Raw genomic sequence first — 55,111 nt, 5'->3', positions numbered from 1 at the left:
CCTCACACTCGTCAACCCGAGGTAGCAGGATGAATATCAATCTGACCATCATCGGCCAGCTGCTCGCGTTCAGCGTCTTCGTGTGGTTCACGATGCGCTACGTCTGGCCGCCCATGTCCAACGCCCTGGAAGAGCGTCGCAAGAAGATCGCCGACGGCCTTGCCGCCGCCGAGCGTGGCGAGAAAGAGCAGGAGCTCGCCCAGGAGCGTGCGACCGAGGTCATCAAGGAAGCGAAGCAGCAGGCCAACGAGATCGTTGCCTCTGCCCAGAAGCGTGCCAACGAGCTGGTCGAGGAAAGCAAGACCGCGGCCCGTGAGGAAGGTACTCGCATCAAGGAAGCCGCTCAGTCCGAGATCGAGCAGGAGCTCAACCGTGCCAAGGAAGAGCTGCGCAAGCAGGTCTCCGTCCTCGCGGTTGCCGGTGCCGAGCAGATCCTCGCCAAGGAGATCGATGCCAAGGCGCACGGCGATCTGCTGAAGAAGCTCGCGGCCAAGCTCTAAGGAGACGTTATGTCAGACCTGATTTCGGTCGCCCGACCCTACGCCCGCGCGGCCTTCGAGCGGGCCCAGGAGAAAAACGATCTCGCTGGCTGGGCCGAGCAGCTCGACTTGCTGGCGGCGATCGCCAGCGACTCGCAGATGCACAGTCTCCTCTCCAACCCGCGGCTCCCGCGCTCCGACCGTGCCCAGCTGGTGCTGGACGTGGCGGCTGACAAGGTTGGCGCCGAGGCGGGGAACCTGGTCCGGCTGCTGGCCGAGAATGGCCGCCTGCTCGCCCTGCCCGCCGTGCGCGATGCCTTCGTGGAAATGAAGGCCGCCGCCGAACAGCGTGTGCACGCGGACGTGGTTGCCTTTCGCAAGCTGACGCAGGCGCAGGAGAAAGAGATCCACGACGCCCTGGCCAAGGGCCTGGGCTGCGAAGTCGATCTCGAGTGCTCGGTCGACAGCTCCCTGCTTGGGGGCGCCATCATCCGCGCCGGCGACCTGGTAATCGACGGCTCCGTGCGAGGCCAGCTGAACCGCCTGGCTGCCAATTTGAGTCGCTAAGAGGATATTTAACATGCAACTGAATCCCTCCGAGATCAGTGATCTGATCAAACAGCGCATCGAAAAATTCGATGCCTCCTCCGAGGCCTCCAACGAGGGCACCGTGGTCAGCCTGACCGACGGTATCGCTCGTGTGCACGGCCTGGGCGACGTCATGCAGGGCGAGATGCTCGAATTCCCGGGCGACACCTTCGGCATGGCGCTTAACCTCGAACGCGACTCCGTGGGTGTCGTGATCCTGGGTGACTACAAGCACATCAAGGAAGGCGACACGGTCAAGTGCACCGGCCGCATCCTCGAGGTGCCGGTCGGCGAACAGATGCTCGGCCGCGTGGTCGATTCCCTGGGTCGCCCGATCGACGGCAAGGGCCCGGTCGACACCGATTTCACCAGCCCGATCGAAAAGATCGCGCCCGGCGTTATCGAGCGTCAGTCGGTGGACCAGCCGCTGCAGTCCGGTATCAAGGCGATCGACGCCATGGTTCCCGTGGGTCGTGGCCAGCGCGAGCTGATCATCGGTGACCGCCAGACCGGCAAGACCGCGGTGGCGATCGACGCGATCATCAACCAGAAGGACTCCGGCGTTAAGTGTGTCTACGTCGCCGTGGGCCAGAAGGCCTCTTCGGTCGCCTCCGTGGTGGCCAAGCTGGAAGAGGCCGGCGCGATGGAGAACACCATCATCGTCGCAGCCAACGCCTCCGAGTCGGCCGCGATGCAGTTCATCGCCCCGTACGCCGGCTGCGCGATGGGCGAATACTTCCGCGATCGCGGCGAAGACGCCCTGATCGTCTACGATGACCTGACCAAGCAGGCCTGGGCCTACCGTCAGGTGTCCCTGCTGCTGCGTCGTCCGCCGGGCCGCGAAGCCTATCCGGGTGACGTCTTCTACCTGCACTCGCGTCTGCTGGAGCGTGCCTCCCGAGTCAACGCCGAGTACGTGGAAGAGCACACCAATGGCGAAGTGAAGGGCAAGACCGGTTCCCTGACCGCGCTGCCGATCATCGAGACCCAGGCCGGCGACGTCTCCGCGTTCGTGCCGACCAACGTGATCTCGATCACCGACGGCCAGATCTTCCTCGAGACCGACCTGTTCAACTCCGGTATCCGCCCGGCGATCAACGCCGGTCTGTCGGTGTCCCGAGTGGGTGGTGCCGCGCAGACCAAGATCATCAAGAAGCTCGGTGGTGGCGTGCGTCTGGCGCTGGCGCAGTATCGCGAGCTGGCGGCGTTCTCGCAGTTCGCCTCCGATCTCGACGAACTGACCCGCAAGCAGCTGGACCGCGGCAAGCGCGTCACCGAGCTGATGAAGCAGGGCCAGTACCAGCCGATGTCGATTGGCGAGATGGCGTTCTCGCTGTACGCCGCCAACGAGGGCTACCTCGATGACGTCGAGGCGGACAAGGTCGTGAGCTTCGAAAAGGAACTGATCGCCTACGCGCGTTCCTCGCAGAAGGAGCTCCTGGACGAAATCAACAGCTCTGGCGACTACAACGACTCCATCCAGGAAAAGCTGAAGAAGGCCCTGGAAGAGTTCAAGGCCAAGCACAGCTGGTAACGGGAGCACGCAATGGCGGGCACTAAGGAGATCCGGACGCAGATCAAGAGTATCCAGAATACTCAGAAGATCACCAAGGCGATGGAAATGGTCGCCGCGTCCAAGATGCGCAAGGCCCAGGACCGCATGGAAGAGTCCCGGCCCTACGCGCAGAAGATCCACGACGTGATCGGTCACGTCGCCATGGCGAATGCCGAGTACCGGCATCCGTTCATGGTGGAACGCGAGGTCAAGCGCGTCGCGCTGATCATCGTGTCGACCGACCGCGGCCTCTGCGGCGGGTTGAACACCAACCTGTTCAAGAAGGCCGTTGGCGAGATGCGTCGCTATCGCGACGAAGGCATCGAGGTGGACCTGTGCGTGGTCGGCAACAAGGCCCTGCAGTTCTTCAAGCGTCTGGGCGGCAACATCGTGGCCGAAGCCAAGGATCTCGGGGACCGTCCGCACATCAATGACCTGATCGGCTCGATCAAGGTCGTGCTGGACAACTTCCGCGACGGCAAGGTCGATCGTGTGGTCCTGCTGGAGAACAAGTTTGTCAACACCATGACGCAGCAGCCCGAGGCCACTCAGCTGCTGCCGACGGCGCCGAGCAAGGACGAATCGCTCAAGCACCACTGGGACTACATCTACGAGCCCGACACGCATCCGGTGATGGATACGCTGCTCGAGCGCTATGTCGAGTCCCTGATCTACCAGGCGGTGGTCGAGAACGTGGCCTGCGAAATGGCCGCGCGGATGGTCGCCATGAAGTCGGCCTCCGACAACGCCGGCACGATGATCAAGGACCTGCAGCTGGTCTACAACAAGGCGCGCCAGGCATCGATCACCCAGGAGATCTCCGAGATCGTCAGCGGCGCGGCCGCGGTCTAGCGCCTGCCCGCACGAATCGGTCGACTCGGCACGAATTACGACTTACGAGGATGAACACATGAGTTCCGGAAAAATTGTCGAAATCATCGGCGCCGTCGTGGACGTGGAGTTTCCCCACGGCGAAGTGCCCAAGGTCTACGACGCCCTGACCCTGGAAAATGGCCTGACCCTGGAAGTCCAGCAGCAGCTGGGCGACGGCGTGGTCCGTACCATCGCCATGGGCACCACCGAAGGGCTCAAGCGCCAGACCGCCGTGACCGCGACCGGCAAGCCGATCTCGGTGCCGGTGGGCAAAGCCACCCTCGGCCGCGTGATGGACGTGCTGGGCCGCCCGGTGGACAACGCCGGCGACGTCGAGGCGCAGGAGACCTGGTCGATCCACCGCTCCGCCCCGACCTTCGATGAGCAGGCGGGATCCACCGAGCTGCTGGAAACCGGCATCAAGGTCATCGACCTGCTGTGCCCGTTCGCGAAGGGCGGCAAGGTCGGCCTCTTCGGCGGCGCCGGCGTGGGCAAGACCGTGAACATGATGGAGCTGATCCGCAACATCGCGATCGAGCACTCCGGCTACTCCGTGTTCGCCGGGGTGGGTGAGCGTACCCGTGAGGGCAACGACTTCTACCACGAGATGAAGGACTCCAACGTCCTCGACAAGGTGGCCCTGGTCTACGGCCAGATGAACGAGCCGCCGGGCAACCGTCTGCGTGTCGCGCTGACCGGCCTGACGATGGCCGAGTTCTTCCGTGACGAAGGCCGCGACGTGCTGATGTTCATCGACAACATCTACCGCTACACCCTGGCCGGGACCGAGGTCTCCGCGCTGCTGGGTCGTATGCCGTCCGCGGTGGGCTACCAGCCGACCCTGGCGGAAGAGATGGGTGTGCTGCAGGAACGCATCACCTCGACCAAGAAGGGTTCGATCACCTCCATCCAGGCCGTCTACGTGCCGGCGGATGACCTGACCGACCCCTCCCCGGCCACCACCTTTGCGCACCTGGATGCGACCGTCGTGCTGTCGCGTCAGATCGCCGAGCTGGGGATCTACCCGGCGGTCGATCCGCTGGATTCCACCTCGCGTCAGCTGGACCCGCAGATCATCGGGCAGGAGCACTACGACACCGCCCGTGCGGTGCAGAACACCCTGCAGCGCTACAAGGAGCTGAAGGACATCATCGCGATCCTCGGGATGGACGAGCTGTCGGAAGACGACAAGCTGGTCGTGGCCCGTGCGCGAAAGATCCAGCGATACCTGTCGCAGCCGTTCTTCGTGGCCGAGGTCTTTACCGGTGCGCCCGGCAAGTACGTGTCCCTGAAGGACACCATCCGTGCGTTCAAGGCCATCGTCGCGGGTGAATATGACCACCTGCCGGAGCAGGCCTTCTACATGGTCGGCACCATCGAGGAAGCCGTCGAGAAGGCCGAGAAGCTCGGCTAAGGAGTAGGCATAATGCCGATGACTATGCATGTGGATGTGGTCAGCGCGGAGGAGTCGATCTACTCCGGCACCGCTCTGATGATCGCCGCGCCCGCCGAAGGTGGCGAGGTCGGCGTGTACGCCGGGCATACGCAGATGCTCGCCCGGCTGAATCCGGGCGAGCTGCGCATCCTCGAAAAGGAAGGGGCCGATCCCCAGCCGGTATTTGTTTCCGGCGGCATCCTCGAGGTCCAGCCCTACCATGTGACCGTACTGGCCGACACGGCGGTGCGGGCCAAGGACCTGGATGAGGCCGAGGCCCTCGAGGCCAAGAAGCGTGCCGAAGAGGCCCTGGCCAACTCCCAGGCCGATTTCGACTACGCGAAGGCCCAGGCCGAACTGGTCGAGGCCGCGGCAAGGCTGCAGATGATCCAGAAGCTGCGCCGGAAGTAAGCTCTCCGTGAACGGATGAACGACCCCGAAGGGCCAGCCAGCGCGGCTGGCCCTTTATCATTGGGAACCATGAGCAACCGTACCCCGCTTCATATCGCAGTACTTGCCGCCGGCAAGGGCACGCGCATGCGTTCGCGGCTGCCCAAGGTGCTGCAGCCGCTCGCCGGGCGCCCGCTGCTCGCGCATGTGCTGGATCGCATCGCGGCCCTGCCGGCGAGCGGGGTTCATGTCGTGGTGGGGCACGAACAGGACCGTGTGCGGGCTGCCTTCGCGGACCTCCCCATGGCGCTGAACTGGATCGACCAGGGCGAGCCACACGGTACCGGACACGCGGTTCATCGGGCGCTGGAGAACATTCCCGATGCCGCACGCGTCCTCGTCACCTACGGCGATGTACCGCGGATCCCGGTCGCCGATCTCGAGGCCTGTGCGGCCGGGGACACCGTCACGGTGCTCGCCGCCCGCGTGTCGGACCCGACCGGGTACGGCCGGCTGATCCGGGACGCCGAGGGCCGCCTGCTGCAGATCGTCGAGGAGAAGGAGGCCAGCGCCGCGGAACGCGCGGTCGACCTGATCAACACCGGCGTTCTGGCGGCACCGGCCGGCGCGCTTAAGGGCTGGCTCGCCGGGTGCGAGCCGGCCGCCGGGGGCGCGCGTGAGTGGTACCTGACCGATGTCGTGGCCGCGGCGCGCGCGGACGGGGTTGCGGTCGAGATCGTCGAGAGCCGAGACCCGGGCTCGGTGCTGGGCGTGAACGACCGCGCGCAGCTGGCCGCCCAGGAGCGCATGGAGCAGCAGGCGCTGGCCACCGCCTTTATGCGCGAGGGGCTGGCGCTTGCCGATCCGGCGCGGCTGGATGTGCGCGGGACGCTGACCTTCGGGCAGGACTGCGCGCTGGACGTGAACGTGGTGATCGAGGGCAACGTGGTCCTGGAGGATGACGTGCAGATCGGGCCGGGGTGCGTGCTGCGCGACTGCCAGATCGGTCGCGGCACTCGGATTGCCGCGCACAGCGTGCTGGAAGGGGCCCGTGTCGGCCCCGACACCCGCGTTGGCCCGTTCGCGCGGCTGCGTCCCGGCGCCGAGCTCGAGACCGGCGCCCGTGTGGGGAATTTTGTCGAGATCAAGAACGCGATCCTGGGTGCGGGCGCCAAGGCCAATCATCTGAGCTATGTCGGTGACGCCTGCGTCGGGGCCGGCGCCAACCTGGGCGCGGGCACCATCACCTGCAACTACGACGGCGCCAACAAGCATCGCACTGAAATCGGCGCCCACGCCTTCATCGGCTCCAACACCGCCCTGGTCGCACCCATCCGGATTGGCGACCACGCCACGGTCGGCGCCGGCTCCACCCTGTCCGATGATGTCGCGCCGGGTGCCCTCGCGCTGACCCGCGCGCGGCAACGGACCATCCCCAACTGGCCGCGGCCGAAGAAGAAAAGCGATCCAAGCTGAGGAATATGTATGTGCGGTCTGGTAGCGGGCGTAGGCGAGCGGAATCTGGTCCCGGTGCTGGTGGAGGGGCTCCACCGGCTGGAATATCGCGGCTACGACTCCGCCGGTGTTGCGGTGATCAATGCCGGCGCGATCCGTGATCTGCGCGCGATCGGCAAGGTCGCCGCGCTGGAACAGCGCATCAACGGCGAGGATCTGCAGGGCCCGGCGGGGATTGCCCATACCCGCTGGGCGACCCACGGCGCCCCCAGCGAGCTCAACGCCCACCCGCACCGCTCCCGCGACGGCCGTGTCGCGATCGTCCACAACGGCATTATCGAAAACCATGCGGAGCAGCGTGCCCGGCTCGCGGAGGCCGGCTGGCCCTGCGTCTCCGCGACCGACAGCGAGGTCATCGCCCACCGCCTCGAACAGGCGCTGGATGCCGGGGCGACCCCGCTCGCGGCCATGCGCGAGACCTGCCGCGACCTCACCGGCGCCTACGCCATTGCGGCCCTGTTTTCCGAGTACCCCGACGAGGTCATTGTGGCGCGCTCCGGCAGCCCCCTGCTGCTGGGGCTGGGCATCGGCGAGACCTTTGCCGCCTCCGACGTCCAGGCCCTGCTGCCCGTGACCCAGCGCTTCATCGACCTGGAAGATGGCGACAGCGCACGCCTGACCCGCAGCGGGGCCGAGGTGTTTGACCGCAATGGCGACCCGGTCGAGCGCGCGGTGCGCGAAAGCCGCAGTCAGGTCTCGGTGGCGGACCGTGGCGAATACCGCCATTTCATGCTGAAGGAGATCCACGAACAGCCCGCCGCCCTGGCCGACACCCTGTCCGCGCGCCTGGGCGAACACGGCATTCTGGAGAACATCCTCGGCCCCGGCAGCGACCAGCGCCTGACCGACGTGCAGGCGGTCCAGATCGTCGCCTGTGGTACCAGCTATCACGCCGGGCTCGTCGCCGGACACTGGATCGAGGAGCATCTGGGGCTCCCCGCACGGGTCGAAGTGGCCAGCGAGTACCGTTACCGGCGCCATGTCCTCGCCCCGGGGACGCTTCTGGTCGTCATTTCACAGTCCGGGGAGACGGCGGATACCCTGGCCGTCCTGCGTCAGTCACAGGACGAGCCGTTCCTCGCTCGCCTCGCGGTCTGCAACGTCCCCGAGAGCACCATGGCGCGCGCCGCGGATCTGATTCTGATGACCCACGCGGGGCCGGAGATCGGGGTCGCCTCCACCAAGGCCTTCACCACGCAGCTGGCCGCGCTGGCCATCCTGGTGCTTTTGCTCGGCCAGGTGGCCACTGCCGCGCGTATGGACGCGCAGGCGCGAGCGGCCGCCGTTGCGGCCCTTCGCAGCCTGCCGGATCACGCCACCCGCCTCCTCGAGCTGGACGCCCCGATCGCGGGCGTGGCCGAGACCCTGCTGGAACGGCAGCATGCGCTGTTCCTGGGTCGCGGAGCGTTTTATCCGATCGCCCTGGAGGGCGCGCTGAAGCTCAAGGAGATCTCCTACATCCATGCCGAGGCGTACCCCTCGGGCGAGCTGAAGCATGGTCCGCTGGCGCTGGTCGATACCGAAATGCCGGTGGTCGCGGTCGCCCCCGACGATGCCCAGCTGGAAAAGCTCTCCAGCAACCTGCAGGAGGTGCGGGCCCGCGGCGGGCAGCTGATCGTGATTGGTGAATCCAGCGCCGCGCGTGCCCTCGGGCCCGAGGATATCTGGATTGGGCTGCCGCAGTCCGGTGCCCTCAGTCCCTGGCTCACCCCGATCCTGTTCACCATCCCGCTGCAGCTGCTGGCCTATCATACGGCCGTCCTCAAGGGCACGGACGTCGACCAGCCGCGCAACCTCGCGAAGTCCGTAACCGTCGAGTAGCTTGCGCGTCCCGCGCACCGCTCCATCAGGAGACGCTTGTATTCATTCCCCGGGTCGGCTAGATTCTGGCGCGCTCGAATAACCTGTCACAGGAGTCCCTCATGGATCAGCAAGAGCTCAACACCCGCTGTGTCACCCTGTTCCAGTCCCCGCGTATCCAGACCAAGCTCTGGAATCCGCGCATGTTCTGGGACGTCGGCCAGAAACTGCATACGGTCCCCGACGAGCTGACCCAGCCGAAGGTTGACCTCTGCGAGCTGGAAGTAATGCTGGCCGCGGCCGCCTACGAGCCGTCGCAGTGCGCCGACAGCCTGAACCAGCGCGAGGCCGGCCGTGCCGACTTCATTCGTCGCGCGGTGCAGTCCGGCCAGCGTCCGCTCCTGCGCCGCGCCGCTTGATCCGCGCCGCCAGCGCACGACCCGGGACCCGGCCTTGTGCCGGGTCTTTTCGTTGTTGGCCCTGGAAAACTGGCGGATGCACCACAGAGGACACAGAGGACACGGAGTACACGGAGTACACGGAGTACACGGAGTACACGGAGTACACGGAGTACACGGAGTACACGGAGTACACGGAGTACACGGAGAAGGGCGTTGTTGGCCTGCACCGGCATGCCGCGATGCGGCTGGGCCCTGGTGGCTATCGGAAAGAATGCCTCAACCACTGCCTCGTACTTCCCTTCTTTCCTCCGTGCTCTCCGTGTCCTCTGTGGTGCATCCGCCCTTGACCGGGTCCGGGGTAGAGCCCTGCGGCCCGTCGTGCCTTATCGCCCGCGCGCTTTCAGCCAGAAGGTAACCGGCCCGTCGTTGGTCAGGCTGACCTGCATGTCCGCCCCGAACAGCCCACTGGCCACGCTGGCATGCCGTTCCCGTGCCCGCCGCACCAGCCCGGCAAAGATCTCCGCGCCGTGCTCCGGGCTGGCCGACCCGGAGAAGCTCGGGCGCATCCCCTTACGCGTATCCGCGGCGAGGGTGAACTGCGGCACCAGCAGCAGCCCGCCCCCGGTGTCGCTCAGGGCTCGATTCATGCGCCCCTGCGCATCCGCAAAGACGCGATATCCCAGCAGCCGATCGAGCATGCGCTCGCTGGTGGCCGGTGTATCCGTGGGCTCCACGGCGACCAGCGCGAGCAGCCCGTGGCCAATCCGGCCGATCTCCCGCGCGTCCACGGTCACCCGGGCCTCGGTCACGCGCTGGATCAGCGCGATCACGCCAGGGCCCGCCCGGTGCCGGGCTCGGTCGCCCCGGTCAGCGCCTGCGCGAGTTCATCGGTTGCCGCCACCAGTCGCCGCACGATCCCGGGTTCGGCCGCCGAGTGACCGGCGTCCGGCACGATCTCCAGTCGTGCCCGTGGCCAGACCTGATGCAGCGCCAGCGCCTGGTTGACCGGGCACACCACGTCGTAGCGCCCATGCACGATGCTCCCGGGAATCGCCTCCAGCCGGTCCGCGTCGCGCAACAGCTGATCCGCCTCCAGGAAGGTGTCGTGCATGAAGTAGTGGCATTCCAGACGGGCCAGGCTCACCGCCACGTCCGGGTTCTCGAAGTGGGCGATCACGTCCGCGTTCGGTACCAGGCAGGAGGTCCGACCCTCCCAGCCGGACCACGCCCGCGCCGCCGCCTGGCGCACCGCCGGATCGGGGTCCGTGAGCCGGCGGTAGTACGCCGCCACCATGTCGTCGCGTTCCGTCGCGGGGATCTGCGCCAGGTAATCCGCCCAGGCCTCCGGAAACAGGCGATCGGCCCCGGACTGATAGAACCACCCGATGTCCTCGGGCCGACACAGGAACACCCCGCGTAGCACCAGCCCCAGCACGCGCCCCGGATACCGCTCGGCATAGGCAAGCCCGAGCGTCGAGCCCCACGAGCCGCCGAAGACCACCCAGCGCTCGATCCCCAGGTGCTCGCGCAGGCGCTCGATGTCGGCGACGACATGCCAGGTGGTGTTCGCCTCCAGGCTGGCGTGGGGCGTGGAGCGCCCGCAGCCGCGCTGGTCGAACAGCACGATCCGGTAGCGTTCCGGATCGAAGAAGCGCCGGTGCCAGGCCTCGCAGCCCGAGCCCGGGCCGCCATGCAGGAACACCACGGGCACACCACCCGGGTTGCCGCACTCCTCGAAATACAGTTCGTGTCCGTCGCCTACCTTCAGGCGCCCCATCCCGTGGGGTTCGATCTCGGGGTACAGCGCATCCATTGACGTCTCCGGGAAAAACCCCGAGTGTCGCCAAAACGCGGCCCCGGCGAAAGCCTCGCGGGTGACCGCAGGGTCCCTATTCCGGATCCTCGATCACCCGTCCGCGGTAGACCCGCCGCTTCGGCCGTGGGCTGTCGGCCTTTGCGGCGTCCTGCTCGCGCGACCGCTCCTGCGGCACCGGGCGCTGCAGATGCCCGGCGCGCTCGAGCTGGCTGCGCAGGGTCAGGGCGGCGGCCTGCACCATGGACGACTGCGAGCGCCCGGCGTAGTCGAGGATCGCCTCCATGAAGTCGGGGTCGGTGACCGACAGGCGCGCGACTGCCGGAAACTCCGCGCGCATGTTGCGGCGCAGCTCGGCAGCCAGGCTCAGGCTCTTGCGGTCGTGCATGGCTCGTTCCCCGAAAGACATCTTCTTTTTCTATCTCTTGCAAGCGGGATGCCAGCCCCGTTGGGCCTTCTGTGCTCGCATTTCCGGGGCTATGGCGCAAGGCAACGCCCGACCATGGTGCATGGCCGGGCCGTGGCGCCCCGCCGTGGGGCATGCGCGACCGCGCCGGGGGTGCCGCCGCTTGCATGGCGCGGCGCGGCGCCCTATGTTGCGGGGCCATGGAGACACCCGCCGTACCCGCCTCGATCCGCCGCCTCGCCGGCCGCGCGATTGCCGATTTCGACATGATCCGCGACGGCGACCGCATCCTCGTGGGGCTGTCCGGCGGCAAGGATTCGCTGACCCTGCTGTGGCTGCTGCATGGCCTGGCGCGGCGGGCGCCGGTGCACTTCGAGGTCGGTGCGGTCACGATCAACCCGGAGATCGAAGGCTTCGAGCCGCAGCGGCTGATGGACTATCTCGGTGGTTATGGCATCCCGTATCACTTCGTTTCCGAGCCGATCGCGGAGCTGGCCGGTGAGCACATGGACAACGACTCCTTCTGCTCCTTCTGCTCGCGCATGAAACGCGGGCTGATGTATCGCACCGCACGCGAGCACGGCTACAACGTGCTGGCGCTGGGCCAGCACCTGGACGACCTCGCCGAGAGCTTCATGATGAGCGCCTTCCATGGTGGCCAGCTGCGCACGATGAAGGCCCATTACGCGATCGACGCCGGCGACCTGCGGGTGATCCGCCCGCTGGTCTACGTGCGGGAGCGCCAGACCCGGGATTTCGCCGCGGCCGCCGGGCTGCCGGTTATCCTGGACAACTGCCCCGCCTGCTTTGCGATGCCCACCCAGCGCGAGCACATGAAGCAGCTGCTCGCGCAGGAGGAGGCCCAGCACCCGCGTCTGTTCCGCAACCTGCGCACCACCCTGAAGCCACTGATGACCGAGGGGGGTATCCCGCCCCGGGATCCGGCCCCCACTATTCGCCCCGAGCAGCCTGCCCATGACCCGACGTCGGCATCTGCGTGACCGTGTGATCGGCGCGGGGCTGCGCCTGCTCGCGCGCCTGCCGCTGCGTGTGAATCACGCGCTGGGTGCGCTGGTCGGGGGGGTGGTGTGGCATCTGCCCACGCGCGCTGCCGCGATCACCCGCACCAACCTGGCGCTGTGTTTCCCGGAAAAGGACCCGGCCTGGCACCGCCGTGTAGGACGGCGTTCCCTGATCGCTATGGGGCAGGCACTGACCGAGTCGCCGTGGCTGTGGCGCTCCCGCCCCGAGACCCTGGCCCGGCTCGCGGCGCGTCCGCCCGACTATGCCGCGCTGGCCCGGCGCGCCGATGGCCGCGCCCTGTTCCTGTGCGCGCCGCATCTCGGGTCCTGGGAGTTCGCGGGGCTGGATGCCGCGCGCCACGGGGCGATGGCAACCCTGTACAGCCCGTTCAAGACGCCGGAGATCGACCGCTGGGTGCGCGAGGCCCGGGCCTCGACCGGCGCCACGCTGGCGCCGGCCGACCGCAGCGGCCTGCGCCTGCTGCAGCAGGCCCGCGACCGCGGCGAGATCATCGGCATCCTGCCGGACCAGAGCCCGAAGGGGGCATCCGGCCAGCATGCGCCGTTCTTCGGCCGCCCGGCCCTGACCATGACCCTGCTCCCGCGCCTGCTGCGCGGCCGTAGCGACCATGTGGTGTTCCTGTTCGCCGAACGTCTGCCGAAGGGCCGGGGCTTTCGCTATCACGAGATCGCGGCCGGGCCGGAGGTCGCCGACCGCGACTTCGCCCGCGCGGCGGCTGCGATCAATGCCCATGTCGAGGCCCTGGTGCGGCGCTGCCCGGAGCAATACAACTGGGCCTACAAGCGCTTCAACCCGCCGCCGGCGAGCTGGCCGGACCCCTACCGCCGGGATACGGCGTAGCGCGCCCCTCCGCGGCGGTCAGAGGATGTAGCGCGACAGGTCCTCGTCCTCGACCAGGTCACCCAGGCGTTGGTCGACGAACGCGCGGTCCACGATCACCGCGCCGTCCACGTCCGGGGCGCGGTAGGCGACATCCCGCAGCAGGCGTTCCAGCACGGTGTGCAGGCGCCGGGCGCCGATGTTCTCGGTGCGTGCGTTCACGTCATGGGCGATCTCGGCGAGGCGACGCACGCCATCCGCCTCGAAGCGCAGTTCCACGCCCTCGGTCTTCATCAGCTCCACGTACTGTTCGGTCAGCGAGGCGGTGGGCTCGGTCAGGATGCGCACGAAGGCGTCCGCCGAGAGCGCGTCCAGCTCGACGCGGATCGGCAGCCGCCCCTGCAGCTCCGGCACCAGGTCGGACGGCTTGGACAGGTGGAAGGCGCCGGAGGCGATGAACAGGATGTGGTCGGTGCGCACCATGCCCAGCTTGGTGGAGACGGTGGTGCCCTCGATCAGCGGCAGCAGGTCGCGCTGCACGCCCTCGCGCGAGACCTCGCCGCTGCTGCCCTTGTCGCTGCCCCTGGCAACCTTGTCGATCTCGTCGAGAAAGACGATGCCGCTCTGTTCGACGCGGTCGATCGCCTGCAGCTTCAGCTCTTCTTCGTTGATCAGGCGCGCGGCCTCTTCCTCGATCAGCAGCTTGCGGGCCTCGGCGATCTTCAGTCGCCGCGAGCGGGTCTTCTGGCCGCCGAGGTTCTGGAACATCGACTGCAGCTGGCTGGCCATCTCCTCCATGCCCGGCGGGGTCATGATCTCCACGCCGTGCGGATTCTGCTGCACCTCGATGTCGATCTCGCGCTCGTCCAGGTCGCCCTCGCGCAGGCGCTTGCGTAGCTTCTGGCGGGTGTCGCTGTTGGCGTCGTCCTGCGCGGACTCGGTGAAGCCGGCGTTGCGCGGGCGTGGCAGCAGGGCATCGAGGATGCGCTCCTCCGCCGCGTCTTCGGCCTTTACGCGATTTTCCTTGATGGCCTCGTCGCGCAGCTGCTTGACCGCGGCCTCGGCGAGGTCGCGGATGATCGATTCGACATCGCGGCCGACATAGCCGACCTCGGTGAACTTGGTCGCCTCGATCTTGATGAACGGCGCGCGGGCGAGCCTGGCCAGGCGCCGGGCGATCTCGGTCTTGCCGACGCCGGTCGGGCCGATCATCAGGATGTTCTTGGGCGTGACCTCCGGCTGCAGCTCCGGGGGGAGCTGGCGGCGGCGCCAGCGGTTGCGCAGGGCAATGGCGACGGAGCGCTTGGCCTCGTCCTGGCCGATGATGTAGCGGTCCAGTTCCTGGACGATCTCGCGGGGGGTCATGTCGGTCATGGCAAACGGGCCTTGATTCGAAGGGATTGCGGAGGCGCGGTCGCGCGGCCGGGTCGGCCGCCGATCATTCGGCGTCCAGGCTCTCCAGGGTCAGGTTGTGGTTGGTGTAGACGCAGATATCGGCGGCGATGTTCAGCGATTTCTCCACGATGTCGCGGGCCGGCAGGTCGGTGTTCTGCAGCAGCGCCTGGGCGGAGGCCTGCGCATACGGGCCGCCGGAGCCGATCGCGATCAGCGCGTTCTCCGGCTCGATGACGTCGCCGTTGCCGGAGATCACGAAGGAGCTCTCGCGGTCGGACACGGCCAGCAGGGCCTCAAGCTTGCGCAGGGCGCGGTCGGTACGCCAGTCCTTGGCCAGCTCGACCGCGGCGCGAGTGATGTTGCCGGAGTGCTTTTCCAGCATGCCCTCGAAGCGTTCGAACAGGGTGAAGGCATCGGCGGTGCCGCCGGCAAAGCCGGCCAGGATGCGGTCGTGGTAGACGCGGCGCACCTTGCGCGCGTTGCCCTTCATCACGGTGTTGCCCAGCGATACCTGGCCGTCGCCGCCAAGGGTGACGGCGCCATTGCGGCGGACGCAGACGATGGTGGTGCCGCGAAACTGTTCCACGGGATTCTCCTGTTCGGCTGTGTGTCGAGGGCGCGGTGCGGCTGCCCGGGTTTTGGACGCGGGCGACTCAGCGGCTCCGGCGGGCCCGCGGATGCGCGGCATCATACACCTGTGCCAGGTGCTGATAGTCGAGATGGGTATAGATCTGGGTGGTTTCAAGGTTGGCGTGACCCAGAAGTTCCTGAATGGCTCGCAGATCGCCGCTCGATTCCAGCAGGTGACTGGCGAAGGCGTGGCGCAGCCGGTGCGGGTGCAGGCGCACGTCCAGCCCGGCGCGGCGCCCGGCCTCGGCCACGCGGCGCTGTACCGCGCGATTGCCGATGCGCCCGCCGCGGCGGGTCACGAACAGGGCGCGTTCGCCGGGAGCGGCCCAGTCGCCACGGCGCTCAAGCCAGCTGCGGATCGCATCACGTGCCACCCGCCCCACCGGGACGCTGCGCTCGCGTCGGCCCTTGCCGAGTACCCGCACCAGGCCGGTATCGAGGTCGAGATCCGTCAGGTCCAGCCCGGTCAGCTCCGACAGGCGCAGCCCGGAGGAGTACAGCAGCTCCAGCATGGCCTGGTCGCGGGCGGCCAGGATCGGGTCGAGACCCTCGGCCGGGGTCAGCGCCTGCTGGGCCTGATCGACGTCAAGATCGCGCGGCAGGGCGCGCCCCGCCCGCGGTCCGCGCAGGCCGGCGGCGGGGTTGGCCGGCATACGGCGGTGTTCGACCTGATAGGCGAAAAAGCCGCGCGCGGCGGACAGGAAGCGCTGGATGGAGCGCGGATGGCGGCCTTCGCGGGCCTGCTGTCCGGCGATGCGCCGCATGTCCGCCGCCGTCAGCCCCGACCAGGGGCCCGCGTGCAGGCGCCGCAACTGCGCCAGGTCACGCCGGTAGGCCTGGAGGGTATGCGGCGAATGGCCGCGAACATCGCGCAGATGGGCCAGAAAGGCCGCGATGTCCGCATCCTGTGGCGGGCTCGAATCGGTCGCCGCCTCAGGCGGCGGCGTGGGTCCGCTCGACATGGCAGCGGATCGATTCGGCCAGCAGGTCGCCGATATGGGTGACGAAATAGGTGCCCATGTCGGGCTGGAAGCGGTCGGCGGATTCGCTGGCCAGGCCGAGTACGCCGATGGGGTCGCTCTCGCTGCCAAGCGGCATCAGGATCGCGGAGCCGATGTCCTCGGCGGCGTCGAACAGCACGTGCAGCATCTCGGCCGGCACTCGGCCGCACTGGGCCTTGCCGCGGGCGAACAGCGGGTCGAAGGTGGCGAGGTCGCCGCGGTCCAGTGCGTGCAGCTCGTCCACCTCGCGACCGGCCAGGCGGATGCTGACCCGCTCGGCGTTGAGCTCGTTGCGCAGGGCATCCTGGGTCAGCGCCAGCACCGCATCCAGGTTTTCGGCGCGCATCAGGGTCTTGGCCAGCTCGTGCAGGTGCTGGCCCATGCGCTCGTTGTCACGGGCGCGCTCGACCAGCTCGGCCATGTGCTGTTCCATCGCGCGGTGTTTTTCGCGCAGCAGACTGACCTGGCGTTCCAGCAGCGAGACCGCGCCGCCGCTGGGGTGCGGCAGGCGCAGGATGTCCAGCAGCGGCAGGTGGTCCTGGAAGAAATCGGGGTGGTCGCGCAGGTACGTCTCGACGTCTGCCGCGCTGATCGCGTGTTCCGCCTCCGGAGTACGGGCGGAAGACGCCTTGGAGGGTTGCCCAGTCATAGATCGATCCAGCCGTTGAATACCGTGGTGGCCGGCCCGGTCAGCCAAACCGGTGCCTCGGCCTGTCCGCTCCAGCTTAGCACAAGGGCCCCGCCCGGCAGCGAGACCTCGACGTCCGCGTCGACCAGCCCGCGATGGCGCAGGATGGCCATCGCGGCCGCGGCGCCGGAGCCGCAGGCCAGGGTCTCGCCGGCCCCGCGCTCGAATACCCGCAGGTCGATGTGGCCGCGGTCGCGCACATGCGCGAATCCGACGTTGACGCGACGCGGGAAGCTTTCGTGGCGTTCGATCAGCGGGCCGATCTCCGTCACCGGCGCGCGCGCGACATCGTCCACCAGGATCAGTGCATGCGGGTTGCCCATGGATACCGCACCCAGCGTGATCGGGTGGCCCTCAATCTCCAGGGTATAGGCCGGGGCCTCGCGCTCGGCCCGCAGCGGGATGCGCTCGGGCGCGAACACCGGGGCGCCCATGTTGACGCGCACGCGCTCGTCGTCCTCGACATGCAGCACGATGCGCCCGCCCAGAGTCTCGACCGGGATCTCGCGGGCCTCGGTCAGGCCCTGCTCGCGCACGAAGCGGGCGAAGCAGCGCGCCCCGTTGCCGCACTGCTCCACCTCGGAGCCGTCGGCATTGAAGATGCGGTAGCGGAACAGGGCCTGCGCCGGGTCGCCCGGGGGCTCCACCAGCAGGATCTGGTCGCAGCCGATGCCGAAGTGGCGATCCGCCAGATGGCGCAGCGTCGCCTCGTCGAGCCGGACGGCCTGGCGCGTGCCGTCGATGACGACGAAGTCATTGCCCAGCCCGTGCATCTTGGTGAATTCCAGGCGCATCAGGTGGCCCCCGGCAGGTGCCCGAAGATGATCATGTGCCGGTCCGAGGTGATACGGACGGTGAAGCCGTCGAGGCCGGCGGCGGACAGCTGCGCGCGGACCTCGTCGGGCGTGAAGGCCGCGTGCAGGGAGTGTTCGAAGTCGCGCCGCAGCACGTCCGGGTCCTCGGCTGCGTACTTCGCGACCAGGGCCTTGACCGTTTGCTCCGAGTCCGGTCGTCGCAGGTCCATCACGAACACGGCCGCGCCGGGCGCCCCATCGCGCACGATGGCTTGCCACAGCACCGCGGGCTCATGCAGGTGATGTAGCAGGGAGTTGCTGATGATCGTGGCATACGGGGCGCGCGGGCCGCGCGCCGCGGGCAGGAAGCCCTCGGCCAGGTGTACGCGCGGCGCGGCCGGGTGGCCGGCCATCAGCGCGTCACCGGCGGCCAGCATCGCGGGCGCGCCGTCGATCCCGTCGACCTCGCAGGCCGGGTAGCGTGCGGCGAAGCGCAGCGAGACGTCGCCCGGGCCGCAGCCAAGATCCAGTACCGGCCCGGTCACCGGGCCCGGGAAGGCCTCGGCGAAGGCGTCCACGAAGCCCTCGTGCGGGGCGGCGAAGTCGGCCTCGGCGTAGGCGCGGGCCTGCGCAGGCTCGAGCATCAGCTCCGGTTCCGGGCGCCGCGGGATCACGGCTCCACGCTCCCGGGCGGATCGTCATCGTCCGGGTCCGTGTCTTCCGGCAGCATGCTCTCGCGCATCATCAGGTGATCGACCTGCTCGCGGCGGTTGATGATCTGGAAGTGGTCGCCGTCGACCATGATCTCCGGCGGGCGCGGGCGCGAGTTGTAGTTGCCGGCCATCACATAGCCATAGGCCCCGGCCGACCGCACGGCCAGCAGGTCGCCCGCGGCCAGCGCCAGTTCGCGCTCGCGGCCGAGGAAGTCGCCGGTCTCGCAGACCGGGCCGACGATGTCGTAGGTGCGGGCCTCGGTGTCCTTGCGCTGCACGACCGGGATGATCTCCTGCCAGGCGCCGTACAGGGCCGGGCGCAGCAGGTCGTTCATCGCGCCGTCGACGATGGCGAAGTCGTGGGCCTCGGTGTGCTTGAGGTACTCCACCCGGGTCAGGAACACGCCGGCGTTGGCCGCGATCGCGCGGCCCGGCTCCAGCAGCACCTTCAGCGGGCGCTCGCCCATCACCTCGCGCAGGGCGCTGGCCCAGGCGTCCGGCTCCGGCGGGGTCTCGTCGCGGTAGCGCACGCCCAGCCCGCCGCCGACATCGATATGTTCGAGTTCGATGCCGTCTGCGGCCAGCTGGTCGACCAGCGCCAGCACGCGCTTCAGGGCATCGGTGAACGGATCGATCCGGGTCAGCTGCGAGCCGATGTGGAAATCGACGCCGGTGGCCTCCAGGTGCTGGCTGTCGCGTACCCGGGCATACAGCGCCGGCGCCTCCTCGATGGCGACGCCGAACTTGTTCTCGCGCAGGCCGGTGGCGATATAGGGATGGGTCTCGGCGTCGACGTCCGGGTTCACGCGGATCGAGACCGGCGCGGTCACACCCATCTCGGCCGCAACGGACTCGAGCCGTTCCAGCTCCGGGGCGGACTCGACGTTGAAGCAGTGGATGCCGACCTCGAGTGCCCGGCGCATCTCGGCTGCGGTCTTGCCGACGCCGGAGAACACGACCTTCGCCGGGTCGCCACCGGCGCGCAGCACGCGCTCCAGTTCGCCGCCGGAGACGATGTCGAACCCGGCGCCGAGGCGCGCGAGCACGTTCAGCACCCCCAGCGCGGAGTTTGCCTTCACCGCGAAGCAGACCTGGTGGGGGGTGCCGATCAGGGCCTCGCTGAACGCGCGGTAGTGACGCTCCAGCGTGGCGCGTGAATAGACGTAGGCAGGCGTACCCACCAGCCGGGCGAGGTGATCCAGCGCCACGCCTTCGGCATGCAGCGTACCGCCGTGGTAGTCGAAGTAGTCCATCTAGCGGCGCTCCTCGGTCGCGTCGTCATCGGGCAGGTAGAGGTCGCCCTTCTGCCCGCAGGAGGCGAGCATCTGCATCGTGCCGAGCACGATGGCGACGGCGATCAGGAGCCACTGGGCCTTGCAGGAAAACATGGTGCGCATCCGGGGTTGCGTTGCATCAGGGGGGAATAGTGTGCCATTGATACGCCCCTGGCTTCAGGTGCAGGCGGCGGATGCCAGGGCGTCCCCACCGGTACATTCACCCATTCAGGAATCGTGCTGATTCGTTCATCAATGATTCAGGCAGGTTTGGGACGATGCATCTGCAAGACCAGTAAAAGACCACTGAAGCTGGTCAGGGGACGGAGCCCGATCCGCAGGGAATACAGCCCTGCAGGTCACCGTCCAGAGCAACAGGCGTCACTGCGGCCCTGCCGCAAGGAACGCCCCCGGAATGATCCGGAACTGACCCACAAGATGAGAGGAGATCATCCATGATTAGCACCAAGCGCCGTGTCTTCCTGAAAGGCACCCTCGCTGCCGGTACCGTCGGTGTTGCCGTCGGCGCCGGCCTGCTGGCTCCGAGCAAGCTGCTGGCCGCCTGGCCGTCCGACGCCTTCGCCGCCGAAGGCCTGGCCGCCGCCATGGAAGCCGTCACCGGTACCAGCGACGTCCCGGATGGCGATGTCGAGCTGAGCGCCCCGGAAATCGCCGAAAACGGCGCCGTGGTTCCCGTCTCGATCTCCACTGGCATGGACAACGTGACCGAAATGGCCGTGTTCGTCGAGCTGAACAACCAGCCGCTGACCGCCCACTACGTTCTGGGTGATGGCGCGCACGCCAACATCTCCGGCCGTATCCGCATGGGCGAGTCCTCCAACGTGATCGCCGTCGCGAAGTCCGGCGACTCCTGGTACAAGACGGTTCAAGAAGTGAAGGTCACGGTCGGTGGCTGCGGCGGCTAACGCCGACCCCGAACCGCTGATCCGAACACTACTGGAGGTTTAAGATATGTCTATTCGAGTTCGCGCCCAGGAAAGCAACGGCGTTATCAATATCCGTGCTCTGATGAGCCACGACATGCTGGTCCCGGATGATGACGGTGGCCCGCACTTCATCGAGACCGTGGAAATCAAGCGTAATGGCACCACTGCCATCACCGCCAACTGGCACTACACTGTCTCGCGCAACCCGTTCCTGCAGGGTGAGATCGACGGCTCCGCCGGCGATACCATCACCGTCTCCTGGACGGACAACAAGGGCGAATCCGACTCTACTGACGTCGAAGTTCGCTAAAACACGGGGGTCACACCCCTTGTGGAAAAGCCGGGGCCTGTCCCCGGCTTTTTTGTGTCCGGGCGCCGCAGGCGGTGGGCGTGGCCTACACTCCAGACAGGCCCTTTCGCGAGGCACCCCATGGCCCCCGATGCCCCTGTTTCGTCCGCCCCCGAGACCTCCCTGCGCCCGGCCCTGTTGCTGGAGCCCCACCAGCCCCTGTGGCAGCGCCTGCCGAAGCGGGATGCACATGGCCGGCGCCTGGCGGACTTCATGATGCTGATTCCCGGCCTGCGCCAGCGCCCGCGGGACCAGATCCATGCACGTGCCCTCGCCATCGAGCGCGTGCTGAGCGGGTACGAGGCCGATGTGGCGTTCGTCGAGCTCAACCTGAAGCTGAATACCCTGTGGGTCTCCCTCCGTGCACGGCCGGGGCTTTGCATTGAACTGCCGGCCGCCATCCGCGACGCGGTCCCGGAGGCCCTGCTGGTCGGCCCGCGCCTGCAGCGTTAGGGAGCCCCTGATGTGAGCACCTCCGCGGGCCGGTGGCGGGTCTACCTCGGGGGCGCTGATCCCTGTATCCGCGCGGGTCTCATACCGGGCCGGCGCCAGCCTTGCTACACTGGCGTTTTATCGTGCCTGAACCGGAACATGACTGAACGTACCGCATCCGTCCGCCGCGACACCCTGGAGACCCGGATTGCCATCGAGTTGAACCTCGACGGTACCGGCAAAAGCCACCTCGAGACCGGTATCCCGTTCCTCGATCACATGCTGGACCAGGTGGCCCGCCACGGCCTGGTCGATCTGGATGTGCGCGCCGACGGGGACCTGCATATCGATGCCCACCACACCGTGGAGGACATCGGCATCACCCTGGGGCAGGCGCTGGCCCAGGCCCTGGGCGACAAGAAGGGTATCCGCCGTTACGGCCATGCCTACGTCCCGCTGGACGAGGCCCTGTCCCGCGTGGTGATCGACTTCTCGGGTCGGCCCGGGCTGGAGATGCACGCCGATTTTCGCCGCTCGCATATCGGCGACTTCGATGTCGACCTGTTTCACGAGTTCTTCCAGGGGCTGGTCAACCACGGCTGGATGACCCTGCATATCGATTGCCTGCGCGGCAACAACGCGCACCATGTCGCCGAGACCATCTTCAAGGCTTTCGGCCGGGCCCTGCGCGTGGCGGCGGAAATGGATCCGCGGTCGGCGGGCATGATGCCGTCCACCAAGGGCAGCCTGTAGCGGCGCAACGGACGAGGCCCGGCCATGGAAACTGTTGCCGTCATCGACTACGGCATGGGCAACCTGCACTCGGTGGTCCGTGCGCTGGAGCACGAGGCCACCGACGCCCAGCGCATCCTGCTGACGGATGACCCGGACGTGCTGCGCGCGGCCGATCGCCTGGTCTTCCCGGGCCAGGGCGCGGCTGGCGACGCCATGCAGGCGCTTGCACGCCGCGGACTGGACCGGCTGCTCCCGGAGCTGACCGCGGACCGGCCGTTTCTCGGCCTGTGTCTGGGCCAGCAGATCCTGATGCAGCACAGCGAGGAGAGCGGCGGGGTCGACCTGCTCGGGATCCTCCCGGGCGAGGTCGCGCGCTTTCCCGAAATGCAGGGGGTCGACGGGCGCCGCCTGAAGATTCCGCATATGGGCTGGAACCGGGTCATGCCCGCGGGCGAGCACCCGCTCTGGCATGGTCTGCCCGCCACGCCCTGGTTTTATTTCGTGCACAGTTACCGCGTGCAGCCGGCGGACGCGAACGATGTGGCCGGACGCACGGATTATGGCGAGACCTTTGCTTCGGCACTGGCGCGGGGCTCGCTGTTCACTATGCAGTGCCACCCGGAAAAGAGCGCGGCCTGCGGGCTGCGTCTGCTGCACAACTTTCTGCGCTGGGACGGAGACGGTCCCGGCGCTACGTGAGGAGTCGAGAATGCTGGTCATCCCCGCCATCGATCTGAAGGAAGGCAAGTGCGTCCGTCTGCGCCAGGGCAAGATGGAGGATTCCACCGTGTTTGGCGAAGACCCGGTGGAGATGGCCCGGCGCTGGGTCGATGCCGGTGCCGAACGCCTGCATATCGTGGATCTGGACGGTGCCTTCGCCGGGCAGCCGCGCAATGCCGCCGCGGTACATGCCATTGCCGAGGCCTTTCCCGACCTGCCGATCCAGATCGGCGGCGGCGTGCGTGACGAGGATACGGTCCAGGCCTATCTCGATGCCGGCGTCGAGTTCGTGATTATCGGCACCCGCGCGGTCAGTGCGCCACACTTCGTGAACGACCTGTGCCTGGAGTTTCCCGGGCGCATCATCGTGGGTCTGGACGCCAAAGACGGAAAGCTGGCGGTAGATGGCTGGTCCAAGCTGTCGCACCACGACGTGATCGACCTGGCCCAGCACTTCGAAGCCGACGGCGTGGTCGCCTTTGTCTACACCGACATCAGCCGTGACGGCATGATGAAGGGGCCGAACGTCGAGGCCACGGCGCGGCTGGCGGCCAATGTGCGCGTGCCGGTCATCGCCTCCGGCGGCATCAGCTCGCTGGATGACATCCGCAACCTGGCCGCATGCGAGGACGAGGGCATCACCGGCGCGATCGTCGGCCGCGCCCTGTACGAGGGGGCGTTCACCCTGGAAGAGGCCCGCAAGGCGGCCTCCGGGGCCTGAGATGCTCGCCAAGCGCGTGATCCCCTGTCTCGACGTGGACGCCGGCCGTGTGGTCAAGGGCGTCAACTTCGTGGGCATCCGTGATGCCGGCGACCCGGTGGAGATCGCGCGACGTTACAACGCGCAGGGTGCGGACGAAATCACCTTTCTCGACATCACCGCCTCCAGCGATGATCGCGACACCATCCTGCATGTGGTCGAGTCCGTCGCGCGCGAGGTGTTCATCCCGCTGACCGTGGGCGGTGGCGTACGCGCGGTGGAGGACATCCGGCGCCTGTTGAATGCCGGCGCCGACAAGGTGTCGATCAACACGGCCGCGGTGCATCGTCCCGAGCTGGTCCGCGAGGCCGCTGACTGGGTCGGTAGCCAGTGCATTGTGGTCGCGATCGACGCCAAGCAGGTGAGCGACAGGAATGAACCGCCGCGCTGGGAAGTCTTTACCCATGGGGGGCGCCGCGAGACCGGGCTGGATGTGGTCGAGTGGGCGCAGCGCATGGAGGCCCTGGGGGCCGGCGAGATCCTGCTGACCAGCATGGATCGCGACGGTACCCGCATCGGTTTCGACCTCGCCCTGACCCGCGCCGTCAGCGATGCGGTCGGGGTGCCGGTGATCGCCTCGGGCGGCGTCGGCGAATTGCAGCACCTGGTCGAGGGTGTGACCGAGGGCCACGCCGATGCGGTGCTGGCGGCCAGTATCTTCCATTTTGGTCAGCACACGGTGGGCGAGGCCAAGGACGCCATGGCGGCGGCCGGTGTGCCGGTGCGGCCCAACGACGCCGACGTGGTTGCGGCATGAGCGCCTCGAGCGGTACCGGCGCCGAGGTCCTGTCCGCGCTGGCCGAGGTCATCGAGCAGCGCCGTCAGGCTGACCCGGAGCAGTCGTACGTGGCCAGGCTCCATGCCCGCGGTCTGGACGAGATGCTCAAGAAGCTGGGCGAAGAATCTACCGAGACACTGATTGCCGCCAAGAACGACGATACCGATGCCCTGGTATCGGAAATGGCTGACCTGTGGTTTCATGCCCTGGTGGTTCTCGCGGCTCGCGGGCGGCACCCCGACGATGTCCTCGACGAACTGGCACGCCGCTTTGGCCTGTCCGGAATCGCCGAGAAGGCGGCGCGGCAGACCAGTGGGCGCCGCTCCGACCATTAGAAACGTCTTGTTGATTATGGGCCTGGCGCCGTTCAGGCTAACGCAAAGTTAAGTAACCGGAGACAGAGTTCATGGGTATTGGTGGCATCAGCATTTGGCAGCTCCTCATCATCCTTTTGATTGTCGTGCTGCTGTTCGGCACCAAGAAGCTGCGCAACATGGGCGGAGACATTGGCTCGGCGATGAAAAACTTCCGCCAGGCCGTCAAGGACCCGGACGGCGACGAGAAGAAGGAAGGCGAAGACGGCGAGCCGCGCGAGGTCGAGGACCAGACCGAAGGCAACGGCCGTGTGGTCGACGCCGAGGTGAAGAAGAGCAGCGAACAGGGCTCCGACGCCTCGCAGTCGGACAAGAAGTCCTGAGCTCCGAGGCCGGCGTGGCGGTCGGGCCTCACTGGCGGTAGCCCATGTTCGATATCGGCTTCTGGGAAATCATCATCATCGTGCTGGTGGCGCTGCTGGTCGTCGGGCCGGAGCGTCTGCCCGGTCTTGCGCGCGAGATCGGGCGCTGGGTCGGCAAGACCCGGCGTTTCGTGCATAGCGTGCGCTCCGACTTCGAGCAGGAGCTCCAGACTGACGAGCTGCGCAACATGCTCAAGAGTCAGGATCGCGAGATCCGCCAGCTGAAAAGCATGATGGACGAGACCGAGACCAGCCTGCGCGAGGACCTCGAGGATACCGAGCGCGGCCTGCGCGAAGACATCGAGGGCAAGTCGGCGTCGGGCCAGGCGTCCGCCGAGCCCGAGTCGAAGGCCCTGGAGGGCAAGAAGCCGAAGCCCGCCGTCCGCGACAAGCCTTCCATGCGCAGTCCTGATGCCGCAGTACGTGCCGATGATACGGCGGCGGATGCCGCTGACGCTGACGCGTCCCCCGAGATCCGTCGGGTGCCGACCAAGGGCAGCCTGGATGGCAATCTGATGACCGACGATCCGGCCCTGGCCGCCGAACAGAAGGCGCGCGCCGACGACCGTCCGCGCCAGAAGCCCAAGAAGCCCGCCGTGCGCGAGCGCCGTACCCCGGATCCGGCCGCCGATGATGCGTCGGGCCCGGAGGGCGAGCGCCGCGCCGACGATGCACCCGACGACCAGACCCCTGACAAGCACTCATGAGCAAGACCAAACCGGGGGTTGAGCCGAGTCCGGAAGCGACCGAGACCCTGCTCTCGCATCTGATCGAACTGCGGGATCGCATCCTCAGGATGTTCATCGCCATCCTGGTGGTGTTCCTGGTCCTGTTCCCGTTCGCCAACCCGATCTACACCTGGCTGGCCGATCCGCTGATGCAGCATCTGCCGGAAGGCACCAGCATGATCGCGATCGACGTCGCCGCGCCGTTCCTGATCCCGTTCAAGCTGACCTTGCTGCTGGCGGTGGTCATCAGCATCCCGTACCTGCTGTACCAGGTCTGGTCCTTTGTGGCGCCGGGCCTGTACGCCCACGAAAAGAGCATGGCGCTGCCGCTGGTGGCGTCCTCCACCGCGCTGTTCTACCTCGGTATGGCATTCGCCTATTTCGTGGTGTTCCCGCTGATCTTTGCCTTCTTTACCGCGACGGCGCCCGAGGGGGTGTCGGTGATGACCGACATCTCGCGCTACCTGTCGTTCGTGATCATGCTGTTCATCGCGTTCGGCATCGCCTTCGAGGTGCCGGTGGCCACCATCCTGCTGGTCTCGATGGGCGCGACCACCCCGGACAAGCTGGCCCAGAAGCGGCCCTACGTGATTGTCGGCGTGTTCCTGGTCGGCATGGTGCTGACGCCGCCGGACATCATCTCGCAGACCCTGCTGGCCCTGCCGATGTGGCTGCTGTTCGAGGTGGGCCTGATCCTGTCGCGGATCATGGAACGCAAGAAGGCCCGACGCCGGGCCGAGGCTGCGGACGACAGCGGTGCCAGCGGCGACGGGCCGGACGACGACGGTCCGGGTGGCGGTGGCAGCAACAAGCCGCGTGGTGGCGGCAGTGGCGGCGGGTCCGCCGGGAAGACCGCTGCGGTCTCCGGTGCCGGGGCCTCCGGCAGCGCCGGGACCGCCGCCGGTGAAGGCACCACGGCCGCGGCGCGTACCGGCTATACCCCGCTGACTGACGACGAGATGGACGCCGAGCTCGACCGTATCGAGGAGGAGCAGGCGGAACTCCGGCGTCAGCGCGAGGCGCGCGAGACCAGCGCCAGGAAGTCCTCCAGCGCGAGCGGCGGTGACGATGATGGCCCGTCGCAGGAAGACTACGACGAGGGGCGCGTTCGCTAGGTAACCGCGGCCACGCCCCCAGCATCGGAACTTGCTAAAATACTCGGGTAATCCATTGACCCAGGTATAGAACCCGCGATGGCAGACCCGCGCCCGACCCCCCGCCGCCCCGTCCTTCTGATCATCATGGATGGTGTGGGCGTAAACCCCTCGAAGCTGAACAACGCCTTTGCCGAGGCCAGCACGCCGCGGCTGGACGAATACCTGTCCACCCATACGCACACCACGCTGGATGCCTGCGGCCGCGCCGTGGGGCTCCCCGACGGGCAGATGGGCAATTCCGAGGTCGGCCATCTGACGCTGGGCGCGGGCACGGTTATCAACCAGGACCTGGTGCGGATTGATGACTCCATCACCGACGGCAGCTTCTACGAGAACGATGCCCTGGTCAGCGCCGCACGCGCCGCGGTCGCCAAGGACCAGCCGCTGCACCTGATCGGTCTGGTCTCCGATGGCGGCGTGCACTCGCATATTCGCCACCTGCGTGCCCTGGTCGAGATCTGCCAGCGCGAGGGCGCCCGGCCCATGGTGCACATGATCACCGACGGTCGCGACACCGCGCCGCGTTCGGCCCTCCACTACCTCGACCCGCTGGAGGAAGAGCTGGCGAACGCCGGCGGCGCGATCGCCACTGTGTGCGGGCGCTATTACGCGATGGACCGCGACAAGCGCTGGCAGCGTACCGAGAGGGCCTTCCGCGCCATCGCCTATGGCGAGGGCGAGCCGGTCGCGTCGGCCCGCGAGGCGATCGAGACCGCCTATGCCGCCGGCGAGGACGACGAGTTCATCAACCCGCGCATCGTGAATGGCGGTGCGCCGCTGGGTCAGGACGCGGTCTGCGTCCTGTTCAACTTCCGCAACGACCGTCCGCGCCAGCTGACCGCCGCGCTGGGCATGGACGATTTCGACGGCTTTGATCGCGGTGATTTCCACCCGGTGTCCGAGACCTGCCTGACCGAATACGATCCGCGTTTCCTCTCCCCGATCGCGTTCCCACCGGAACGTCCCTCGACCACGCTGGGCAGTACTATCGCCTCTGCCGGCATCCCGCAGTTCCACTGCGCGGAGACCGAGAAATACGCCCACGTGACCTTCTTCTTCAACGGCGGCAAGGAAGAGCCCTACGCCGGGGAGCAGCGCGTGATGGTGCCCTCGCCGGCGGTAGATACCTACGACGAGCAGCCGGAGATGAGCGCGCGGCAGGTGGCCGACGAGACCATCCAGGCGATGCAGAGCGGGCGCTACGGCTTCATCCTGGTCAACTTCGCCAACGGCGACATGGTCGGGCACACCGCCAAACGCGACGCCCTGATCGAGGCGGTTCAGGTCCTCGACCGGGAGGTCGGGCGGGTACTGGATGCGGCGAAGGAGCTCGAGTACTCCGCGATCGTGACCGCCGATCATGGCAACTGCGACGAATACATCGACCCGGTCACCGGTGCCCCGCATACCCAGCACACGATCTACCCGGTCATGTGCATGATCACCGACTCCCAGCGCTGGCGCCTGCGCACCGGCGGCGGGCTGGCCGATGTGGCACCCACGGTGCTGGAACTGATGGGCGTGCCCAAACCCTCGGCCATGGGGGGGCGCAGCCTGCTGCTCGAGGAAGTTCCGGAGTCCGCGTGAGCGCGACGATGCACACGCACTACGCTGAAATCCCGGCCTACGACACCAAGGACGGCTCCGAGATCCGCGAGCTGATGCACCCGGATACCCACGGCAACGCGGCCCAGAGCCTGGCCGAGGCGGTGGTGCAGCCGGGGGCCACCACGCTGCTGCATCGCCACGCGCGAACCGAAGAGCTCTATCACATCACCCGTGGCGCGGGCGAAATGCGGCTGGGCGCGAAGACCTTCGCCGTCGCCGCGGGCGATACCGTCTGCATCGCGCCCGGCACCCCGCACAACATCCGCAATACCGGCACCGGGCCGCTGCACATCCTGTGCAGCTGCTCGCCGCCGTACTCGCACGACGACACCGAGCTTCTCTAGCCCCCGGCTACCGCGGCGTTACCCGCGTCATTGCGAGGCCGCCTAAACGCCGTACTCGGCGCGATAGGCGCGCAGCGCGTCCAGGTGTTCCGGGGCGCGCCCGGTATCCTCGAGCATCGCGACCAGATCGCCCAGCCGCGCGACGCGGATCACCTGCAGGCCCAGATCGGCCTCGACCTCCTGGATGGCCGAGCGTTCGCCGCGGCCACGTTCCTCGCGGTCCAGGGCAATGGCAACCCCCACCGGCGTGGCACCCGCCGCGCGGATCAAGTCCACCGATTCGCGAATCGCGGTGCCGGCGGTGATCACGTCGTCCACGATCAGCACGCGCCCGGCCAGCGGTGCACCGACGATGTTGCCGCCTTCGCCATGGTCCTTCGCCTCCTTCCGATTGAAGGCCCAGGGCCGGTCCATGCCGTGATCACGGTACAGCGCCTCGGTCACCGCTGCCGCCAGCGGGATCCCCTTGTACGCCGGACCGAATACCAGATCGAACTCGATGCCGGAATCGACGATGGCCCGGGCGTAGAACTCGCCCAGTCGCGCCAGATCGGAACCCCGGTTGAACAGCCCGGCGTTGAAGAAGTAGGGGCTAATGCGCCCGGACTTCAGGGTGAACTCGCCAAAGCGCAGGACGTCGCGTTGCAGGGCATATTCGAGGAAGGCGTGGGCGGTCATCGGGCGGCTCCGGTCTCAAACCCCGTATTTTGACACAGTCCGTCACGGGCTCCGACCCGCGGGGCTTTTCCGCGCCGGCGCCCGCGGGTATCGTTCTGCGCCATGCGCATACTCTCAATGAACGCCAACGGCATTCGTGCCGCTGCCCGCAAGGGCTTTTTCGACTGGCTCCCCACGACCGCCGCCGACGTCACCTGCATCCAGGAGACCAAGGCCCAGATTCACCAGATCCAGGGCGAGCCGTTCCATCCGCGCGGTCACCACTGCGCCTATGTCGACGCGGTCAAGCCCGGCTACAGCGGCGTGGCCCTGTACAGCCGGCAGCAGCCGGACGAGGTCATCACCCGTATCGGCTTCGAGGAGGCGGATCAGGAAGGCCGTTACGTGGAGATGCGTTTCGGCAACCTGTCAGTGGTCTCGCTGTACCTGCCGTCCGGGTCCTCGGGCGACCACCGCCAGGAGTCCAAGTGGCGCTTCCTCGATTTCTTTCGGCCCTGGCTGACCGAACGCATGCAGGACGGGCGCGAATGGGTGATCTGTGGCGACTGGAACATCGCCCACCGCGAGATCGACCTGCGCAACTGGAAATCCAACCAGAAGAACTCGGGCTTCCTGCCCGAGGAACGCGCCTGGCTCGATCACCTGTTCGACGAGATCGGCATGGTGGACGTCTTCCGCCGGCTGGACGAGCGTCCCGAGCAGTACACCTGGTGGTCCAACCGGGGCCAGGCCTGGGCCAAGAACGTCGGCTGGCGCATCGATTACCAGATCGCGACCCCCGGCATCGCCGCCACCGCGCGCGACCCGTACATTCATACCGACGACCGCTTCTCCGATCACGCGCCGTTCTGGATCGACTATGACTACACGCCCTGAGCGGGGTGTCCTGCCCCGCGGTCGGCGCTCATGACCGGTATTGCCGACGCGCAACGCCCCCCGAGCCGCGACTGGCGTGCGGCGCTGGCGGTCTACCGCCATCCGCGCGTCATCGGGATGCTGTTTCTGGGCTTTGCCGCCGGCCTGCCGCTGCTGCTGACCGGCGGGACATTCACCGCCTGGCTGCGCGACCTCGGCGTGGAGCTGGCCTCCATCGGCTTCCTGTCCTGGGTCGGGATGGCCTACAGCATCAAGGTCTTCTGGGCCCCGGTAGTCGACCGCCTGGCCCTGCCGTTTCTCACCCGGGTGTTCGGGCGTCGCCGTGCCTGGATGCTGTTCGCCCAGGCCGTGATCATCCTTGGCCTGGCCGGCATCGCCCTGACCGACCCGGTGGAGCAGCTCTGGCTGGTCGCCGTCTGGGCCGTACTGACCGCCTTCGGGGCCGCGACCCAGGACATTGCCATCGATGCCTACCGCATCGAAGCGGTCAGTCAGGAGCGCCAGGGCGCAATGGCGGCGGCCTACGTGTTCGGCTACCGCGTGGCGCTGCTGACCGCCGGGGCCGGGGCGCTGCACATCGCCGCGGCCGGCAGCTGGAGCCTGTCGTACGCCGCCATGGCGGCGCTGATGCTGGTCGGTGTGATCTGCACGCTGATCGTGCGCGAGCCCGAAGTCGCCCGGCGTGATTCCGCCACCGCCCGGCTCGAGGACCGGGTGGTCCACTACCTCAACAACACCTCCGACACCGGCTGGTGGCGCGGGCTGAAGGCCTGGTTCATCGGTGCGGTGATCTGCCCCTTCGTCGAATTCTGGCAGCGCTTCGGGAAGATCGCCCTGGTGGTGATCGCCTTCATTGCGGTGTTCCGCATCAGCGACATCTTCATGGGCGTGATGGCCAATCCGTTCTACCTGGACCTCGGCTTCACCAAGGACGAGATCGCCAACATCGCCGCCGCTTTCGGCCTGGCCATGACCCTGACCGGCGCGGCCCTCGGCGGCCTGCTGGTCGTGCGCTTCGGCATCATGCGCATGCTCATTGCCACCGCGATCCTGGCCCCACTAACCAACCTGACCTTCTCCTGGCTGGCGACCCTGGGACCGGAGGCCTACGGGCTGGTGTTCGCAATCATGGCCGACAACCTGTCCGGCGGAATGGCCATCTCGGTGTTCATTGCATACCTCTCCAGCCTCACCAACAGCGCCTACACCGCCACCCAGTACGCCCTGTTCAGCTCCATCATGACGTTGCCGGGGCAGTTCCTCGCCGGCTTCACGGGCGTACTCGCCGAACACATCGGCTGGGTCTGGTTCTTCGCCAGCTCCGCCCTGATCGGCATCCCCACCATCCTGCTCGCCTTTGCCCTGATGCGCTGGGCCAACCCCGACCGCATGCCCCAGCCCGGACGTCCGGAGCTCGCCGAGCCCCCCGCCCGCGAAGAGACATGACCGTTTCGTTCTTGTTAAAAAAACCCCGGCGCGGGGCCGGGGTTTGTTCCTTTGGTGCTATGTGGTTGCTCAGAAGTCGAACCGAAGGCCCGCCGCAATGACCTGCCCACCTTGTGCGTTGGCAGGGAAATCCTGGAGCCCGCCGCGCCGTGGGGTGATCGCGGCAGTCTCTTCTTCGTAGTAGTACTCGGCGAAGAATTTCAGGCTGTCGTTGTACTGGTAATCGTACCCAAGATGGACAATATCTTCACCGTAGTTGTCCACATTCGCGAGCATGGCCTTGAAAGTGTTCTTCCCAAGGGTGTAGCTGGCAAAGACATTGAAGGCCTCGCCGCCATCTTCGTTGAAGGCGCCAGACGTATCATTAAACGTATCGAACTGTTCGTACTTCGCAGCGAAGTACCAGTCTCCCATCTGATGTGATGCGGACAGGCCGTAAATGCGGTCTCGCTCCCCGTTAGCGTTGCCTCGGTCGTCGACACCAGCCGAAATGGTGGTATCGCCAAAGTTATATGAAGCCGTGAACTGGGCACGACTGTCGTCGATCCGAGAGGTGGAGCTCTCGTTGCCTCGGTCGTCGGAATAGGAGGCCGCGAACGAGAAGCCATTGAAGTCGGGGCTGTAGTAAGCGACAGAATCCCTCACACGGAACACGGTGTAGGTCGCGAAGCCGCTGTAGTAGGTGCTGAACATATCGACCGGAAAGGAGATGGCGTTGTAGTAGGGGAGCCACTGCTGTCCGATCTGAATGGTCCCGAAATCTCCTCGCAGCCCAACTTGGGCAACTCGAACTTCCTCTTCCTGATCATAAGGGTCCTGAACTTTCAGGTTCGCACTGTCCAGGGCGATTTCGAGTTGACCGAACAGCTCCAACTGGTCGTTGATGTCGTAGTTCATATGGACCCCGAGCCTGGAATACGCATCCCGCATACCCCAATATGAATCTACACCCCCATCGCTTTCATTCCGGTTATCTGGCCGCACGTACTCGCCGTGGGTACGCAGCGACCCGTAGAAATCGAAGTTGAGACCACCCGCACCTTCGGCGACGGCGGCATTCGGGCCCAGGAACAGGGCCAGGGCAACGGCACCGGACAGGGGCGCCAGGGTCCAGCTGGTCGTCTTTTTCATTGCAATTCCTCTTCTGGTAGGCGTTATGGCTGCTGCCCGCGATGCTCCCGGGCGGATAGACGAGCGTCTTGCGCACGAAATCGTGTTCGGCGGCACTTATAAGTAAAACCTAATGCGTTGTAAACACGTGACGCAAGTTCAGCGTGTTGTTGTGTGACCGCGACACCTTGCAGGCGTTCCTTGGCCTGCCGGGCCTCAGGCGGTGCCCGTCTCGCCGTGATCGGCAGCGGATTCTGCGTGAGAAAGCGCTCCCCTGAACCCCTGTTTAGTGGCCGGGAGGCGATTCCGCCACCCGGGCATCAAGTTGCAACGGAACTATTTTTGTACAAAAATAACCAAACAGATGCTGAAATAACGAGAAATGCGATGTCGCTGAGCCAGGCCACACGATCGGGGCCGGAACCCGATCCGAACAACAGTACCGAGCCCGATGTCGTGCGCTCGGTCATCCGCCAGCTCCGCGTGATTATTCGGGCGCTGCAGGGGCACTCGCGCACGGTGGAGCGTGCCTGCGGCATCAGCGCCTCGCAGCTGTGGGCCCTGTGGGAGCTGCAGCGGACCCCGGGGCTCAACGTCAGCGATCTCTCGCGCCGGCTGTCGGTGCACGCCTCGACCACATCCAATCTGCTCGACAAGCTGGAACAGCGCGGCCTGATCGAGCGCCGCCGTCCGGAGAAGGACCAGCGCATTGTGCGCCTGTACGTGACCGACCAGGGGATGGAACTGCTGGACCGAGCTCCGGCGGCCCCTCAGGGCGAGCTCAACCGTGCGCTGCAGTCGCTGCCGAAGGGGCGCCTGGACGACCTGAACCAGGGGCTGGACCTGCTCGTGGAGGCCATGAACACCACTGAAGAACGGGCCGGACTTCAGCCGTTCGACGGCAAGTCCTGAGACCCACGATGCGCTGGCCCGCGATGAGTGCCGCTCGTTCCCTGCTGCTGGCGCTGTTGTGGCTGCCGCTGGCGGTGCAGGCGGCTCCAGCCTTCGACGCCCCCCCCGAGCGTTCCACGGACGGGGGCTTTACCCTGAGCTGGGAGGCCGCTGGCGCCGTCGCTCTGGAGCAGGCCGCGGGCCCGGATCACGGCGATGCACGCATCATCTACGAAGGCCATGACACCAGCACGGTGGTGAGCGGTCTGCCCGATGGCGAATACCGCTTCCGCCTGCGTGCCAGCGACGCCGACGACTGGTCGGATACGGCCACGGTCCGCGTCGAGCATCACAGCCTGGCTCGCGCATTCGGCTTCTTCGTGCTGGGGGGCGTCGTCTTTCTGGTCCTGATCGTGGCCATCCTGCGCGGTCGCCCACGCGGCTGAATTCACCTGCCCCGCCCCGTCGATCCGCGTGTACCGCGACCGGGGCCGGCGGCCTTATCGGAGAACACGATGAACGAACTCAAGATCAACATGCAGCGCCTGCAGCAGGACATTACCGAGCTGGGGCAGATCGGACGCGACGCTGACCGTGGCCTGCACCGCCGTGCCTTCAGCGAGGGCGACCGTGCCGGGCGCGAGTGGTTTCGCGGCCGCCTGGAGGCTGCGGGCCTGGACGTCTGGCAGGACGGTGCCGCCAACCTGCACGGCCGGCTCGACTACGACGGCAAGCGCCCGGTGGTCGCCATGGGCTCGCATCTCGATACCGTCCCGGGGGGCGGCCCGCTGGATGGTGCCCTCGGGGTGCTGATCGGGCTGGAGGTGCTGCGCACGGCCAAGGACCACGCGGTCGATCTGCAGTACCCGCTGGAGGTGATCGACTTCACCGACGAGGAGGGCCGTTTCGGCGGCATGTTCGGGTCGCAGGCAATGGCCGGAAAGCTGACCCCGGAGAGCATCAGCCATGCCCGGGATCTCGAGGGCATCACCCTGGTCGAGGCGATGGCCAACTGGGGTCTGAATGCCGACGATGCGCTGAGCGCGCGGCGCGACCCGCACTCCCTGCACGCTTTCATCGAGACCCATATCGAACAGGGCCCGGTGCTGGATCGCCGCGGCCTGAGTGTGGGCGTGGTCGAGGCCATTACCGGCCTGTTCAAGTGGGAGGTGCGCCTGAAGGGGCAGCCGAACCATGCCGGCACCACACCGATGGACATGCGTAATGATGCCTTTCAGGGGCTGGCCGAGTTCGGCGGCGAGATCAATCGCCTGCTGGAAGAGCACGGCAGCCCGAACTCGCGCGCGACCATCGGCCGCGTAGAGCTCTCGCCGGGCGCGGCGAACACCGTGCCGGGCATGGCGACTTTCTCCTTCGAGGTGCGCGATACCGACGAGAAGGTCCTGACCGCGCTGGCCCACGCGGCCCGTCGCACGCTGTCCAGCCTCGCGCGCCGGCGCGACCTGATGTTCGAGTTCGATGTGCTCTCCGAGATCGACCCGGTGCGCTGTGACACGGGCATCGTGCAGACCATCGAGGCGACCGCCGAACGCATGGGCCTGGAGTACCTGACCATGCCCAGCGGGGCCGCCCACGACACCCAGAGCATGAGCGCGATCACGCGCACCGGCATGATCTTCGTGCCGAGCCTGCAGGGGCGTAGCCATTCCGCGGCGGAATGGACAAACTGGGAAGATATCGAGACGGGCGCCAACCTGACGCTGCAAAGCGCCCTGGCCCTGGCCGCCCGTCCGTGAGCATCCCCCATCACCGCGACCCAAGGACCGACCGGCATGGCCAATAACGACAACGTGTCCCAGCTCACCGACTACGACTCCCTGGATCCGCTGCGCGAGCAGTACCAGGAGAGCCTGATCACGACCCCGGTCCTGCGTCAGGAGCTGCGCGAGCATCACGTCGCCCTGCTGTGCATCGACCTGCAGTACCTCGATGCCGCGCGCGGTCACGGTGTGTTCGCCGACTCGATGCAGTCCGGCGTGCCGCCCGAGGCCCAGGAGTACTACTTCAACCGCCTGGAACAGACGGTGCTCCCAAACGTGCGCCGCCTGCAGGATGCGTTCCGCGAGCAGGGGCTGGAGGTGATCCACACGCGCATCCGCTCGCTGACCCGCGATGGCCGCGACCGCAGCCCGGGTCACAAGCGCCTGAACCTGCATGCCGCGCCCGGCTCCAAGGATGCGGAGTTCGTCGAACAGGTGGCGCCGGTGGGCGACGAGATCGTGCTGGACAAGACCGCCAGCGGGGTCTTCAACTCGACCAACCTGCACTACATCCTGCGCAACCTGAACATCTCGGCGCTGTTCATCGTGGGCGTGTACTCCAACGAGTGCGTATCCACGGCCGTGCGCGATGCCTGTGACCTGGGCTTCTATGTCACGCTGATGGACGACGCCACCGCGACGGTGACCCCGGAGATGCAGAAGGCGACGATTACCACCATCAAGGATCGCTACGCCCGCGTGATGACCACCGACGAGGCGATCCGCGAGATCAAAAAGGTGAAGGAGGCCTCGTGAACGGTCTCGACGCCCCGATCCTCCCGAGCTCCATCGCCTGGGGGCTGCTGATCGCGTTCAGCATCCTCTGGGTGGCGCTCGGCTGGTGGCTGGGTCGTCACAACAAGACCGCCGAGGACCACATGCTGGCCGGGCGCAATGTCGGCATGGCGCTGGCCACTGCGACCGCGATGGCTACCTGGGTCACCGCCAATACCACGATGACCGCCCCGCAGCTGGCGCTGCAGCTCGGTGTCTGGGGCATGCTCGGGTATTCGCTGGGGGCGCTGGGCCTGATCCTGTTCGCGCCGCTGGCCCGCCGCATCCGCGAGCTGATGCCGCGCGGCTTCACCTCCGGCGATTTCATCCGCCTGCGCTTCGGCACCTTCACCTGGCGCGTGTTCCTGGTGGTTTCGCTGATTTACGCCTTCGGCTGGCTGGTCTCGATGGCGATGGCCGGCGGGGTGCTGATCAATGCCCTGGCCGGAATCGACTATCGCGTGGGCATGACCGTGATCCTGACCGTCTGCGTGATCTACACCCTGCTGGGCGGTCTGCGCGCGGTCATCGGGACCGACTTTATCCAGACCATCATCATCATCGCGGGGGCGGCGTTTATCGCCTGGCTGACCATCGACAAGGTCGGGTTCGAGGCGATCCACTTCAACCTGATGGAAGAGCGCCCGGAACTGCTGAGCCTGCTGTTCCCGGCCGCGATCATGTTCCTTTTCAACAACCTGCTGTTCGGGGTGGGCGAGATCTTCCACTCCAACGTCTGGTGGTCGCGCGCCTTCGCCTTTGGCCGCAACGTCGGCTTCCGCGCCTACCTGCTGGGAGGGCTGCTGTGGCTGCCGATCCCGATCGTGGCCGGCTTCATCGCCCTGGCCACGCCGGCGCTGGGCATCAACGTGCCCGCCGCGGACATGGTCGGGCCGCTGGTCGCGGCCGAGGTGCTCGGCCTGACCGGCGCGATCGTGGTCTTCATCGTCGTCTTCGCCGCGCTGGCCTCGAGCCTCGACTCGCTGCTGGCGGCCACCTCGGACCTGGTCACCCGCGATATCTACCGCGGCCATATCCGCCCGCAGGCCAGCGAGCAGAGCCAGTTTCGCGCGACCAAGGTGATCGTGGTGCTGCTGGGGTTGCTGACCTGGCTGGCCGCGAGCTATCGCGGCTCGCTGCCGATCATTGGTTCGCTGGCCGAGCTGCTGTACTTCACCGGCGCTTTCGTGGCCTCCGCGATCTGGCCGATCGTCGCCGGGCTGTACTGGCAGCGGGCGAACCCGCAAGGCGCGGCCTGGTCGATGATACTGGGGTCGGGTGTCGGGCTCGCCAGCTACTTCCTGATCGGTTTCTACGTCGCGGCACTGGTGGGCGCAGCGGTGTCGCTGGCGGTGATGGTGCTCAGCACCTGGCTGGCACCGCGCCCGTTCGACTGGGACCGCCTCGCGCGGGATGATGTCCAACCGAAGGGGAGTCCGGCATGACTGTCTCGACCACGGCCCTGACGCTCATCGTGGTGGCCGCCACCCTGATGGCCACCCTGACCCCGATCCTGCTGCTGGCCCTGTTCATTCGCGACTGGAAAAAAGGATGCCTCTGGTGAACTACACCGAAGATCCCTTGCACGCCCTTAATCCCAAGGACGGTACCGCCGGTACGGACCGCCCCCGGGCCCTGCTGACCGCAGTGGAGGAAGACCCGGACCCGCTATTGAAGCTGGCGGCCTCGCATGTGGTCTCCAGCCAGCAATTCACGCGTGACGAACTGCTGCAGCTGTTCCGCCTGGCGGCGCAGTACGAGACCACCCCGGCCCTGATGCACCTGCCGCTGGCGGGCAAGATCCTGATCAGTGCGTTCTACGAGCCGTCCACCCGCACGCGGCTGTCCTTCGAGAGCGCCTGGCACCGGCTTGGCGGGGCGGTGATGTCGATCACCGACCCCAAGAGCACCGGCATCGCCAAGGGTGAATCGCTGGCGGACATCGCCGAGATGTTCAACAACTATGGCGACGTGCTGGTGCTGCGCTCCTCGGATGGCGAGGCCGCGCACAACATGCTGGAGAACCTGCGCATCCCGCTGGTCAACGCCGGCAACGGCATCGACGAGCACCCGACCCAGGCGCTGGCGGATGTCTACACCCTGGCCAAGTGGCGCCCGGAGCTGTTCACCGGCCCGGTGGCGCCGGAGGACCGCATCAAGGTCGGCATCATCGGGGTGCCCTCGCGCATGCGCACGGTGCGCTCGCTGCTGCGCCTGCTGAGCCTGTTCCCGGAGGCGATCGCGGAGGTCGTGATCATCTCGCGCGAGGACGAGAACTTCGATCCCGGCCAGCGCGAGGAACTGGAAGAGGCCGGCCTGAACCTGCGCGTGGTGCACGAACTGGACCCGGTGCTGCCGGAGCTGGACGTGGTGTACATCAACGCCATCGCCTGGGTGGGCGATACCTTCGAGTCCATGGGCGAGGGCCTGAAGCTGGACCGCAACTCCCCGCTGAAGAAGGGCGCGATCATCCTGCACCCGCTGGCGCGCGGTGCGGAGCTGTCCACGGACCTCGATGACACCCCGCACAACTGGTATTTCGCCCAGGCCCGCGGGGCGGTGTTTGTGCGCATGGCGCTGCTGACCAGCGTGGTCCGCCGCATCAGCGCGGTCATGGACACCCCGGAAGACTGAACCTCGTACTGAACTGAACCGCGAGTGGCGTGGCGCGCCGGAACGGACCGGGCCGCGCCCCGCTCGCACCGAACGGATAACCAAGGAGACATGCCATGTGTGGCATCGCCGGAATCTTTCACGCCGACCCCAACCGCAAGGTCGACCCCCAGACCCTGGTCAACATGGCCGCAATCCAGTATCACCGCGGCCCCGACGGCTTCGGCTACCGGACGCAGGACGACCGCGGCGTGGGCTTCTCCCATGCCCGCCTGTCGATCATCGACCTGGACGAGAATCGCGGCCGCCAGCCGTTCTGCATGACCGACGGCTCCATCATGACCGCGGTCAACGGCGAGCTGTACGACTACAAGCGCATCCGCACCGACCTGACCTCGCGCGGGGTGCAGTTCCGCACCAAGAGCGACTCCGAGATGGTCATGCACCTGTACCGGCGCGAGGGACTGGAGGATGCGATCAAGCACTTCCGCGGCGAGTTCGCGATCTCGCTGTACGACCGCAAGCGCGACCGCCTGGTGCTGATCCGCGACCGCTTCGGCATCAAGCCGCTGTACTTCACCGAGGCCAATGGCAGCTTCGTGTTCGGCTCCGAGCTGAAGGTGCTGTTCGCGAACCCCGACGTCCCGCGCCAGTTCGCCGACGACGGCCTGTACCACCAGCTGATGCAGACCATGGTCCCGGGGACCACCGCGTTCGAGGGTATCCAGCAGGTGAAGCCCGGCCACATGGTCATCGTCGAGCGGGCCCACGGCAAGCTGAAGGTGCGCCAGGAGAAATACTGGGACATGGACTTCCCGCTGGCCTCCGAGCGCCCGCCCGAGGAGGACACCGACGAGAACTACTGGATCGAGGGCGTGCGCGAACAGCTGATGGAGGCCGTCCAGCTGCGTCTGGAGGCCGATGTGCCGGTCGCCTGTTACCTCTCCGGGGGGATCGATTCCTGCATCACCCTGGGCCTGGCCTCGGCCAGCCAGCAGGCGCCGGTCAAGGCCTTCACCATCGGCTTCGACAACGACGACTACGACGAGACCGCGATCGCCCGCGAGATGGCCGAGAGCGTCGGCGCCGACCAGGACATCCTGCGGCTGGATGCCGACCACCTCTACGACAACTTCGAAGAGGCCCTGTGGCACGCCGAGCGCACCATCTACAACACCCTCGGTGTGGCCAAGCTGCTGATGAGCCGGCACGTGAACGAGGCCGGCTACAAGGTGGTGGTCACCGGCGAGGGCTCGGACGAGCTGTTCGGCGGCTACCCGGCCTTCCGCCGCGACATGTTCCTGCACGGCCTGGACACCCTGCCGGAGGCCGACCGGGTCGCCTGGCAGCAGATGCTGAACGAGTCCAACGAGCTGTTCTCCGGCGCGATGCTGGCCGAGGACGAGGTCGATGACCCCGAGTTCACGAAGATGATGGGCTTTACCCCGTCCTGCCTGCAGCCCTGGCTGGCGGCGGCCGAGCACGTGCCCGGCCTGCTGGCGCCGGAGCGCCGCGAACGCATGCAGGGCTATCAGCCCGGCCGTGCGATCGCCAACGCCCTGGACGACGACATGCTGGAAGGCCGGCACCCGCTGGACAAGGCCCAGTACGTCTGGATAAAGACCATGCTGGAGGGCCAGATCCTGACCTGGGGGGGCGACCGCATGGACATGGCCAACTCCATGGAGGCGCGCCCGCCGTTTCTCGACCATCACCTGGCCGAGTTCTGCGCCCACCTCCCGCCGACCCTGCGTATCAAGGGCCGCACCGAGAAGTACGTGCTGCGCGAATCGATGAAGGGCCTGCTGCCGAAGGTGCTCTACGAGCGCGAGAAGTTCGCGTTCATGGCCCCGCCCGCGCACACCGATCCGGTCAAGTGGGCGGCGATGAAGGCCCTGGCCGATCGCTATCTGTCGCCGGAGAAGGTGGCCGAGGCGGGCCTGCTGGACCCGGAGGGCGTGCGCCGCGTGTTCGAGATCCACGAGGACGAGAACACCCCGGCGGCCACCCAGGTCCAGCTGGACGCCGTGATCAACCACATGATCGGCGTGCAGGTGCTGCACGAGAAGTTCGTCGCCACCGACATCCCGGCACTGGCGCAGCAGAAGGCCGACGAGTTCGGCTGGCGTCCCTGACCGGGCCCGGCGCCCTCTGCGCTTCGCCAGAAGCGGTATCTCGTCAGTGCTTGCTGGTGGTTGCTGGGTGCGGTGGTGGCCGTGCAACCCGAACCGGGACGGCTGGACGGGGGATTCCCGTAACGGGGCTCTGCCCGCAAGTGCCCGGCCGGACCGAGCACGCTCGCTCTGGGCCGTGGCGCGATCAGTAGCCGTTGGTCCGATCCTGCAGCGCTTCGCGGTCCTGGCGCAGTGGCAGCCGAATCCGTACCTGACCTCCGGGCCCCGGCCCGAGATCGATATCGCCGTTGTGGGCGCGGACCACCCGTAGCACGCTGGCCAGCCCCAGCCCGGTTCCGCCCCGCTTGGTGGTGAAGAACGGCTCGAACACCTGCTCGCGTTCGCTGGCGGCAAAACCGGGACCCTCGTCCAGGACCTCGATGCGGCAATCCCCGGCGCCTTCAGTGATTCGCACGCGGACGGGCCTGTGCGGCGCCGCCTGGGCGGCATTGTCGATCAGGTTGTCCAGCATCTGCTCGGTCAGGAGCGGATCCAGTTCCACCGGTGACAGCCCGGTACCCGTCTCCGGTTCCAGGATTACGGGGATCTGCCAGCGCCGTGACTGGCGCGCGGCCACCCCGGCCACCAGCGCATGCAGGTCCATCGGCTGGATCCGGGGCGTGACGGGCCGGCCGTATTCCAGCAATTCCTGGACCGTGCGGGAGCAGCGTTCGCAGTGGTGGTCGATCATGTTCACCATCTCCTGCTGCCGTTCCCCCAGCGTGCCTTCGCGCTGGAGGGTCGCGGTCACACTGCTGATCACGGTCAGGGGGTTGTTGATGTCGTGCGCGACGCGGGCGGCCACCCGCCCGATCGCGGACAGCTGCTCCTGGTGCTGCAGCCGGCGCTCGACATCGCGCAGGCGCGCCAGGTCGCGCGACATGTCATTGAACGCCAGCACCAGGCGGGAGAACTCGCCGGAGCCGGGGGGAAGCGGTGCCTGATATCCAAACTCCCCGCGGGCGATGCGCCCCAGATGCTCGACAAGGGCCCCGACCGGGCGCAGCTGGATGCGCAGCACCACCACCAGCGCAAAGGCCAGCAGCACCGCGGCAATCGCCAGGGTGATGGTGAGCAGGGTCTTGACCTCGTCCAGCGCGCGCGCGACCGTGTCCGGTGCCCTGACGTCCAGGGCCGCGCGCGACGGATCGCGGTCGTCGGTCAGTTCGATCCGGCGGACATCGGGCCCCACCGAGACCCCGGCGGCGGGCTCGATTCGCGCGGAGTGGGTCTCGCGCAGGGATGTCACGAGTTCTTCGAGCGGCGTGGCCGTCACCAGCCAGGCGATATTCACATTGTTGTGTTCGATCGCTGCCTGACCGACCAGCCAGAAGCTGCCGTCGGCGAACACTACGGCGGCGCCTTCCCGCTCCCCTTGCGGCGGGAATATGACCGAGTCCGACGGACGGCTGGAGGCGATCTCGCGCTGGTCACTGGCGGCCCACAGCGATACGCGTTGCAGTTCGAATGCCTCGGCCTGCCGGCTCACGGCTGCCGCAGGGTGGTGCTGTTCACCTTCCAGATAGAGGTGATAATAGGTGCTGTTGATCAGGTCGGAGTCGCGGGCCAGCAAGCCGGTCAGGCTGGACAACCGTCGCAGTTCGTCCTGGATGCGTCCGTCCACCTGATCCGCCAGGCGGTCGAGTCGCTCCTGGTGCAGGTCGTCGAACTGGCGGCTGACGACCTGATCAATGCCCAGGAACAGGGCGCTGTGGATAATGGCGGTGACCGTAATCACGCCCAGGATCACGCGGATCAGCAGGGATCTTCGGCGTCCTGGCGTTTGCGTCTGGCCGCGGTGGAGCGACCATCGTCCGGGAATAACCGCTTCCGACATCATTCAACTCTCGCAGACGGGACACTCGGGCCAGGCCGTGCAGGGTCCCTGGCATGCATTCGGGCGGCGCCGGATCGTGGCAGGACTCAGATGGTTTGCGGCAGGCGATACCCCGCCTCCTCGGCGGAGACCGGAATCAGCCGGTGCGCCAAAACGGCCTGCCCGGCCGGGCTGTACAGGTAATCGAAGAACGGGCGCATGACCGCCTCCTGCCACCGGTCGGATACCACCGTCAGCGGGCCGTGGAGGGGATACTCGCCCGCCTGAACCGCTGCCGCGGACGGCTCGATCCCGTCGATCTTCAGGGCGCGCAGTTCGCCCCGCTTGATGCGCTCGGCCGCGAACACCCAGCTTACGACGCCGATGGAGGACTCGAAGCGTGCCAGGGTGTCGGTCAGGTGTTCGTCGGTATCGATACTCATGCCGCGGGGGGACCACTGCTGGGCATTGTCGAACAGGACGTCGCGAACCGGTTCGCGGTAGTCCGGGCAGTGGTCGCGATAGAGCACGGCGATCGGCCGGTCTGGCCCGCCTACGTCCGACCAGCGGCGAACCCGGCCTGCCATCACGGCCTTCAAGTCGTCCAGCGCCAGCCCGTCGACTCCGACCTCGGGGTGGGTCACCACGACTTTGAGGTCCCGGGCGACCAGCAAGTGGAAGAAATCTCGCGCCCGGGTGTCCTCCACCGGGCAGCAGAGTCCTCCCAGATGGGCGGTCCGCTGCTGCACCGCCCCGATCCCGTCATCGCACCCGCCACCGTAGACCACAAACGGGCGTCCGGTGTCGTCGCGATAGTGCTCGGCCAGTTCGCGGAACGCGCCGTAGGTCAGGAGGTGGGTACCCTGGTAGACCAGTTCGCCATCCGTACGATGGTCGACCGGCTGGGGCGCGCCCTGCGAGCCGGCGCAATTGCATCCGCCCTGAGCCAGGCCAGCCTGCCAGTCGGCGCTTTCGGGGCTCAGCGCGCGCGCGATGCCATGACCCAGCAGCGGCCCGAGTACGGCCACGGCAGCCGCATTGCGGATGAACATGCGACGATTCATGCATAGACTCTTTTCAAGCTTGGACTTTTGTTCTACACCGTTTCCCTGCCGCACGTCCAACCCAGACCGGAATCCCGATGCCTGAATCCCCGTCCATCCCGATCAATGAATCAGCCGCCGTATCGCCCGAGCACCTCGGGGACACGGACCGGCCGATCCGGGTCCTGGTGCTAGAGGACGAGCCCGATGTGGCCCGCATGCTGAGCTGGGCGATCCAGGACAGCGGGCGCTACGAGGTGACGCTGAACAGCGATGCGTCTGATCTCGAGGACTCGCTGGCGGAGGTGGAGCCGGATCTGGTCCTGACCGATCTCATGATGCCGGGTCGCGATGGCTTCGACGTGATCCAGACCGTCAAGGAGCGCGACCCCGACCTCCCGGTGGTCGTCATCAGTGCCTATGCCAGTCTGGAAAATGCGGTCGAAGCCGTGCGCATGGGCGCCTTCGACTTTCTCCCCAAACCGTTTCGGCCCGAGAACATCGAGCTGATGCTGGCAAAGGTGCAGCGCACCCATGACTTGCGACTGCGTGCTGACCGCGCCACCCGCTCGGCCCAGTCCTGCGACCCTTGCCTGAGCGCGTTGCGCGGTTCCAGCCCGATCATGCAGCGCCTGCGCGAATGGATCCTCAAGGTCCGCGACACCCAGGCCAATGTCGTGATCGAAGGCGAGAGCGGGACCGGCAAGGAACTCGTGGCGCAGGCGCTGCATGCGGGGCGCGGGCCCTTCGTCGCGATCAACGTGGCCGCGATTCCCCAGGACCTGGCCGAGGCAGAGCTGTTTGGGTATCGACGCGGCGCATTCACCGGGGCCGATCGCGATCATCCGGGTTTGCTGGTCGAGGCCTCCGGCGGCGTCCTGTTCCTCGACGAAATCAACGCCATGCCCCTGGGCCTTCAGGCCAAGCTGTTGCGGACCCTCCAGAGCCGCAGCGTGCGTGCGCTCGGCTGCACCGAGGATCGCCCACTGGATTTCCGGCTGGTTACCGCCACCAACCAGCCGCTGGAACAGGCGGTCGAGGAGGGCACCTTCCGGCGCGACCTGTTCCACCGGATCAATGTCCTCGGCGTGCAGCTGCCGCCACTGCGGGAGCGCACGGAAGACATCCCCGAGCTGGCCGAGAGCTTCGTGCAGCGCTATGCCCGCACCCACGGACGTCCGGTAGTGCGCCGCCTTGCCCCGGAGGCCATCAGCGCCCTGCTCGGCTATGAGTGGCCGGGCAATGTCCGGGAACTGGAGAACTTCATCGAACAGGCCGTGATCCTGTGCCCCGACGGGCTGACCAGCCTGCCACTGGACGTGTTTCCCGATGCCATTGGCGGCGGGGGCTGGCGGGCCGGCGCGGAGCCCGGTCTGCCCGACCCCGGCGATACGGGTGCAACGCTGGCCGCCGTCGAGCGTCGCTACATCGAGGCGGTGCTCCGCGAGACCGGCAACAACAAGGCCCAGGCCGCCCGGGTGCTGGGCATCGACTACAAGACCCTGCTGCGCAAGCTCGCCGCGTGGAAGGACGACCCGCGTGGCGCCTCCCCGGAGGATCCGTCCGAACCACCTCTCTGAAGTCGTGCGTCCTCAGGCTTTCGGGCCTGGAATCTCTTTCGTATGTAACGGGTGGACCACCGTACGAGTCGCTTCCGGCTTGTGGGGCATTTTGCCCCAATCGCTCGCCATGGGTGCGGGCCAAATGCCCCAGGCGCCCTCCGTGCCTTTCTCTTCCGCCCGCATCCTCACTGGACTTTATTGATTGGCACGCACCCTGCATCGGGGACGTTGGGCCGGGCGCCGCGTACGTGCGTCATGCGGGCCCAGATGAAACCAATAACAACAGGAGACACCCACGATGATGAGGAGTGCGCTGTTTCTGGCCGGTGGTCTGACAATGCTGGCCGTGCCATTCGCCGTCGCCGATTCGCCGAACTCGACTGCGGGGCTTCCGGGCAATGCGCTGATCGACGAGAGCCTGGACGTCAAGACCGCCTGGCCCTACCCGACCGAAGGCGCGGGGACCTATGAACTGCGGGCACACGGGCGAGATCTGCGCCAGTGGCTGAGCCTTAGCTATGAGGATCGACGCGGGATACCGGAGCCCACGGAGGTTGCCTTCGAGGGCCCGGTAAATGGCGACCCGGAGCGTGGCAAGGAGATCTTTACGACCACGGCCGAAGGCAACTGTGTGGCTTGCCACTATGTCGAGGGGGTTGCGCAGACCGGAACCGTCGGCCCCTCGCTGGCCGATTACGCGGCTCGCGGCATGCCTGACGAATACACCTATCAGATGCTCTATGACGCGCGCGTCTTCTACGAGGGAACGCTGATGCCGCCGTTCGGTGCCTTCAACAATCTCACTGAACAGGAAATCCACGACGTCATGGCGTATATGGCGACCCTCAAGTAACCCGCAAAAGGAGAGTTCAGAATGAAACAAAAGCAGATTGCGGTTACCGGCGCAGCAGCGCTCGCGCTCGCCCTCTCCGGGGCATGGATCGTTCAGGCCACCGCTGATGAAACCGTTTACCGCGAATACCAGCCCATGCTGGACTATGGCGATGATCCGCACGTGTCGGACGACCATACCGGGACCTACAAGTACTGGAAGGATCGCGCAGCGCTCGATGCCGCCATGGTCGCCTCGCAAAGCGACCAGTGGAAGACCAACTGGAAGTTCATGGACCCGCCTTTCGACCAGTCGCTGCACGGTGGGCACCTGGCCGAGGATCGTGGGGCTTTCCTGTTCGCGGAGCTCAATGACAATGGCGCCTTCGCGGCCTGTCTGGGGGCGGAAGATGGTGACCTGACCGGGCTGCGCGCCACGCAATATCCGCAGTTCAACGAAGAGCTGGGCCGGATCATGAACCTGGAGATGATGATCGAGCATTGCGCCGCCGAGCAGGGCAAGACGCTCAAGCACGGCAGTTACGACAACTCCGCGATCTCGGTGTATGTCGCCACCCACAGCAACGGCATGCCGATCGAAATCGACGTCACCGAAGGCGAACTCAAGAAGGCCTACAAGCGGGGGCAGGAGCGGTTCCATCTGCGGACTGGCCGCATGAACCTGGCCTGCGCCAGCTGCCACACGACAACGGCCGGCGAGCGTCTGCGCGGTCAGGCACTGACCACTCATTACGGTGACGCGGCCCACTGGCCGACCTATCGCACAAAGGACGAACTGCAGTCGCTGCAGGTGCGGTTTACCGAATGCAACCGAAACTCCGGAACCCAGCCGTTGCAGCTTGGTGCCGATGCCTACAACGACATCGAAGTGTTTTTGAATGCGCTTAGCAGTGGCTACGAGGTCGCGGTACCGAGCGCGCGAGACTGACCTCCTGGCAGGGAAGCCGCAACCCCGGCACGGGTACTTGGGCCAGTAGTTTCACTGCTGGCCCTTTTCTTTGGGCCTCGCGCATCCTCCGGATGCGCGAGGCCCATCTATTTCGCGCGGCCGCCGCGTATGGGGTCCGCGGTAGGCGGTCCAACGGGCACAAAAAAGCCGCCGGCCCCGGAGAGGGCGCGGCGGCGGATGGCCTCGCGGCCCCGAGGGGCCGGAAGCGGGCGCCTTACAGGCTGTAGTACATGTCGAACTCGATCGGATGGGTGGTCATGCGCATCTGCGTGACGTCTTCCATCTTCAGGTCGATGTAGGCATCGATCATGTCGTCGGTGAACACGCCGCCCTGGGTCAGGAACTCGCGATCCTGGTTCAGGGCTTCCAGCGCCTGGTCCAGCGAATGGCAGACCTGCGGGATGCCCTTTTCCTCTTCCGGCGGCAGGTCGTAGAGGTTCTTGTCCATCGCCTCGCCCGGGTGGATCTTGTTCTGGATGCCGTCCAGGCCGGCCATCAGCATCGCGGCGAAGGCCAGGTAGGGGTTCGCGGTGGAATCCGGGAAGCGCAGCTCGATGCGGCGGGCCTTCGGGTTCATCACGAACGGGATACGCAGCGAGGCGGAGCGGTTGCGGGCGGAGTAGGCCAGCATGACCGGAGCCTCGAAGCCCGGCACCAGACGCTTGTAGCTGTTGGTGGACGGGTTGGTGAAGGCATTCAGCGCACGGGCGTGCTTGATGATGCCGCCGATGTAGTACAGCGCGGTCTCGGACAGGCCGCCGTACAGGTCGCCGGAGAACAGGTTCTTGCCGTCTTTCGAGAGCGACTGGTGCACGTGCATGCCGGAACCGTTGTCGCCAACGATGGGCTTGGGCATGAAGGTCGCGGTCTTGCCGTGGATGTGGGCCACGTTCTGCACCACGTACTTCAGGATCTGCACCTCGTCGGCCTTCTGGGTCAGGGTCGCGGCACCGACGCCGATCTCGCACTGGCCGGCAGTCGCCACTTCGTGGTGGTGTACCTCGGTGACCAGGCCCATCTCGGTCATTACTTCGCACATGGTGGAGCGCAGGTCATGCAGGCTGTCGACCGGCGGCACCGGGAAGTAGCCGCCCTTCACGCCCGGACGGTGACCGATGTTGCCGTCCTCATAGACGCGCTCGGAGTTCCAGGAGGCCTCTTCGGAGTCCACGCGGCAGTAGGAGCCGGACAGGCTGGAGCCCCACTTCACGTCGTCGAACACGAAGAATTCGTTTTCCGGGCCGAACAGCGCGGTGTCGGCGATGCCGGTGCTCTGCAGGTAGGCCTCGGCGCGGCGCGCCAGGGAGCGCGGGCAGCGGTCGTAGCCCTGCATGGTGGCCGGCTCGACCACATCGCAGCGGATGTTCATGGTCAGGTCTTCGAAGAACGGGTCCATGACCGCGGACTCGGCATCCGGCATCAGGATCATGTCGGACTCGTTGATGCCCTTCCAGCCCGAGATGGACGAGCCGTCGAACATCTTGCCTTCTTCGAAGGTCTCTTCCTCGATCTCGTGGGCCGGCACAGTCACATGCTGTTCCTTGCCCTTGGAGTCGGTGAAGCGGAAGTCGATAAAGCGCACTTCCTTTTCCTTGATCTGCTTCAGCACTTCGGCTGCGGACATGGGGATCTCCTTGGTCTTGACTTGCATCTTCAATGGTCGCCGGCCGGATCAGCGTGATCCTGCGCGGCATCGCGGTATCCTATGCAGGCTTCGTGCCATGCGGACGGAACGGCGCCGGCGCGCGAAAAACGGGCAACTGTCGCCGCCTTTCGCCGTCTATGTGCACTGATTTGGTGCCTGTGGTGCACGAAATAAGTGCATAAATGCTACCCGTGCACTTAATGGGTGCACGGACGATAGAGTAGCGTTACTTCGCCCAGCATGTCGCCTACCCCCGAGTGGCGCTGCAGCCGATCGGCCAGTTCGCGGGTGCGCGCATGGAGGTCGGCCGGACCGGTCGCCGGGTCCAGGCGCAGGGTGATCGTCATGTGAACTCGGCCGCCAAGGTAGTGCAGGGACACATGCTCGATCGCGTCCAGTTCCGGGACATCAGCCCATGCCTCGCGCAGGGCCTCCACCAGGGCCGGGCGCAGCGGCAGGGATGAGCTGCGAGCCTGGTCCGCGTCATTCTCCGGGTCTACGTGCACCGTGATGTCGTTGACCCGGTCATGCTCGTCGGTCACCGAATGGAACACCGCATCGGCGATGCGATGGCCCTCGGAGACCGAGATCATCGGCGCGACCTGGATGTGCACATCGGCCACCACGTCGCTGCCGTGGCGCCGGGTGCGCAGCATGTGCGCATCCTTCACCCCGGGCACGTCCAGGATGGTGCGGTGAATGCGATCCACCTTCTCCGGCTCCAGCGCGGTGTCGATCAGCTCCGCCGCGGCGTGCACGATCAGGCGCCCGGCGATATGCAGGATGAACAGCGCGACGATCAGCGCCGCCAGGGCGTCCGCCCACGGGAAGCCGGCCACCGCCGCGCCCACACCGGCCAGCACGAACAGCGACGAGATCGCATCGGTGCGGTGGTGCCAGGCATTGGCATCCAGCATCCGCGAGCGCAGGCGCTTCGCCACCCGGTGGGTGTACTGGTACAGGCCCTCCTTCGCGACCAGGGTCAGCGCGGCAAAAAAGATCGCCATATTCGCCGGACCGGTCATGGCCTCGGGATCGACCAGCCGGTTGCCGGCTGCCCAGGCGATCCCCAGGCCCGCCAGGGCCAGAAAGACCCCGACGATGACCGTCGCCAGGGTCTCGATGCGGGCATGGCCGTACGGATGGTCCTGGTCGGGGGACGCCGCGGCCTTGCGCGCGGCGAACAGCACGACACCGTCGGTGACCAGGTCCGACAGCGTATGCACGCCGTCCGCGACCAGCGCCTGCGAGTTCAGCAGCCAGCCGCTGAGCAGCTGGGCGACGGCCAGGAAACTGTTCACGGTCGCGCCCACCAGCGTCACCCGGCGCGTGGCACGGTAGCGTTGGCCGTTCTCCGTGGTCTCCGTCGGTCCCGAATTGGTGTAGGGCTCGCTCAGGGCCGCTCTCCCGAACCGGATCAAGCCCCCAGTATGGGCGCCTTCCCGCCCGGCGCAAACGGTCTGCCGTTAAGTGGGGCATACGGGTTGGCGAAGGACGCGCCATGGGCCTTCGTACCGCCCTGGCGGTGGCCGCAGCCGGAGCCCGGCCGATATACTGTCCGCTTTGCCCTGACCCGGGATCCCGCATGGCGCACGAACGCACCCCGTCCAGCAGCAGCCCCACCTTCCAGGACCTGATCCGGCGACTGCAGGATTACTGGAACGACCACGGCTGCGTGGTCCTGCAGCCCTACGACATGGAGATGGGGGCCGGCACCTTCCATCCGGCGACCTTCCTGCGCTCGATCGGGCCGGAGCCGTGGCGCGCGGCCTACGTGCAGCCCAGTCGCCGCCCCACCGACGGGCGCTACGGCGACAACCCCAACCGCCTGCAGCACTACTACCAGTTCCAGGTGCTGCTGAAGCCGTCGCCGCCGGACATCCAGGACCTCTACCTCGGCTCCCTGGAGGCCCTGGGCTTCGACACGCTCACCCACGATGTGCGTTTCGTCGAGGACAACTGGGAGTCCCCGACCCTTGGCGCCTGGGGGCTGGGCTGGGAGATCTGGCTGAACGGCATGGAGGTCACCCAGTTCACCTACTTCCAGCAGGTGGGCGGGCTGGACTGCCACCCGGTGTCCGGCGAAATCACCTACGGGCTGGAGCGCCTGGCGATGTACCTGCAGGGGGTGGAGAGCGTATTCGACCTGGTCTGGACCGTCGGCCCGGACGGTCGCCCGGTGACCTACGGCGACGTCTATCACCAGAACGAGGTGGAGCAGTCCACCTACAACTTCGAGCACGCCGATCGCGATGCCCTGTTCGCCGCCTTCGACCAGCACGCGACCGAGAGCGATCGGATGATCGAACTGGGCCTGCCGCTGCCGGCCTACGAACAGATGCTGCGCGCCTCGCACAGCTTCAACCTGCTGGATGCGCGCGGCGCGATCTCGGTCACCGAGCGCCAGCGCTACATCCTGCGCGTGCGTGAACTGTCGCGAAACGTCGCGCAGAAGTACTACGAGTCGCGCGAGGCCCTGGGCTTCCCCCTATGCGCCGACGACGACACCAACAAGCCCGACGCCGCCTGAACCTATTTTCCGGATCGCGCGCCCTTGCGTGCGGTCGTGATGGACCCGACACGGACCCGACATGGCTGAAGCCCGCGAACTCCTGATCGAACTCGGCACCGAGGAGCTGCCCCCCACCGCCCTGCCGCGCCTGCGTGACGCCCTGGCCGATGGCCTGGCCACCCGCCTGCGCGAGGCCGGGCTGGAACCGGGCGCGCCCGAGGCCTTCGCCACCCCGCGCCGGCTGGCGGTGCTGTTCCCGGACGTCCCGGGGCAGCAGCCGGACCAGTTGCAGGAGCGTCGCGGCCCGGCCGTGGCCGCCGCCTTCGACGCCGCTGGCGAGCCGACCAAAGCGGTGCTGGGCTTTGCCCGCTCCTGCGGCGTGGAGGTCGAGCGCCTGGAACGCGAGACCACCGACAAGGGCGAATACCTGGTCTTCCGCCAGATGCAGCCGGGGCGCGCCCTCGGCGAGCTGCTGCCGGAGATGCTGGAGGCCGCGCTGGAGGCCCTGCCCACGCCCAAGCGCATGCGCTGGGGCAGCAGCCGCACCGAATTCGTGCGCCCCGCGCACTGGCTGGTCGTCCTGCACGGGACCGAGGTGCTGGAGATGACGGTGCTGGAGCAGACCTCCGGACGGGCCACCCACGGCCACCGCTTCCATCAGCCCGGCGCGCTGGAGCTGAAGCGCGGCAACGACTACGCCGACCGGCTGCGCAGCCCCGGTTTTGTCGAGCCGTCGTTCGAGGCGCGGCGCGAGAACATCCTGGCCCAGGTACACGAGCAGGCCAGGGCCCTGGACGGGCGCGCGCTGGTCGATGCCGATCTGCTGGACGAGGTGACCGCACTGGTGGAGTGGCCGGTGGCCCTGACCGGCGGCTTCGATCCGCGTTTCCTGGATGTCCCGCAGGAGGCGCTGATCTCCACCATGCAGGACAACCAGAAATACTTCCCGGTGGTCGACGAGGCCGGGCGCATGCAGCCGCACTTCATCGTGATCAGCAACATCGAGTCGCGCGACCCGCACGCAGTGCGTGACGGCAACGAGCGCGTGCTGCGCCCGCGCTTCGCCGATGCCGAGTTCTTCTGGCAGCAGGACCGCAAGAAGCGCCTGGAGGAACGGCTGGACGCGCTGGACTCCGTGGTGTTCGAGAAGCGCCTGGGCACGCTGCGCGACAAGTCCGTGCGGCTGGAGGCCCTGATGCAGCGCCTGGCCGGCTTGATGGGGCTGGATGCCGGGCTGGCCGCGCGCGCCGCGCGCCTGGCCAAGTGTGATCTCGTGACCCAGATGGTGTTCGAGTTCACCGAACTGCAGGGCACGATGGGCCGCTACTACGCCCTGCACGACCGCGAGGACGACGCGGTCGCGGCCGCGATCGAGCAGCACTACTGGCCGCGCCAGTCCGGCTCGGAACTGCCGGACGTCCCGCTGGCCCAGGCCCTGGCGCTGGCGGACCGGCTGGATACGCTGGTCGGGATCTTCGCGATCGGCAAGCAGCCCACCGGCACCAAGGACCCGTTCGCCCTGCGCCGCGCTGCGCTGGGGCTGGTGCGCATCCTGGTCGAGCGCGAGCTGCCGCTGGCCCTGACCCCGCTGCTGCAGGCGGCGGCCGAGCCGATCCGCGAACGGGTGCCGGAGGCCGACCAGGCGGTGGAGCCGGTACGCGAGTACATCCTGGAGCGCCTGCGTGGCTACCTGCTGGAGCAGGGCCAGGCGCACGAGACCATCGAGGCGGTGGCCGCGGTCGCGCCCGATACCCCGCTGGACTTCGTCCGCCGGGTGCGCGCGGTCAGCCTGTTCCGCGAGCGCCCGGAGGCCGAGGCCCTGGCCGCGGCGAACAAGCGCATCCACAACCTGCTGCGCAAGGCCGGCGAGGAGGCCGAGGCTGACCTCGACCCGGAGGCCCTGGCGCTGGAGGAGGAGCGTCAGCTCTACCAGGGCCTGCAGGCGGTGCGTCCCGGCGTCGAGCAGGCCGTGGCCGATGGCGACTACCTGCACGCCCTGGGCGAGCTGGCGGGCCTGCGTGATCGGGTGGATACCTTCTTCGACCAGGTGATGGTGATGGCCGAGGATGCCGCCGAGCGGCGCAACCGCCTCGCCCTGCTGCGCGAGCTGCGCCGCGCCTTCGAGACCGTGGCCGACATCGGCCGCCTGGCCACGGGCTAGCGTCGCCGCATGCTTCCCCTGATCCGTGGCCTGCTGTTCCAGCTGGGGTTCATCGGCTCCACGCTGGTCTTCGGCCTGCTGGTGCCGCCGCTGATCTGGCCGCTTACGCGCCCGGCGCGCTACCGGGTGCTGACCCAGTGGGGCCACTTCAATATCTGGTGGCTGCGCATCACCTGCGGCGTGGACTACCGGGTGCGCGGCGCCGAGCACATCGACCCCTCGCGGCCGCATGTGGTGCTGTCCAAGCACCAGTCCGCGTGGGAGACGATCGCCTTTGTGGCGATCTTTCCGATGCAGACCTGGGTGCTCAAGCGCGAGCTGATGCGCATCCCCCTGTTTGGCTGGGCGCTGTCCATGCTGGACCCGGTCCCGATCGACCGCGAAGGTGGGCGGCAGACGCTGGAGAACCTGGTCGCGGAGGGCCAGCAGCGCCTTGACCAGGGACGTTGGGTGATCGTCTTCCCCGAGGGCACGCGCGTGGCCCCGGGCGAGCACGGCCGCTACCGCCAGGGCGGCGCGATGCTGGCGGTGCGCACCGGTTATCCGGTGCTGCCGGTGGCGCTCAATAGCGGCAGCTTCTGGCCGAAAAAGGGCCTCCGGCGCTACCCCGGCACCATCGAGGTGGTGATCGGACCGCCGCTCGAGACCGCCGGGCGCAAGCCGGTGGAGGTCCTTGGCGAGGCCGAGCAATGGATCGAGAGCACCATGGCCGGGATCGAACCGCGTCCCGCCCGGCAGTCATCGGAGCAAACGCATGGCGAATGAACCCGTGATCAGCGCCCCCCTGGTCGAACTGCGTGACCGCACCATTTACCGCATCGGCGATGGCGTGCCGGCGGTCTGGCTGATCGACGACCTCGAACTGGGCGGGATCCTGGTCAACGCACCGGCGTATTCGGAACCCCTGCTGGCGGCGATCCGGGCCATCACCAAGCCCGCGTACCTTTTCCTGCCCAGCCGCCATGGCGCGCAGGACCTGGAGGCCTGGCGGGCGGCTGGGCTCGAGACCCTGGCGTTCGAGGCGGAGGCGCCGGCGATCCGCGCGGCCGGCGGCGAGATCGACATCGCCTTCAACCGCAAACAGCGCCTTTCGCGCACCATCGATTTCCTGCCGATGGCCGGGGTGACCGAGGGCACCTGTGCCCTGCGCCTGAAAAACCTGCCGGGGGTGGTGTTCTTCGGCCCGGCGCTGGCACCGGGGGAGGATGGCTGGCCCACGCTGATCCACACGCCGGAGGATCACTCCTTCGAGGCGCGCCTGTTCGGCGCCCTGGGCGTGAAGGACCTGAAGTTCGCCTACGCCTTCTGCGATCGCTTCGAT

Annotated in this window: 58 protein-coding genes (1 of these 58 only partly in view); 41 read left to right on the top strand and 17 right to left on the bottom strand. The window is 67.1% G+C overall.

The genetic code is table 11. The features are described 5' to 3' along the window. The first annotated feature begins 29 nt into the window (after positions 1-29). The 9 genes from D000_RS0100610 (at position 30) to D000_RS0100570 (ending at position 9,054) form a co-directional block, all read left to right on the top strand. Positions 30-500 carry a F0F1 ATP synthase subunit B gene (locus D000_RS0100610; RefSeq protein ID WP_018871610.1) on the top strand — a complete coding sequence of 157 codons (471 nt, stop codon included), beginning with the start codon at positions 30-32 and terminating at the stop codon, positions 498-500. A gap of 9 nt (positions 501-509) precedes the next feature. Further along, entirely contained in the window at positions 510-1,046 is a 537-nt protein-coding gene (locus D000_RS0100605) for a F0F1 ATP synthase subunit delta (protein ID WP_018871609.1), read from the top strand. A gap of 13 nt (positions 1,047-1,059) precedes the next feature. Continuing rightward, the gene (gene atpA, locus D000_RS0100600; protein ID WP_018871608.1) at positions 1,060-2,601 is read left to right on the top strand and encodes a F0F1 ATP synthase subunit alpha; all 1,542 of its coding nucleotides are present in this window, start codon (positions 1,060-1,062) and stop codon (positions 2,599-2,601) included. Positions 2,602-2,613: 12 nt separating this feature from the next. Next, the gene (gene atpG / locus D000_RS0100595) at positions 2,614-3,474 is read left to right on the top strand and encodes a F0F1 ATP synthase subunit gamma (protein ID WP_018871607.1); all 861 of its coding nucleotides are present in this window, start codon (positions 2,614-2,616) and stop codon (positions 3,472-3,474) included. 58 nt (positions 3,475-3,532) lie between these two features. Next, positions 3,533-4,909 (top strand): F0F1 ATP synthase subunit beta, encoded by a 1,377-nt coding sequence (atpD, locus tag D000_RS0100590; protein ID WP_018871606.1) that lies wholly within the window; start codon positions 3,533-3,535, stop codon positions 4,907-4,909. Positions 4,910-4,921: 12 nt separating this feature from the next. Further along, complete coding sequence (locus D000_RS0100585) at positions 4,922-5,341, top strand: F0F1 ATP synthase subunit epsilon (protein WP_018871605.1); 420 nt, start codon at positions 4,922-4,924, stop codon at positions 5,339-5,341. Between the two features lie 69 nt (positions 5,342-5,410). Next, the gene (gene glmU, locus D000_RS0100580) at positions 5,411-6,796 is read left to right on the top strand and encodes a bifunctional UDP-N-acetylglucosamine diphosphorylase/glucosamine-1-phosphate N-acetyltransferase GlmU (protein WP_018871604.1); all 1,386 of its coding nucleotides are present in this window, start codon (positions 5,411-5,413) and stop codon (positions 6,794-6,796) included. Between the two features lie 9 nt (positions 6,797-6,805). Beyond that, positions 6,806-8,656 (top strand): glutamine--fructose-6-phosphate transaminase (isomerizing), encoded by a 1,851-nt coding sequence (gene glmS, locus D000_RS0100575; protein ID WP_018871603.1) that lies wholly within the window; start codon positions 6,806-6,808, stop codon positions 8,654-8,656. Between the two features lie 101 nt (positions 8,657-8,757). Beyond that, positions 8,758-9,054 carry a hypothetical protein gene (locus D000_RS0100570; RefSeq protein WP_018871602.1) on the top strand — a complete coding sequence of 99 codons (297 nt, stop codon included), beginning with the start codon at positions 8,758-8,760 and terminating at the stop codon, positions 9,052-9,054. 365 nt (positions 9,055-9,419) lie between these two features. Here D000_RS0100570 and dtd read toward each other — a convergent pair whose 3' ends face one another. The 3 genes from dtd to D000_RS0100555 form a co-directional block, all read right to left on the bottom strand. Then, positions 9,420-9,866 carry a D-aminoacyl-tRNA deacylase gene (gene dtd, locus D000_RS0100565; RefSeq protein ID WP_018871601.1) on the bottom strand — a complete coding sequence of 149 codons (447 nt, stop codon included), beginning with the start codon at positions 9,864-9,866 and terminating at the stop codon, positions 9,420-9,422. After that, positions 9,863-10,849 carry a prolyl aminopeptidase gene (gene pip, locus D000_RS0100560; protein ID WP_018871600.1) on the bottom strand — a complete coding sequence of 329 codons (987 nt, stop codon included), beginning with the start codon at positions 10,847-10,849 and terminating at the stop codon, positions 9,863-9,865. Before pip ends, dtd begins: the two co-directional genes overlap by 4 nt. Before the next feature lie 76 nt (positions 10,850-10,925). After that, positions 10,926-11,237: a hypothetical protein gene (locus D000_RS0100555; protein ID WP_018871599.1), complete on the bottom strand. Its 312-nt coding sequence runs from the start codon at positions 11,235-11,237 to the stop codon at positions 10,926-10,928. 218 nt (positions 11,238-11,455) lie between these two features. Here D000_RS0100555 and D000_RS0100550 point away from each other — a divergent pair, with 218 nt between their 5' ends. After that, positions 11,456-12,256, top strand: coding sequence for a tRNA 2-thiocytidine(32) synthetase TtcA (locus D000_RS0100550; protein ID WP_018871598.1), 801 nt, complete (start codon positions 11,456-11,458; stop codon positions 12,254-12,256). Beyond that, positions 12,231-13,139 carry a lysophospholipid acyltransferase family protein gene (locus D000_RS0100545; RefSeq protein ID WP_018871597.1) on the top strand — a complete coding sequence of 303 codons (909 nt, stop codon included), beginning with the start codon at positions 12,231-12,233 and terminating at the stop codon, positions 13,137-13,139. The genes D000_RS0100550 and D000_RS0100545 overlap by 26 nt, the downstream gene beginning before the upstream one ends. An 18-nt stretch (positions 13,140-13,157) precedes the next feature. Here the strand turns inward: D000_RS0100545 and hslU are convergent, their stop codons facing one another. The 8 genes from hslU to D000_RS13645 all read right to left on the bottom strand — a co-directional run bounded on the left by hslU (position 13,158) and on the right by D000_RS13645 (position 19,727). Beyond that, positions 13,158-14,492 carry an ATP-dependent protease ATPase subunit HslU gene (hslU, locus tag D000_RS0100540; RefSeq protein WP_018871596.1) on the bottom strand — a complete coding sequence of 445 codons (1,335 nt, stop codon included), beginning with the start codon at positions 14,490-14,492 and terminating at the stop codon, positions 13,158-13,160. A gap of 64 nt (positions 14,493-14,556) precedes the next feature. Beyond that, a complete protein-coding gene (gene hslV / locus D000_RS0100535) occupies positions 14,557-15,099 on the bottom strand; it encodes an ATP-dependent protease subunit HslV (RefSeq protein WP_018871595.1) in 543 nt (180 codons plus the stop codon). A gap of 67 nt (positions 15,100-15,166) precedes the next feature. Then, positions 15,167-16,105, bottom strand: a complete 939-nt coding sequence (gene xerC, locus D000_RS0100530) for a tyrosine recombinase XerC (RefSeq protein ID WP_018871594.1) — start codon at positions 16,103-16,105, stop codon at positions 15,167-15,169. After that, positions 16,077-16,793, bottom strand: a complete 717-nt coding sequence (locus D000_RS0100525) for a DUF484 family protein (protein ID WP_018871593.1) — start codon at positions 16,791-16,793, stop codon at positions 16,077-16,079. Before D000_RS0100525 ends, xerC begins: the two co-directional genes overlap by 29 nt. Next, positions 16,790-17,626: a diaminopimelate epimerase gene (dapF, locus tag D000_RS0100520; RefSeq protein ID WP_018871592.1), complete on the bottom strand. Its 837-nt coding sequence runs from the start codon at positions 17,624-17,626 to the stop codon at positions 16,790-16,792. Before dapF ends, D000_RS0100525 begins: the two co-directional genes overlap by 4 nt. Further along, positions 17,626-18,300, bottom strand: a complete 675-nt coding sequence (locus D000_RS0100515; protein WP_018871591.1) for a trans-aconitate 2-methyltransferase — start codon at positions 18,298-18,300, stop codon at positions 17,626-17,628. Before D000_RS0100515 ends, dapF begins: the two co-directional genes overlap by 1 nt. Continuing rightward, positions 18,297-19,592: a diaminopimelate decarboxylase gene (lysA, locus tag D000_RS0100510; RefSeq protein ID WP_018871590.1), complete on the bottom strand. Its 1,296-nt coding sequence runs from the start codon at positions 19,590-19,592 to the stop codon at positions 18,297-18,299. The genes D000_RS0100515 and lysA overlap by 4 nt, the downstream gene beginning before the upstream one ends. Continuing rightward, positions 19,593-19,727, bottom strand: a complete 135-nt coding sequence (locus tag D000_RS13645) for a lipoprotein (protein WP_081616617.1) — start codon at positions 19,725-19,727, stop codon at positions 19,593-19,595. Between the two features lie 341 nt (positions 19,728-20,068). Between D000_RS13645 and soxY the strand changes: the two genes are divergently transcribed. From soxY to D000_RS0100440, 13 genes are all read left to right on the top strand, one after another. Further along, positions 20,069-20,539: a thiosulfate oxidation carrier protein SoxY gene (soxY, locus tag D000_RS0100500; protein WP_018871588.1), complete on the top strand. Its 471-nt coding sequence runs from the start codon at positions 20,069-20,071 to the stop codon at positions 20,537-20,539. Between the two features lie 46 nt (positions 20,540-20,585). Continuing rightward, positions 20,586-20,870, top strand: coding sequence for a thiosulfate oxidation carrier complex protein SoxZ (gene soxZ, locus D000_RS13270; protein WP_038047392.1), 285 nt, complete (start codon positions 20,586-20,588; stop codon positions 20,868-20,870). Positions 20,871-20,990: 120 nt separating this feature from the next. Beyond that, complete coding sequence (locus D000_RS0100490) at positions 20,991-21,362, top strand: hypothetical protein (protein WP_018871586.1); 372 nt, start codon at positions 20,991-20,993, stop codon at positions 21,360-21,362. A 138-nt stretch (positions 21,363-21,500) separates the two neighbouring features. Then, positions 21,501-22,094 carry an imidazoleglycerol-phosphate dehydratase HisB gene (gene hisB / locus D000_RS0100485; protein ID WP_018871585.1) on the top strand — a complete coding sequence of 198 codons (594 nt, stop codon included), beginning with the start codon at positions 21,501-21,503 and terminating at the stop codon, positions 22,092-22,094. 24 nt (positions 22,095-22,118) lie between these two features. Beyond that, positions 22,119-22,775: an imidazole glycerol phosphate synthase subunit HisH gene (hisH, locus tag D000_RS0100480; RefSeq protein WP_018871584.1), complete on the top strand. Its 657-nt coding sequence runs from the start codon at positions 22,119-22,121 to the stop codon at positions 22,773-22,775. A gap of 10 nt (positions 22,776-22,785) precedes the next feature. Continuing rightward, complete coding sequence (gene hisA / locus D000_RS0100475) at positions 22,786-23,517, top strand: 1-(5-phosphoribosyl)-5-[(5-phosphoribosylamino)methylideneamino]imidazole-4-carboxamide isomerase (RefSeq protein WP_018871583.1); 732 nt, start codon at positions 22,786-22,788, stop codon at positions 23,515-23,517. Between the two features lies 1 nt (position 23,518). Further along, a complete protein-coding gene (hisF, locus tag D000_RS0100470; RefSeq protein WP_018871582.1) occupies positions 23,519-24,313 on the top strand; it encodes an imidazole glycerol phosphate synthase subunit HisF in 795 nt (264 codons plus the stop codon). Continuing rightward, entirely contained in the window at positions 24,310-24,669 is a 360-nt protein-coding gene (locus tag D000_RS0100465; RefSeq protein WP_018871581.1) for a phosphoribosyl-ATP diphosphatase, read from the top strand. The genes hisF and D000_RS0100465 overlap by 4 nt, the downstream gene beginning before the upstream one ends. Before the next feature lie 71 nt (positions 24,670-24,740). Continuing rightward, positions 24,741-25,031, top strand: coding sequence for a twin-arginine translocase TatA/TatE family subunit (tatA, locus tag D000_RS0100460; RefSeq protein WP_018871580.1), 291 nt, complete (start codon positions 24,741-24,743; stop codon positions 25,029-25,031). 44 nt (positions 25,032-25,075) lie between these two features. Next, positions 25,076-25,777: a Sec-independent protein translocase protein TatB gene (tatB, locus tag D000_RS0100455; protein ID WP_018871579.1), complete on the top strand. Its 702-nt coding sequence runs from the start codon at positions 25,076-25,078 to the stop codon at positions 25,775-25,777. Then, the gene (gene tatC / locus D000_RS0100450) at positions 25,774-26,913 is read left to right on the top strand and encodes a twin-arginine translocase subunit TatC (protein WP_018871578.1); all 1,140 of its coding nucleotides are present in this window, start codon (positions 25,774-25,776) and stop codon (positions 26,911-26,913) included. The genes tatB and tatC overlap by 4 nt, the downstream gene beginning before the upstream one ends. A 78-nt stretch (positions 26,914-26,991) precedes the next feature. After that, positions 26,992-28,542, top strand: coding sequence for a 2,3-bisphosphoglycerate-independent phosphoglycerate mutase (gpmI, locus tag D000_RS0100445; protein WP_018871577.1), 1,551 nt, complete (start codon positions 26,992-26,994; stop codon positions 28,540-28,542). 8 nt (positions 28,543-28,550) lie between these two features. Then, a complete protein-coding gene (locus tag D000_RS0100440) occupies positions 28,551-28,907 on the top strand; it encodes a cupin domain-containing protein (protein ID WP_018871576.1) in 357 nt (118 codons plus the stop codon). Between the two features lie 42 nt (positions 28,908-28,949). On the opposite strand, the gene pyrE is transcribed toward D000_RS0100440, so the two are convergent. Further along, on the bottom strand, positions 28,950-29,585 hold the full coding sequence (gene pyrE, locus D000_RS0100435; RefSeq protein WP_018871575.1) for an orotate phosphoribosyltransferase: 636 nt from the start codon (positions 29,583-29,585) through the stop codon (positions 28,950-28,952). A 102-nt stretch (positions 29,586-29,687) separates the two neighbouring features. Between pyrE and D000_RS0100430 the strand changes: the two genes are divergently transcribed. Beyond that, positions 29,688-30,461, top strand: a complete 774-nt coding sequence (locus D000_RS0100430; protein WP_255349459.1) for an exodeoxyribonuclease III — start codon at positions 29,688-29,690, stop codon at positions 30,459-30,461. Positions 30,462-30,491: 30 nt separating this feature from the next. After that, complete coding sequence (locus D000_RS0100425) at positions 30,492-31,907, top strand: AmpG family muropeptide MFS transporter (protein WP_018871573.1); 1,416 nt, start codon at positions 30,492-30,494, stop codon at positions 31,905-31,907. 69 nt (positions 31,908-31,976) lie between these two features. Here D000_RS0100425 and D000_RS0100420 read toward each other — a convergent pair whose 3' ends face one another. Then, positions 31,977-33,038 (bottom strand): porin, encoded by a 1,062-nt coding sequence (locus D000_RS0100420; RefSeq protein ID WP_018871572.1) that lies wholly within the window; start codon positions 33,036-33,038, stop codon positions 31,977-31,979. A gap of 366 nt (positions 33,039-33,404) precedes the next feature. On the opposite strand from D000_RS0100420, the gene D000_RS0100415 reads away from it, so the two are divergent. The 8 genes from D000_RS0100415 (at position 33,405) to asnB (ending at position 41,211) form a co-directional block, all read left to right on the top strand. Then, a complete protein-coding gene (locus tag D000_RS0100415) occupies positions 33,405-33,929 on the top strand; it encodes a MarR family winged helix-turn-helix transcriptional regulator (RefSeq protein ID WP_018871571.1) in 525 nt (174 codons plus the stop codon). Positions 33,930-33,952: 23 nt separating this feature from the next. Further along, the gene (locus D000_RS0100410) at positions 33,953-34,354 is read left to right on the top strand and encodes a fibronectin type III domain-containing protein (RefSeq protein WP_026279652.1); all 402 of its coding nucleotides are present in this window, start codon (positions 33,953-33,955) and stop codon (positions 34,352-34,354) included. A 69-nt stretch (positions 34,355-34,423) separates the two neighbouring features. Next, complete coding sequence (locus D000_RS0100405) at positions 34,424-35,665, top strand: Zn-dependent hydrolase (RefSeq protein ID WP_018871569.1); 1,242 nt, start codon at positions 34,424-34,426, stop codon at positions 35,663-35,665. 36 nt (positions 35,666-35,701) lie between these two features. Further along, positions 35,702-36,445, top strand: a complete 744-nt coding sequence (locus D000_RS0100400) for a cysteine hydrolase family protein (protein ID WP_018871568.1) — start codon at positions 35,702-35,704, stop codon at positions 36,443-36,445. Next, entirely contained in the window at positions 36,442-37,908 is a 1,467-nt protein-coding gene (locus D000_RS0100395; protein ID WP_018871567.1) for a sodium:solute symporter family protein, read from the top strand. The genes D000_RS0100400 and D000_RS0100395 overlap by 4 nt, the downstream gene beginning before the upstream one ends. Further along, positions 37,905-38,027 carry a hypothetical protein gene (locus D000_RS14435; protein ID WP_018871566.1) on the top strand — a complete coding sequence of 41 codons (123 nt, stop codon included), beginning with the start codon at positions 37,905-37,907 and terminating at the stop codon, positions 38,025-38,027. The genes D000_RS0100395 and D000_RS14435 overlap by 4 nt, the downstream gene beginning before the upstream one ends. Further along, complete coding sequence (locus tag D000_RS0100385) at positions 38,015-39,097, top strand: aspartate carbamoyltransferase (RefSeq protein ID WP_018871565.1); 1,083 nt, start codon at positions 38,015-38,017, stop codon at positions 39,095-39,097. Before D000_RS14435 ends, D000_RS0100385 begins: the two co-directional genes overlap by 13 nt. A gap of 95 nt (positions 39,098-39,192) precedes the next feature. After that, positions 39,193-41,211 (top strand): asparagine synthase (glutamine-hydrolyzing), encoded by a 2,019-nt coding sequence (gene asnB / locus D000_RS0100380; RefSeq protein WP_018871564.1) that lies wholly within the window; start codon positions 39,193-39,195, stop codon positions 41,209-41,211. 184 nt (positions 41,212-41,395) lie between these two features. Here asnB and D000_RS0100375 read toward each other — a convergent pair whose 3' ends face one another. Both D000_RS0100375 and D000_RS0100370 read right to left on the bottom strand, forming a co-directional pair. Next, positions 41,396-43,087, bottom strand: a complete 1,692-nt coding sequence (locus D000_RS0100375; RefSeq protein WP_026279651.1) for a HAMP domain-containing histidine kinase — start codon at positions 43,085-43,087, stop codon at positions 41,396-41,398. Between the two features lie 86 nt (positions 43,088-43,173). Further along, a complete protein-coding gene (locus tag D000_RS0100370; protein ID WP_026279650.1) occupies positions 43,174-44,130 on the bottom strand; it encodes a substrate-binding domain-containing protein in 957 nt (318 codons plus the stop codon). A gap of 77 nt (positions 44,131-44,207) precedes the next feature. Here D000_RS0100370 and D000_RS0100365 point away from each other — a divergent pair, with 77 nt between their 5' ends. From D000_RS0100365 to soxA, 3 genes are all read left to right on the top strand, one after another. Then, the gene (locus tag D000_RS0100365) at positions 44,208-45,689 is read left to right on the top strand and encodes a sigma-54 dependent transcriptional regulator (RefSeq protein ID WP_018871561.1); all 1,482 of its coding nucleotides are present in this window, start codon (positions 44,208-44,210) and stop codon (positions 45,687-45,689) included. A gap of 280 nt (positions 45,690-45,969) precedes the next feature. Beyond that, on the top strand, positions 45,970-46,524 hold the full coding sequence (gene soxX / locus D000_RS0100360; protein ID WP_018871560.1) for a sulfur oxidation c-type cytochrome SoxX: 555 nt from the start codon (positions 45,970-45,972) through the stop codon (positions 46,522-46,524). Positions 46,525-46,545: 21 nt separating this feature from the next. Further along, entirely contained in the window at positions 46,546-47,451 is a 906-nt protein-coding gene (gene soxA / locus D000_RS0100355; RefSeq protein WP_018871559.1) for a sulfur oxidation c-type cytochrome SoxA, read from the top strand. A gap of 235 nt (positions 47,452-47,686) precedes the next feature. Here soxA and glnA read toward each other — a convergent pair whose 3' ends face one another. Both glnA and D000_RS0100345 read right to left on the bottom strand, forming a co-directional pair. Next, entirely contained in the window at positions 47,687-49,096 is a 1,410-nt protein-coding gene (glnA, locus tag D000_RS0100350) for a glutamate--ammonia ligase (protein ID WP_026279648.1), read from the bottom strand. Positions 49,097-49,314: 218 nt separating this feature from the next. Further along, complete coding sequence (locus D000_RS0100345; protein WP_018871557.1) at positions 49,315-50,538, bottom strand: cation diffusion facilitator family transporter; 1,224 nt, start codon at positions 50,536-50,538, stop codon at positions 49,315-49,317. A 164-nt stretch (positions 50,539-50,702) separates the two neighbouring features. On the opposite strand from D000_RS0100345, the gene glyQ reads away from it, so the two are divergent. The 4 genes from glyQ to D000_RS0100325 form a co-directional block, all read left to right on the top strand. Then, on the top strand, positions 50,703-51,647 hold the full coding sequence (gene glyQ, locus D000_RS0100340) for a glycine--tRNA ligase subunit alpha (RefSeq protein ID WP_018871556.1): 945 nt from the start codon (positions 50,703-50,705) through the stop codon (positions 51,645-51,647). Positions 51,648-51,708: 61 nt separating this feature from the next. Then, on the top strand, positions 51,709-53,790 hold the full coding sequence (gene glyS / locus D000_RS0100335; protein ID WP_018871555.1) for a glycine--tRNA ligase subunit beta: 2,082 nt from the start codon (positions 51,709-51,711) through the stop codon (positions 53,788-53,790). Between the two features lie 9 nt (positions 53,791-53,799). Continuing rightward, complete coding sequence (locus D000_RS0100330) at positions 53,800-54,555, top strand: 1-acyl-sn-glycerol-3-phosphate acyltransferase (protein ID WP_018871554.1); 756 nt, start codon at positions 53,800-53,802, stop codon at positions 54,553-54,555. Next, on the top strand, positions 54,545-55,111 hold the 5' portion of the coding sequence (locus tag D000_RS0100325) for a hypothetical protein (RefSeq protein WP_018871553.1). Its footprint extends 72 nt past the window's final position; only the first 567 of its 639 coding nucleotides appear in the window; it begins with the start codon at positions 54,545-54,547; the stop codon falls past the right edge of the window. The genes D000_RS0100330 and D000_RS0100325 overlap by 11 nt, the downstream gene beginning before the upstream one ends.

The sequence above is a fragment of the Thioalkalivibrio sp. ALJ16 genome (assembly GCF_000377345.1).
Classification (GTDB): Bacteria; Pseudomonadota; Gammaproteobacteria; order Ectothiorhodospirales; family Ectothiorhodospiraceae; genus Thioalkalivibrio.
The sequence above is the reverse complement of the archived record's forward strand: the minus strand, read 5'-3'. Positions and strand labels throughout refer to the sequence as shown.

Excerpts from the sequence above, each read along its gene's own strand:
- D000_RS0100610 (WP_018871610.1), top strand. The coding sequence starts at position 30 with ATGAATATCAATCTGACCATCATCGGCCAGCTGCTCGCGTTCAGCGTC.
- D000_RS0100605 (WP_018871609.1), top strand. The coding sequence starts at position 510 with ATGTCAGACCTGATTTCGGTCGCCCGACCCTACGCCCGCGCGGCCTTC.
- atpA (WP_018871608.1), top strand. The coding sequence starts at position 1,060 with ATGCAACTGAATCCCTCCGAGATCAGTGATCTGATCAAACAGCGCATC.
- atpG (WP_018871607.1), top strand. The coding sequence starts at position 2,614 with ATGGCGGGCACTAAGGAGATCCGGACGCAGATCAAGAGTATCCAGAAT.
- atpD (WP_018871606.1), top strand. The coding sequence starts at position 3,533 with ATGAGTTCCGGAAAAATTGTCGAAATCATCGGCGCCGTCGTGGACGTG.
- D000_RS0100585 (WP_018871605.1), top strand. The coding sequence starts at position 4,922 with ATGCCGATGACTATGCATGTGGATGTGGTCAGCGCGGAGGAGTCGATC.
- glmU (WP_018871604.1), top strand. The coding sequence starts at position 5,411 with ATGAGCAACCGTACCCCGCTTCATATCGCAGTACTTGCCGCCGGCAAG.
- glmS (WP_018871603.1), top strand. The coding sequence starts at position 6,806 with ATGTGCGGTCTGGTAGCGGGCGTAGGCGAGCGGAATCTGGTCCCGGTG.
- D000_RS0100570 (WP_018871602.1), top strand. The coding sequence starts at position 8,758 with ATGGATCAGCAAGAGCTCAACACCCGCTGTGTCACCCTGTTCCAGTCC.
- pip (WP_018871600.1), bottom strand. The coding sequence starts at position 10,849 with ATGGATGCGCTGTACCCCGAGATCGAACCCCACGGGATGGGGCGCCTG.
- D000_RS0100555 (WP_018871599.1), bottom strand. The coding sequence starts at position 11,237 with ATGCACGACCGCAAGAGCCTGAGCCTGGCTGCCGAGCTGCGCCGCAAC.
- D000_RS0100550 (WP_018871598.1), top strand. The coding sequence starts at position 11,456 with ATGGAGACACCCGCCGTACCCGCCTCGATCCGCCGCCTCGCCGGCCGC.
- D000_RS0100545 (WP_018871597.1), top strand. The coding sequence starts at position 12,231 with ATGACCCGACGTCGGCATCTGCGTGACCGTGTGATCGGCGCGGGGCTG.
- hslU (WP_018871596.1), bottom strand. The coding sequence starts at position 14,492 with ATGACCGACATGACCCCCCGCGAGATCGTCCAGGAACTGGACCGCTAC.
- xerC (WP_018871594.1), bottom strand. The coding sequence starts at position 16,105 with ATGTCGAGCGGACCCACGCCGCCGCCTGAGGCGGCGACCGATTCGAGC.
- D000_RS0100525 (WP_018871593.1), bottom strand. The coding sequence starts at position 16,793 with ATGACTGGGCAACCCTCCAAGGCGTCTTCCGCCCGTACTCCGGAGGCG.
- dapF (WP_018871592.1), bottom strand. The coding sequence starts at position 17,626 with ATGCGCCTGGAATTCACCAAGATGCACGGGCTGGGCAATGACTTCGTC.
- lysA (WP_018871590.1), bottom strand. The coding sequence starts at position 19,592 with ATGGACTACTTCGACTACCACGGCGGTACGCTGCATGCCGAAGGCGTG.
- D000_RS13645 (WP_081616617.1), bottom strand. The coding sequence starts at position 19,727 with ATGTTTTCCTGCAAGGCCCAGTGGCTCCTGATCGCCGTCGCCATCGTG.
- soxY (WP_018871588.1), top strand. The coding sequence starts at position 20,069 with ATGATTAGCACCAAGCGCCGTGTCTTCCTGAAAGGCACCCTCGCTGCC.
- soxZ (WP_038047392.1), top strand. The coding sequence starts at position 20,586 with ATGTCTATTCGAGTTCGCGCCCAGGAAAGCAACGGCGTTATCAATATC.
- D000_RS0100490 (WP_018871586.1), top strand. The coding sequence starts at position 20,991 with ATGGCCCCCGATGCCCCTGTTTCGTCCGCCCCCGAGACCTCCCTGCGC.
- hisB (WP_018871585.1), top strand. The coding sequence starts at position 21,501 with ATGACTGAACGTACCGCATCCGTCCGCCGCGACACCCTGGAGACCCGG.
- hisH (WP_018871584.1), top strand. The coding sequence starts at position 22,119 with ATGGAAACTGTTGCCGTCATCGACTACGGCATGGGCAACCTGCACTCG.
- hisA (WP_018871583.1), top strand. The coding sequence starts at position 22,786 with ATGCTGGTCATCCCCGCCATCGATCTGAAGGAAGGCAAGTGCGTCCGT.
- hisF (WP_018871582.1), top strand. The coding sequence starts at position 23,519 with ATGCTCGCCAAGCGCGTGATCCCCTGTCTCGACGTGGACGCCGGCCGT.
- D000_RS0100465 (WP_018871581.1), top strand. The coding sequence starts at position 24,310 with ATGAGCGCCTCGAGCGGTACCGGCGCCGAGGTCCTGTCCGCGCTGGCC.
- tatA (WP_018871580.1), top strand. The coding sequence starts at position 24,741 with ATGGGTATTGGTGGCATCAGCATTTGGCAGCTCCTCATCATCCTTTTG.
- tatB (WP_018871579.1), top strand. The coding sequence starts at position 25,076 with ATGTTCGATATCGGCTTCTGGGAAATCATCATCATCGTGCTGGTGGCG.
- tatC (WP_018871578.1), top strand. The coding sequence starts at position 25,774 with ATGAGCAAGACCAAACCGGGGGTTGAGCCGAGTCCGGAAGCGACCGAG.
- gpmI (WP_018871577.1), top strand. The coding sequence starts at position 26,992 with ATGGCAGACCCGCGCCCGACCCCCCGCCGCCCCGTCCTTCTGATCATC.
- D000_RS0100440 (WP_018871576.1), top strand. The coding sequence starts at position 28,551 with ATGCACACGCACTACGCTGAAATCCCGGCCTACGACACCAAGGACGGC.
- pyrE (WP_018871575.1), bottom strand. The coding sequence starts at position 29,585 with ATGACCGCCCACGCCTTCCTCGAATATGCCCTGCAACGCGACGTCCTG.
- D000_RS0100430 (WP_255349459.1), top strand. The coding sequence starts at position 29,688 with ATGCGCATACTCTCAATGAACGCCAACGGCATTCGTGCCGCTGCCCGC.
- D000_RS0100425 (WP_018871573.1), top strand. The coding sequence starts at position 30,492 with ATGACCGGTATTGCCGACGCGCAACGCCCCCCGAGCCGCGACTGGCGT.
- D000_RS0100420 (WP_018871572.1), bottom strand. The coding sequence starts at position 33,038 with ATGAAAAAGACGACCAGCTGGACCCTGGCGCCCCTGTCCGGTGCCGTT.
- D000_RS0100415 (WP_018871571.1), top strand. The coding sequence starts at position 33,405 with ATGTCGCTGAGCCAGGCCACACGATCGGGGCCGGAACCCGATCCGAAC.
- D000_RS0100410 (WP_026279652.1), top strand. The coding sequence starts at position 33,953 with ATGAGTGCCGCTCGTTCCCTGCTGCTGGCGCTGTTGTGGCTGCCGCTG.
- D000_RS0100405 (WP_018871569.1), top strand. The coding sequence starts at position 34,424 with ATGAACGAACTCAAGATCAACATGCAGCGCCTGCAGCAGGACATTACC.
- D000_RS0100400 (WP_018871568.1), top strand. The coding sequence starts at position 35,702 with ATGGCCAATAACGACAACGTGTCCCAGCTCACCGACTACGACTCCCTG.
- D000_RS14435 (WP_018871566.1), top strand. The coding sequence starts at position 37,905 with ATGACTGTCTCGACCACGGCCCTGACGCTCATCGTGGTGGCCGCCACC.
- D000_RS0100385 (WP_018871565.1), top strand. The coding sequence starts at position 38,015 with ATGCCTCTGGTGAACTACACCGAAGATCCCTTGCACGCCCTTAATCCC.
- asnB (WP_018871564.1), top strand. The coding sequence starts at position 39,193 with ATGTGTGGCATCGCCGGAATCTTTCACGCCGACCCCAACCGCAAGGTC.
- D000_RS0100375 (WP_026279651.1), bottom strand. The coding sequence starts at position 43,087 with ATGTCGGAAGCGGTTATTCCCGGACGATGGTCGCTCCACCGCGGCCAG.
- D000_RS0100370 (WP_026279650.1), bottom strand. The coding sequence starts at position 44,130 with ATGAATCGTCGCATGTTCATCCGCAATGCGGCTGCCGTGGCCGTACTC.
- D000_RS0100365 (WP_018871561.1), top strand. The coding sequence starts at position 44,208 with ATGCCTGAATCCCCGTCCATCCCGATCAATGAATCAGCCGCCGTATCG.
- soxX (WP_018871560.1), top strand. The coding sequence starts at position 45,970 with ATGATGAGGAGTGCGCTGTTTCTGGCCGGTGGTCTGACAATGCTGGCC.
- soxA (WP_018871559.1), top strand. The coding sequence starts at position 46,546 with ATGAAACAAAAGCAGATTGCGGTTACCGGCGCAGCAGCGCTCGCGCTC.
- glnA (WP_026279648.1), bottom strand. The coding sequence starts at position 49,096 with ATGTCCGCAGCCGAAGTGCTGAAGCAGATCAAGGAAAAGGAAGTGCGC.
- glyQ (WP_018871556.1), top strand. The coding sequence starts at position 50,703 with ATGGCGCACGAACGCACCCCGTCCAGCAGCAGCCCCACCTTCCAGGAC.
- glyS (WP_018871555.1), top strand. The coding sequence starts at position 51,709 with ATGGCTGAAGCCCGCGAACTCCTGATCGAACTCGGCACCGAGGAGCTG.
- D000_RS0100330 (WP_018871554.1), top strand. The coding sequence starts at position 53,800 with ATGCTTCCCCTGATCCGTGGCCTGCTGTTCCAGCTGGGGTTCATCGGC.